The sequence below is a fragment of the Rhodospirillales bacterium genome (genome assembly GCA_016712595.1).
Taxonomy (GTDB): Bacteria; Pseudomonadota; Alphaproteobacteria; order Rhodospirillales; family Defluviicoccaceae; genus Defluviicoccus.
Window position 1 is genome coordinate 1 of record JADJQT010000004.1, and the last position, 57,671, is coordinate 57,671.

Genomic DNA, 57,671 nt, shown 5'->3' on the forward strand with positions numbered 1-57,671 from the left:
TGCGTCGCGGCGATCCGCCGCCGGTCGGCGTGCACTTCTCCGGCCACGGCGGACCCGGGGTGCTCGTCTTCGAAGACGACTACGGCGAAGCGCGCGACGTCCCGATCGACAGCCTGCTCACCGAAATCCGCCGACGCGCGCCGGAGCGGCTGCCGCGCTTCTTCTATCTCGCCTGCTGCCACGGCGGCGATGCGCCGCCGGCCGCGGAGGACTCTCCCCTCCCGGCCGTCGCCACCGCGCTGCACCGCGACGGCATCACCCAGGTCGTCGGCTACTTCGGTCCGGTGCTGGACGATCTCTCGACCCGTGCAGAGCGCGCCTACTATGCCGAGCTGGCACTCGGCCGGCGGACCCGCGACGCGGTCCGCGCCGCGCGCATGGCGATGAGCGAGGCCCCGGCGGCGGCCGGCCGTAGCCCGGCGCGCGATGCGGCCGGTTCGGGTGGGGCGCTCGCCTATGCCTGGGCGCAGATGGTGCTCTACCAGCGGGGGCCGGACCATCCGCTCGGCAAGACGATCGAAGCGGCTCCGCCGGTCGCCTTCGAGACCACCGAGCGGCGCCGGGAAGAGGCCTATCCGGGCAGCCGCAGCCAGATCCTGAAGGCCGGCTTCGTCGGCCGGCGCAAGGAGATGCACACGCTTCGGCGCGACCTGCGGGCCGGCCGGCATCTGCACGTCGTCCAGGGTACCGGCGGCCTCGGCAAGAGCGCCTTCTGCGCCGAAGCGCTGAAGGTCTATGCCCGCCTCGGTTGGCAGCCGCTGGCCCTGTGGTGCGCCGATGTCGAAGGAATGGCCGGGTCCGTCGAAGGCTTGCTGCGGCAGCTCGAAGACGCCGGCCGAACGCTCGTCGGCCCCGCCTGGGACGGCGTGCTGGCGAGCGTCGACAGGCTCGCGGCCGAGCAGGAGCAGCTACGCGAGCCAGCGGCCCGCCTGCTTTTCCTGCTGGAAATCCTGCTGCAACCACGGTTCCCGCCGCTGGTCGTCTACCTCGACAACCTGGAATCGCTGCAGATCGGCCCGCACGACGCCGGCGCGGAGGACTTCGCCGCCTGGCGGGATCCCGCCTGTGCCGCGCTGTGGGTGGGGCTGCGCGGACTGCAGCAGCGCGCGTCCGGGCGGCTGGCGGTGCTCGCGTCCACCCGGTATCGGCATCGGGATTTCGGGGCGGTGGTGCCGTTCCACCGGCTGCCGGCCGACGCCTTGTGGCGGATGCTGCCGTGGTTTCCGAACCTGCGGCGGCTGACGGAAGGCAACCGGGCCTGGCTGGTGGACCGGCTGGCCGGCCACCCGCGGGCGGTCGAGTTCCTGGATGCGCTGATCGCAGACGCCGTTCTCGCCTGGGAATACGACAACGGCCCGTTCGAACCCGGTTGTCTGAGCGAGGAAGAGGAGCGGACCCGGATCATCGCGCGCGTGCTGCCCGAGCTCGACGTCAAGCTCTCGGAAAACCTGCTGTTCGATGCCTTGTGGGATCGCGTGCTCGATGCGCCGGCGCGTGATCTGCTGGTGCGGGCGAGCGTGCTGCGCCGGCCGGGCGATCGCGCCTTGCTGGCCGCGCTGGGTGGCGAGGGTGCCGATGCGCCGATCGACAAGCTGCGGACCACCGGCCTGCTGAGCGAAATTCGCGAGCCGAAGCCGGACGGCGGATGGACCTCGACTTACGAGGTGCATCCGACGATCAGGGCTCTCGCCGAGCGCCGCAGCGACCGCGCCGAGGTTTTGAAACAGGAGGGCCATCGCCGCGCCGGCGATCACCTGGAAGCCGTGGCTGCCAGCTCACCGTCCTGGCAGGACAACATCGAGGGTGCCTTTCATCTGCGACAGGTTGGCGAAGTGGATCGCAGCTTCGACCTGCTCGCCCCGCTGGTGCAGGACCTTCAAAACCGGGGTCGCATCCAGGACTCGATCGTCTGCCTGCGTGACATCGGCGATCCGGAGGCGCTCCATCCCTCCCGTGCCGCGTGGGTCTCGAGCTTTCACGGCGACGCCTTGCAAGCTTATGGAAGGGCAACGTCGGCGACGTGCTCTCGGCGCAGGGACGGCTCGACGACGCGCTCACCGCCTACCGGGCGAGCCTGGCCATTGCCGAGCGGCTGGCGCAGGCGGATCCCAGCAACGCCGGCTGGCAGCGCGACCTCTCGGTGAGCCAGGAGAAGGTCGGCGACGTGCTCTCGGCGCAGGGACGGCTCGACGACGCGCTCACCGCCTACCGGGCGAGCCTGGCCAGTCGCGAGCGGCTGGCGCAGGCGGATCCCAGCAACGCCGGCTGGCAGCGCGACCTCTCGGTGAGCCACATCAAGGTCGGCGACGTGCTCGCGGCGCAGGGCCGGCTCGACGACGCGCTCACCGCCTACCGGGCGAGCCTGGGCATTGCCGAGCGGCTGGCGCAGGCGGACCCCAGCAACGCCGGCTGGCAGCGCGACCTCTCGGTGAGCCAGGGCAACGTCGGCGACGTGCTCGCGGCGCAGGGCCGGCTCGACGACGCGCTCAACGCCTACCGGGCGAGCCTGGCGATCTTCGAGTGGCTGGCGCAGGCGGATCCCAGCAACGCCGGCTGGCAGCGCGACCTCTCGGTGAGCCAGGACAACGTCGGCGACGTGCTCGCGGCGCAGGGCCGGCTCGACGACGCGCTCACCGCCTACCGGGCCAGCTTGGCCATTGCCGAGTGGCTGGCGCAGGCGGATCCCAGCAACGCCGGCTGGCAGCGCGACCTCTCGGTGAGCCACAACAAGGTCGGCGACGTGCTCTCGGCGCAGGGCCGGCTCGACGACGCGCTCACCGCCTACCGGGCCAGCCTCGCCATTGCCGAGCGGCTGGCGCAGGCGGACCCCAGCAACGCCGGCTGGCAGCGCGACCTCTCGGTGAGCCACAACAAGATCGGCGACGTGCTCTCGGCGCAGGGCCGGCTCGACGACGCGCTCACCGCCTACCGGGCGAGCCTGGCGATCTTCGAGTGGCTGGCGCAGGCGGATCCCAGCAACGCCGGCTGGCAGCGCGACCTCTCGGTGAGCCACAACAAGATCGGCGACGTGCTCTCGGCGCAGGGCCGGCTCGACGACGCGCTCACCGCCTACCGGGCGAGCCTGGCGATCTTCGAGTGGCTGGCGCAGGCGGATCCCAGCAACGCCGGCTGGCAGCGCGACCTCTCGGTGAGCCACAACAAGGTCGGCGACGTGCTCTCGGCGCAGGGCCGGCTCGACGACGCGCTCACCGCCTACCGGGCGAGCCTGGGCATTCGCGAGCGGCTGGCGCAAGCGGACCCCAGCAACGCCGGCTGGCAGCGCGACCTCTCGGTGAGCCACAACAAGGTCGGCGACGTGCTCTCGGCGCAGGGACGGCTCGACGACGCGCTCACCGCCTACCGGGCCAGCTTGGCCATTGCCGAGTGGCTGGCGCAGGCGGATCCCAGCAACGCCGGCTGGCAGCAGGATCTCGCCCGGATTACGGAAAGGCTCAGAGCAGCCGCTGAAGCGATGTCGGCGACGAAATCAGGGTGGTGGTCGCGGTTATGGCGCAAGAACGGCAAAGGCGGTAAGGGCGCGTCCGCTGGCTGACGAGGATCTCGGGTTCTCGCTTGCCCGTCCTAAATCGATCGTTTTCGGACACCATCCGCAGCCCTGTGCAAAAACTAGGGTTGCAGTGTTTTGGACATGGTGTATATTACGGACATCGATTCCGTACGGAAATCGTCGATGCCGCGCACCTTCGCCTACCTCCGCGTGTCGACCACCGGCCAGACGACCGAGAACCAGCTGCAGGAGATCATCGCCGCCGGCTTCCAGGTCGAGCCGCGGCGCGTGGTCGCCGAGACCGTCTCCGGCGGGTGGCCGCAACACAACGTCGCGGCTTCGCCCGGCTGCTCGATCGACTGGAGGCGCGCGACGTGCTGGTGGTCACCAAGCTCGACCGGCTCGGCCGCAACGCCATCGACGTCGGCGCCACGGTGAAGAAGCTGGCGGAGATGGGCGTGCGGGTGCACTGCCTGGCACTCGGCGGCGTCGACCTCACCAGCTCAGCCGGCAAGCTGACGATGGGCGTGATCAACGCCGTCGCCGAGTTCGAGCGGGACCTCCTGGTCGAGCGCACCCAGGCCGGCCTCGGCCGGGCCCGGGCCGAAGGCAGGAAGCTCGGCCGGCCGGCCACGCTGACTGCCGCGCAGCGCGAGACTGTCGCGCTGCGCTTGCGGGAGGGAGCGAGCGTGTCGGCGCTGGCGCGTGAGTTCGCCACCAGCCGGCAGACGATCATGCGGGCGCGAGACACCGAGCCCGGCTGGGCGGCGGAGTAGGGGATGCCGATCCGCCGCGAGCTGCGCCGTCTCTATCCCCGGCACTGGCCCGAGCTCAGCCGGCGCGTCCGCTTCGAGCGGGCCGGCGGGCGGTGTCAGGGCTGCGGCCGGCCGCACGCCACCATCGTCCGCTGTCTGCCGGACGGCCGCTGGTTCGATCCGGCCGAGGGTACGTGGCGCGACGGCAAGGGTCGGCTCGCCCGCTGGCGGACCTCGAGCAGATGACGCGGCAGCGGACGACGCGGGTCGTTCTCGCCGCCGCGCATCTCGATCACGACCCGCGCAACAATCGGCTGCGCAACCTGCGCAGCCTCTGCCAGCGCTGCCACATGCTGCACGACCGGCCGCATCACCTGGCGCAGCGGCGGATCACCTATCTTCTGCGCCGCGCCCTGGGCGACCTGTTCCTGGGACCTTATCGAGTGGGCTGAGTCACGGCTTCCGGTGCCCGTCTCGGACCGCGCCGTTGACGTGTCGCCGCGGTGTGGGGACAGGAACTGGCTCCGTTGCAAAAAACGTGGCGAGGGAAGATTCTCGGTGCCGGGAGCAAAATCGGCGGGAGCTGACCGTGGCCGGTGAGTTCAAATGGCGGCACTTTGCCGGCGAGGTGATCCTGCTGTGCGTGCGCTGGTACTGCCGCTACGGCATCAGCTACCGGGACCTCGAGGAGATGATGGGCGAGCGCGGCGTCGCCGTCGACCATACGACGCTGTACCGCTGGGTACAGCGCTACGCCCCGGAGCTGGAGAAGCGGACGCTGTGGTATCGGAACCGGATCAGCTTTTCGTGGCGGGTCGACGAGACCTACATCCGCGTCAAGGGCCAGTGGAAATACCTGTACCGAGCAATCGACAAAGGTGGCGCGACGCTCGACTTCTATCTTGCCGACCGGCGCAACGCCAAGGCGGCCAAGCGGTTTCTGGCCAAGGCGCTGCGCCGCAGCCGGGACTGGACGCCACGGGTCATCAACACCGACAAGAACCCCGCCTATGGTGAGGCAATCGCCGAATTGAAGAAGGAGGGGCTGCTGCCGAAAGAGACCCGGCACCGGCAGGTGAAGTATCTCAACAACCGCCTGGAAGGTGACCACGGCAAGCTGAAGCGCCTGATCAAGCCGACGCTCGGCTTCCAGTCGATGAAGACGGCCTACGCGACGATCAAGGGCTTCGAGGTCATGCGGATGTTCAAGAAAGGCCAGTTCAGGCTGTGGATCGAAGCGGTGGGCGGTGGAACCGAGGGGTCCTTCGTCAACCGGCTGTTCGGCGTCTATGCGTGAGCCTGTGACGAGATCGGGCCTTCACGCGACCCGACCGGATTTTTGCAACGGAGCCGGCGGACATACGCCGCCAGGCTCCCCCCCTTTGCCATGCCCCGAGTCTCCGAAAGAGATGTTCCCGCATTGATACAAGCAACGTGCGTGCCGAGTCGCTATCCGTGAAGTGCGTTCAGGCAACGCAACTGCATGTCGGGCGCATGTCTCCCATAACGGCGTGAAGCCGCCGGTTGCCTCGATAGGCGCGGACCCTACGGCGCACCTCAGGGCTTTGGGGCAAGGGCTTCGCCCGCGTCCGGGGTGTCCCCCGCTTTCGGTCACGGCGCTCCCTGCAAGCCGGGTGATCCCCTCCCCTGACGCGCCCCTCCGCTCCCGAGGCCTCCGCGCCGTGGACGGGCCGATGGCGCCCCGGCGCGATTCAGTGGTTTCAAAAACTCATTTTCTGGCATAACTATGCTATAGACAATGCTCATTGAGCATTGCGGTCATCACCTATTTCACCGGACAGAACATGCCATACGCAGATAGATTAAATCTCATACAAGAAATTGAAAGATCCAGAGGATCACACGTAATATCTTATTTAACTAGCATACGGCCAAACGTAAGCGCTCAAATGAGCGAAGATGCTATTCGCGTATTTTTCGATCATTTGCTACTTCTTCCAACAAAACCAGTAGATAATCTTGATATTTTTCTGTGTAGCAACGGTGGCGCAGGCACAGTGCCTTGGCGACTCGTCTCTCTATTTCGTGAATACGCCAAAAAGTTCAGCGTCCTTATCCCATATCGAGCTTACAGTGCCGCAACACTTCTCGCTCTTGGGGCAGACGAGATTGTGATGCATCCCTTCGCTGAAATGGGGCCAATCGATCCGACAGTGTCTAACGAGTTCAATCCAATGGAGCAGGGAACGGGAAGACGACTTGGCATAAGCGTTGAAGATGTGAAAGCATATGTAAGCTTTATCAAATCTACTGTTGGGATTACACATGAGGACGAGCTTGTTAAAACCATAGAAATTTTGGCAAACAAAGTGCATCCATTAGCATTGGGAAATGTTGAAAGGTTCATTTCGCAGACGCGACTTATAGCGCGGAAGATACTTCGCACACATATGCGCGAAGAGAGAGACGAGCACTCAATAGATGAAATAATAGAAAATATGGCTAGTAAATTGTATTTTCATGGCCACCCAATAAATCGAGCTGAAGCCAAAAATGAACTGAAGCTCAAGGTAACAACGGAGTTGCCGGCTGGTCTAGAGTCTGCGATGTGGAATTTATATAAAGATTATGAGGCAGAATTACAAAACCATATACCATATAATTGTGTTGGCGAGCTAATGGCTAAAGCTATTGATCCAAATACAGACGTAATAGACCCGCAGACCATAAAAATGGCACAGATAAAGCATACCATGCCGATAGTCTTTATAGAAAGCGGCAGGCTTAGCAGCAAATTTCTACACGAACAACGGTTTGCCTACATGGGCAATGGGCCAAATGGTGAGCCTGTAATTAGACAGGACATCATTTCTCAACGGTGGGATCATTCATCATCCCCCTAACGGGCTTGCCTTCGTCCGTTGAGATGGAGCCTTCGTGAGGGTGCTCTTTCCCGACCACCGGTTGAACTGGTGGAAACGTTGTGGGGGTTCCGACCTGTGCTGGGATCGACCGGGAGGCACCGAGCGGAGCGACCGGGATCAGCATGGCCGTGAAAACTTTCGGTCTCACCATTGTGAATGACGACGTGATGACGGGCGACAGCTGTCGTGCAGCAGGTTCGGCCATTCACATTCTCCCCCGGCTGTTGTGGCTCCCACGGTATAGTCACACCCTTGCACTTTAAAAATGGTTTATCAATCCGGTGGTTTCTCTATGTTTTGCCAATGAGAATGAGTTCTCTAGATATTGCCGAATTATTGGATTGTGACGCTACATCCTGATTCTACAGGAAAACTAAGTTTAATTGCTTATTAAGGCGGGCGCGGTCGTCAAGATGCCGTAGCACCATCAGGGGTTGCCGTGCCATGAAGGGCACGGGGCTGAATCAACGACGCTTCCATATTATAGGAATAAAAACCTTTTTGCAAGTGTATCTGTATCACTAGAGCCGTTATGTGCAAAAATCAACATATTCGCATCAGACCTAGAGCCTTGAATCCTTTGGGCCTTGCCGATGCAAAATTCTGATGCAGTGGTTCAGTCGAACCTTATGCCGAACAACCCTCCCTCGGGCGCGTCCGAAAGCACCGGGGCCAGGACGAAGCTGCGGAATCCTCGCCGCCTTCGGTTTCAGCCCGAGCAAGCTCATCCGAGTTGAGGGTTACGATGTATTGGATGCCAATTTCCTCGGCATATTCCGCGCCAATGCGGAGCGCCCGTGCAAACTGCCGCCCATCAACCGGTTCATACAAATGGCTGTCATGGATGAGAAAGCCTGGCCCCATGCCCCGGCTCCGGCAGAGCGAAGCCATTGTGAAATCGAAGCAGAAAATCTGCATGCTCATCACCCCCGCGCTTTGCGAGGACGGGATGCTGGGCACAAACCGAAGTCCTTGGTCGTTTGCCGAAATCGCCAGCTCGCCGGGCGTCTCGTAAAGGCGCTCGGAAATTTCGGAGAAGGTGCGGCTAGCTTGATTTGCGACGGCTGAACGTTCCCGGCGGTCCTGGCGCAGCGCGCGTGTCGCGTCCTCAATTTCTTGTTGCTTTTCTTCGGCCTGCGTTTCCAACTTGCGCGCTTCGTTCAGCCGCGCTTCCAGCGCGCAAACGACGCCATCCTTTTGCGACAACTCATCCCGCAGGCGCAGCAGTTCGTCAGCAGGGCCGCCAGTGCGGAGGGCGGCGGTGATTTGGCGGCGTCGAACCCTCAACCTGCCCCTGTCCGGCCGCCGTTCCTCGATCCTGCGTTGCGCGCTCACAATCTCGCTTTGCAATTGAGCCTGACGATTTTCGATCAGCTGATGATGGAAGCGGGCAACCTCCTCGTAGCGTCGGTTGACAATATCGGGGAACACCATCTTCGCCTCGGCAAAGAGGGCTTCCAAGCGTGGCGCACGGTCCTGTTCCTCCGCCTCAAGGGCGTGCCTATTGGCGTCGATTGACTCGCGGTCCAGCACGTCCTTGTCGGACAGGTCGCGACTATGTTCATTCAGCGTCGCAAGTTCCTGCTCAAGTTCACGAAAAACCGGCAGCACGTTGAAGCTCTTAATACGTTCATCCAGGTGGTCGCGCGCTAACGTCGCCGCTGCAATCTGAGCGGATAAGGCGGCTTCAAGATCGACGCGCCCCGTTCCGGCTGGCGCCGTCCTCTCAAGGTCGCGAAGGGCCTTTTGCGCGGTCTGAATCTGCTTCAGGGCATTCTTTGCCCGGTGAAACCGCCGAACCACTTCGGCATCGAGGCCAAACAAAACGGCAAGGTTCGTCTCACTGACCGCGTTCGCCTGTGCCCGGAATGTGCGAACGGGATCGTCATAGCCGCCGTCCCGTCGCCGACGCGCGAAGTATGAGATCAGCTGGCGAAAGGAAGCGGCACCAGGCTGCCTGCTGCCGTTGAGTTGAAACCATGCCTTTCCGAGACGGCCTGTCCAAGCCGCGTTCGTGAGTTCTTCCGCATCTGTGCTGTCTACAAATTCCAGCCCGTCTTTCCGTATCGAAACTCGCGGGTTTGCAGGTCCACGCCGCACGGCCAGGCGTTCATCGCCGACATCGATGGATAACTCAAAGATCCAGTTGCCTAGCGCCTTGATTTTAGAGCACCTTCCGCATCTCCCGCCAAAGAAAGTGGACGAGATCTATGATGCTGACTTTCCAGCGCCATTTCCGCGCGCCGCTGCGGCGCTTTTTCGTCTCCGTCCGGCGGAAGCTGGCGGTCCGCAAGGACGATATTCAAGCCCTTGCGAAACCCGATTGTCTTGAAGGACGGGCGGTCCGCTGAGAGACGGTAAAGCATCAGACCACCACCCGCTGAACGCTGCGTCTCAGCAAGCCGTCCTGATCGAACCACACAAGGTTCATGACAAACAGCAAGTCGACGGACAGCAGGAACCAGACGTATGAGATGGGGCGCTTATGGTGAAGCTCCCGAATCTCGTCCCACAGTCGGGAAACGGTCATAGGTTCGCTAAGGCGGTCGAAGATGATAGCGCCAATCGTCAGTAGCGCGCGATCCGGTGCGATGTTGCGGCTGGCAGGATCGCGTCTTGCCTCCGGCGGCTGGTCGAAAATCTGGCACGTTGAGAAAAAATGCGTGACGATAGCGAGCGCCGCGACCTCCCTGTCCGGATCGCCCGTGGCTCCGCCTGCAAAAATCAGCAATTGCTGATAGGCGGCGGCAGGCTCCGCGCCCTCAGACCGCAGCAGGTGATAGCGCGCCGTAAAGCCAGCGGCCATGCGTGCGCCTTCGTTCGGGTCGGCGCGATCCTCGATGTATTTTTCCACGCGCTTGGCCGCGGCGGCACTCATACCGAAGAAGTGCCGCACGCTATCAGGCAGCATGTTGAATGCCACTTTCGCATCGATAGCCGTAGGCAGTGGGATGGACTCAAGCGGCGAACTGGTAATGTCGGCGCGGATGTAGGCGAGCGCGCGTCCGATGTTAGCGTATGTTGCTCGCCGGATCATGTCGCCACTGCTAGGAGCACGCCCGCCGAACATCTTCGCACGGAGTTTGGCATCGATCCCGCGTGCTAAAGTGATGATATCGCCTCGGTGCAATATCTCCGAAGGAACCTCCAGCTCGTTCGACAGCTGCGCCATCAGACGAGAGATTTCGGACGGAATATTGTCCCTGTAGAGGCCGACGACGAACCACCACTTTTTCAGCAATTCCTTCCAGTGGTCTTTCGCTCCCCCTAAAGTCCTCATCAACTTTTCTGAGCGCATCGCGGACGTTCGCTTGCCCGTAGCGCGGGCCATGGCACTGGTAGACGTGGCCGACATCGGATCGCCACCCGTCACATTTGAGATCGCCCCGGCTTCCCATCGGAATTGTCGGATGGAATGCGCTGCCCCAAAGCGCTTTTCCGATGTCCTGGAAAAGCGTCTCGAACGCATCGCCGTCGCTATCTCTCAGGCGGACGTCCAGGCGCATTTCCTGCCACTCCCAATCGATTTCGTCAGCGTCCATTGGCGTTCGCCTCCAGACGCCGCATCGACCGCCACAGGGTCGAGTAATCGACCCCAAGCAAACCGGCCATGCCAGCGGGCGTTTGCAAGCCGCCGTCAATAGCCTCGCGTGCATGCGCGATTTGTTCGGGCGTCAGCTTACGTGGCCGCCCGACATGCTTGCCGCGCTTTTTGGCGGACGCGATACCGGCGTTGACCCGCTCGACGATCAACGCACGCTCGAATTCCGCCAGCGCGCCCATCATGTGAAAAACGAGCGTGCCGCCCGCCGTCGTCGTGTCGATGCTTTCCGACAGCGACGCGAACCCGGCCCCGCGCACACCAAGCTGGCGCACCGTCTCGATCAGATGCGGCAGCGACCGTCCGAGTCGGTCCAGTTTCCAGACGACGAGAATATCGCCGGTCCCGATGCGGGCAAGTGCCGCGTCAAGACCTGGCCGGTTCGTCACGACCCCCGACACACCACGATCCTCGAACACTTCGGCGCACCCGGCAGCCGTCAGCGCATCCCGCTGCAAGGCAAGCGACTGCTCGTCAGTCGAGATGCGAGCGTAGCCGATTTTCATGGGGGGATTATGCAATAGGATTTTGCAAAAGGCGAGAGCCAATGATTCCAAGGCCCTAGCAGGCACGGTTTCAGCGTTTCCAATAACATCCGGTTCCGCGGCGGGGAAAACTGAGCCCGGCGCAGCCTGCGCGCGCCGCGGTGCGTATTACCGCGGCATCTCACGCATGATAACGTCCTTTATCATGCGTGAGAATCGGGGTAGGGAAGGAGCCATGACACCCCCCGACCGGCTCCCCGCGATCCTCAAACCCGGCGCCCTCACGCCGCTTCCCGACACCCGCCTGGTGCCGGCGCTGATCGCCGACGCCGGCGATCCGGCCGCCTGGCGCTACCTCGAATTTTTCACCGCCAACATCCGCAACGCCAACACGCGCCGGGCGTACGCGCGCACCTGCGGCCAATTCTTCGCCTGGTGCGAGGATCGCGGGCTGACGCTGGCCGCGATCCGGCCGTTCGACGTCGCCACCTATATAGAGGCGCTGCAGCAGACCCATTCGCCGCCGGGCGTGAAGCAGCAGCTCGCCGCCGTGCGCATGCTCTTCGACTGGCTCATCACCGGCCAGATGGTGCCGACAAACCCCGCATCGGCCGTGCGCGGCCCGAAGCATGTGGTGAAGACCGGCAAGACGCCGGTGCTCGACGCCGCCGACTGGCGCAAGCTGCTCGACAGCATCCCGACCGACACGGTGCGCGACCTGCGCGACCGGGCGCTGATCGCCACTCTCACCTATTCCTTCGCGCGCATCACCGCCGCGCTGAAAATGAAGGTGGAGGATCTTCGGCCGCAAGGCGCGGGCTGGCGGCTCCGGCTGCACGAGAAAGGCGGCAAGCATCACACCATGCCGTGCCACCATTCGCTCGCCGAGGCGCTGCACGCCTATATCGCCGCCGCCGGCATCGCCGAGGATCGCAAAGGCTGGCTGTTCCGCACGTCTCGTGGACACAATGCCGCGGTTTTGTCCGGGCAGCCCATGAGTCAGCCGGACGCCTGGCGCATGATCCGCCGGCGCGCGGCCGCCGCCGGCATCCTCTATGGTACAGGTGGGACCCGCACATCCACGCCCCAGGCACCGTTCTCAACGACCAATTCGGGGGAGAAAACGGATGGGACGATTACCTCCAGAAGCTTGAGTCCGCCAGGCCGACTATCCGGGTGCTTGGCATCACCGACTATTACGCCACGGATGGCTATGAACGTGTCTGCGCCGCGAAGGCGAGCGGCCGACTGCCCGACTGCGATCTCATCTTCCCGAACGTCGAAATGCGGCTCGGCATCGGCACGGTCAAAGGCGCTTGGGTCAACATACATCTGCTGATCAGCCCTGAAGAGCCCGATCACCTCTCGGAGTTGAGGCGCTTCCTTGCACGGCTCCGGTTTGCCGCCTTCGACGATTCCTTCTGTTGCAGTCGGGATGACCTGATCAGACTAGGTCGGCGCAGCAAGCCGGCGTTGCAGGATGAAGTCGCTGCACTTGAGCAAGGCTGTCAGCAGTTCAAGGTGTCTCTCGACGAGCTGCGAACCGCCTACAAAGCGAGTGCTTGGGCACAGCGCAACGTCCTTGTTGCGGTCGCGGGCGGCATGCATGACGGCTCGTCGGGAGTGCGGGACGCAGCCGACGCCATCTTGCGGGAAGAGATCGATAAATTCGCACACGTCATATTCGGCAGCAGCCCAAAACAACGTGACTACTGGCTCGGCGCGGCTGCCTTGAGCCCGGAGGAGATTCGCCAGCGATACGACAGCCTCAAACCCTGTCTCCACGGCAGCGATGCCCATGGTCATGCGTCCGTAGGGGCGCCGGACCAGAATCGCTATTGCTGGGTCAAGGGCGAGCTTGTTTTCGACGCCCTGCGCCAAACCTGCATCGATCCGGCCGGGCGCGCTTATGTCGGTGAAGAACCGCCGACCGGCGCCATGCCGTCGCAGGTGATCGACGAAGTGCGCATTCTCAACGCGTCTTGGACAACCACGACGACGCTTCGGCTGAATCCGGGTCTGGTCGCCATCATTGGCCCACGCGGTTCCGGAAAAACAGCACTTGCCGATATCATCGCAGCGGGTTGCGATGCCGCCTGGGAACGTCTTAACAAGCAATCCTTCCTGGTACGCGCGCAAGAACATCTGACGGCTCTTCGGTCAGGCTTACATGGCAGGGCAGCGCCGAGCCCATGACTCGTGCCCTCGACAGCGTGCCGCCCGTGTTCAGTGCGGAGTTCCCGCGCGCACGCTATCTCTCTCAACAGTTCGTTGAAGACCTCTGTTCTTCGGACGGTATGACGGATGCCCTGCTTCAAGAAATCGAGCGGGTCATTTTCGAAGCCCACGACATATCGGCGCGTGATGGTGCGATCGACTTTCGGGAGCTTGTTGAACTAAAGGCGGCCGGTATCGGCAGGCGCGCGAGCGTGAGGAAGAAGCCCTTGAAACCATCTCTGACCGTATTGGAACCGAGCTTGAGAAGGACAAGCAGGTACCCGTTATCAAAAGCCAGCTCGCGGAGAAGACCCGGCTCATCACTCAGTACACAGCAGATCGCGGCAAATTGGTCGCAAAGGGTAGCGAAGACCGGTTGGCAAGACTGGAGACTGTAACCAAGGCAGCCGAAAAGGTGCGCGGCTACATACGCTTCTTCAGCAACCAAGAGCAGGCGCTTCTGGCGATGAGGGATGAAGTCGCGGACGTTCGCCAAAACCAGGCGCCGGAAACTCTCCGGCGTATGAAGGAGCGCCACGCGTCTAGCCGAATAAAGGACGAAGAGTGGGCTACGTTTCTGCTGGAATATGCCGGCGATGTAGACGCGTTCATCAGCGAGGGTTTGAAGCGAACGCAAGCGAACGTGAAAAGCTGGAAGGGCACACGGCCTTCCCGTCCGACGATCTTCAGACTCCGTTCGTCGATGAGACGGCCGACCTCGAACGCACACCTCTTGCCACTCTGGAAGCGGAAATCGGTCGCCTGGAAAAACTCGTTGGTGGCGACCGTGAGATGGCGGCCAAATTCGCGGCGATCTCAAAGAGGATTGCCGAAGAGACGGCGGCGCTGGAGCGCATAAAGGAGAAGCTTGCGGACTGCGAACAGGCAAAGCAGCGCGTTACCGAGCTTAACGCGGCCCGCCAGATAGGCTATGTGCGGGTATTCGACGCGGTGTTGGCAGAGCAGGAAGTCCTCACCGCCCTCTATGCCCCCCTGATGGCCCGCGTGTCTGGCGCCTCCGGTGCGCTTGGCAAGCTCTCGTTCACCGTCAAACGCGTGGCAGACGTCGAGCAATGGGCGAAACGGGGCGAAGACCTGCTGGACCTTCGCCGGCAGGGTCCGTTCAGGGGTCGGGGAACGCTAGCGCAACGCGCCGTACAGAAGCTCCTGAGAGAAGCTTGGGAGAATGGCGACGCACAGTTAGTCGCGGGCGCTATGGTGACGTTCCGCTCGGAGATCCTAGAAGAGCAGCTTTCGCAGATCCCACGGGGCGACCAAGCCGACTATCGCGCATGGGCGAAGCGCCTCGCCCGATGGCTCTACAGCACCGATCATATCACCATCCACTACAGCGTCGATTACGACGGCGTGGACATTCGCAAGCTATCGCCAGGCACGCGCGGCATCGTGTTGCTCCTTCTCTATCTTGCACTCGACGACGCTGACGACCGGCCGCTGATTATCGATCAGCCGGAAGAAAACCTGGACCCGAAATCGATCTTTGACGAATTGGTCGGCCTCTTCCTTGAAGCCAAGCGCAAGCGGCAGGTGATCATCGTTACGCACAACGCCAACTTGGTTGTGAATACAGATGCGGACCAAATCATCATCGCAAGCGTCGGTCCTAATCTCGCCGGCCATCTGCCCCCAATAACCTATACGTCCGGAGGGCTGGAGAGCGAGCACATCCGGACCTCCGTTTGCGACATTCTGGAAGGGGGGGAGAAGGCGTTTAGAGCGCGCGCACATCGCCTGCGGGTGACCTTAGAACGACGATAGCCCGGCAGCTCGTAGCTGGTGAATCCATAGCCCGCATTTTTGAAGCTGAGCCGGATTCGCCCACCACCCCAGTTCGCTGTGTCAACCGAGGCGCACCAGATGGCCCCAGTGCATTATTGGGGCACAGATTCACGGTAGCCAGGCTCGGCGTTGATTCGCAGGGATAGGAAGCCGTCCGGGTCACGGTCGATCAACTCTCTACCGCGAACTCGCACACACACTCGGCGCCCCGCCCTGAGTGCTTAGCGTGTGTTGTGAAACAAATGGACACCTCGAAAAACTCATGGCGTTGAGCGGCTTGGCGTGATTCCGTATCGCTGCGACGGCAGGGAGGGCGGCGATGGCGGGTCAGGGCGGGTTCTTCGACACGGACGAGCGGCTTCAGTGGCTTTCGGCGGCGGGGGACCCGCTGGAGCGGCTGGCGGCGGTGGTGGACTTCGAGCTGTTCCGGCCCGAACTCGAGGCCGCGCTCGGCCGCAGCGACCGCGCCAAGGGCGGTCGGCCGCCCTACGATCCGGTGCTGATGTTCCGCATCCTGGTGCTGCAGACGCTCTACACGCTGTCCGACGACCAGGCCGAATACCAGCTGCGCGACCGGCTGTCGTTCATGCGCTTCGCGGGGCTGGCGCTGCACGACGGCGTCCCCGACGCCAAGACGACCTGGCTGTTCCGTGGTCCGCGCAGGCGCCTTCGAGCGGCTGTTCGCCCGCTTCGATGCGGCGCTGGCCGAGCGCGGCTACCTCGCCAAGGGCGGCCAGATCGTCGACGCCACCATCCTCGAGGCTCGCCGCCCGCGGCTGACGCAGGCCGAGAAGGACGTGGTGAAGGGCGGCGGCATCCCTGAGGACTGGAAGCACGCCCGTACCCGCCAGATCGACCGCGACGGCCGCTGGACGCTGAAGCGCGGCAAGAGGAAGCCCACCCCGCCCGGCGGTGGCGCGGCGCGCACCGCGGCGCCCGAGATCGCGGTGCCGATGTTCGGCTATAAGAACCATGTCGGCATCGACCGCGAGCACGGCTTGGTGCGCCGCTTCACCGTCACCCATGCCGCAGCCCATGACGGCGCCCAGCTCGCTGCGGTGCTCGATCCCGGCAACACCGCGAGCGCCGTCTGGGCCGACACCGCCTACCGCTCGGCGGCCAACATCGAGATACTGGAGCGGCGCGGCCTGAAGCCCGAGTTCCAGCGCGCCAAGCCCAGGGGCAAACCGATGCCCCGCCACATCGCCCGCGGCAACGCGCGGCACGCCCGCATCCGCTCGCGCGTCGAGCACGTCTTCGCCGCCCAGAAGCGCCGCTTCGACCTGGTCATCCGCACCGTCGGCAAGGCCCGCGCCACAGCGAAGCTGGCGCTGGCCAACCTCGCCTACAACTTCACCCGCCTCGCATGGATCGAAAGCAGAGTTGTCGCATGAAGGCGGCGGCCATCGCCCCAGGGCGCGGCGCGCGGCGCCCGGGAAGGGCCAAACGCAGGGCGGACACCCCAAGCAGCCGCCGCTATCGAGCCACGGCAACCGCGATCAGCCTCCCGCCGCCATCAGCAATGGGTTCTTCGAGGTGTCCAAATGCCCTCGGAACCCCTTGCTTGATAACAGCGTGTAACGTTGCACACTGTTCTGACGGCTTGAGCACTCGAAGAAAAAGGCAAAACCTATGGTTTGGCTAACAAGGATGGAATTCAAAGAAGGTCGCAGGGTCGTTCATGAAATAATGAATGATCTTAAAAAAAAATTATGGATTATATCCGTGGGCAATGATTTTGCTAATGGAATTGTGAAGTCCAATAGGCTTAAAAAAATCCAGGTAACTTTGGCAGCAATACGGGGTTGTTACAAAGATATGAGCTTAATTAAGGCCACATCTGCTATAGAAATAAGTATTCCAAATTTGCGGTTTGTGACTAGTCAGTTTACAAATGATGAAATTGCTAAAATAAGCCGTGTAATATTTGGAGTGTTAATACATGAATACACTCATAAAATACAAGAGAAGGAAATGAGAAAAGAATTCGCATATGAGTTAAAGTTGCAAAGGAAATTTAACTCGATAACAACACCTTTGCCCAACGATTGGTTTAAACTATATGTCTGTCAACCGCTCGAGCAAGAGGCTCGGGCCAACCAAGCGGCTGCCGAGGTCTGGGAGATGAAAGGCCCGCGCCTTACAAAGCCGAACTTCAACGCCTATCTAAAGAAAACCGAGGTATGGAAGCGAACTCAAAGCCAAATCGGTAATGCGAGTAGTCCTGTGTGGAAGATACGCCGTTGGTGGAAGGCCTGGGCGGCGATGGCGTGGAGTACATACGGTAGCGTCCGCTCGGGTGGTGTGAAATCTCGGAGCGAAGTCGGCGGGCGGAGCTCCGCAACAAGCGGAGCCCGTCGGCTTCGCGGTGGTAGGGGCGGTCATCGCGCCTCTTCGGCCCCGTGACCGCGAAGCTGTGCGTTTTGGCCATATAGCTTCGCCGCTCTCCTGATCCGGGTTAGCCTCGCACCGTCGCGGCTAAGTCAGGGGCATGCCAATGAAGCGGCTGTGGTCAACGGACGAACTCGCCGCCCGCTGGACGCTCTGTGCCGGCGATCTCAAGCTCACAGTCGACCACGGGGAGCAGGCGAAGCTCGGCCTGATGTGTCAGCTCGCCTTCTGGCGAGAGCACGCGCGCTTTCCTGAAGTTGAGGCGGATATCGCGCCCGCCGTTGTCGAGCATCTCGCCCGTCAGATCGGCGTTTCCGCCGAAGTTCTCGAAGGCTATGATTTCGCCGGCCGCTCCGGGCGTCGGCACCGCCGCATGGTGCTCGCCCACCTGGCGGTGCGCGAGTTTGGCGAAGAGGAAGAGGCCGCATTCCGCACCTGGCTGCTCGCCGACTGCCTGCCCGCTGAGCCTGCTCCGTTGGCACTGGAGGAAGCGGTCGCCAGCTGGTTCGCGCGAGAGCGGATCCTGCGTCCCGGCGGCTACCGGCTCGACCGCCTGGTGCGCTCGGCGCGTGCCGCACATGACGATGCAGTGTTGGCAAGGATTGCCAGTCGCCTGGACGACACCGCACACGAGCGTCTCGATGCGCTGCTCGCCGACGACGGCACGGGTACGCCCTATACCCGCCTGTCGGCCGATCCCGGCAAGGTCGGGCTGGACAGCCTCTTGGCCGAAATCGACAAGCTCGCCTTGGTGCGTGGCATAGGTTTGCCGCGCGATCTGCTCTCCGGCCTTCATCCTGACGCGGCCAAGCGGCTGCGCCGGCGCGCGGCGGTCGAAAGCGCGTGGGAGCTGCGGCGCCACCCGACGCGGATTCGCTTGCCGCTGCTCGCTGCCTGGGTGCTGCCACGCGAAGCAGAGATCGTGGACGGATTGGTGGAGCTGCTCATCCTCATCACCCACCGGATCACGGTGGGGGCTGAGCGCAAGGTCGTGGCTGAACTGATCGAGGAGGCGCGCACGGTGCGCGGCAAGACCGGCATCCTGTTCAAGGTGGCATCCGCCGTCACCGAAGCGCCCGACGGCGTGGTGCGCGAGGTGATCTTCCCGGTCGTCGACGAGCGCACCTTCCAGGCGCTGGTCAAGGAGGCGATCGCTGCCGGCACGACACCGGCGCGCCGTGTCCACACCGCGGTGCGCGCGTCCTACGGTTCCTATTACCGGCGCATGATGCCGAAACTGCTCGCCGCCCTGGACTTCCGTTCGAACAACGGAGCGCACCGGCCGCTCATCGAGGCGTTGCAGCGCGTGCGCGCGGCCGAAGGCGAGGGCCGGCAGTATTTCAGCTGCGGCGATGTGCCGATTGAGGGAGTCGTGCGGCCGAAGTGGCGCGACATCGTCATCGAAGAGGCGCCCGACGGCGGTATGCGAATTAACCGCATCAACTACGAGATCTGCATTCTCCAGACGCTGCGCGAGAAGCTGCGCTGCAAGGAGGTTTGGGTCGAAGGCGCACACCGTTTCCGCAACCCCGACGAGGACCTGCCCGCCGACTACGCCGAGCGCAGAGCCGGCTGCTATGAGCGGCTTGGATTGCCGACGGACGCACAGGCGTTCACGGCAGCCGCCAAGGCGGAGATCACCGAGGCCCTGGCCGAGCTGAACCGCACCATGCCGCGCAACTCGCAGGTACGGCTCAAGCCGTGGCGCCGGCATCCGATCGCGGTTACACCGCTGGAGCCGCAGCCCGAGCCGCCGAGCCTGGAAGCAGTGCGGGCCGAGCTCGGTCGCCGCTGGCCGATGACGGGGCTGCTCGACATCCTCAAGGAAGCCGATCTCCGTATCCGCTTCACCGACGCGTTCTCGACCGCGGCCTCGCGCGAGGCGACCGACAGGGAGGAGGTGCGACGCCGGCTTCTCCTCTGTCTCTACGGGCTCGGCACCAACGCCGGTCTGAAGCGCCTGGCGGTCGGCGATCACGGCTTTTCCTATAAGGAACTGCTGCACACCCAAAGGCGCTACGTCGATGCCGAATCACTGCGGGACGCGACGCGCCGCGTGGTGAATGCCACCCTCGCCGTCCGTGATCCGGCGCTCTGGGGCGAGGGCACGACCGCGTGCGCGGCTGATTCCACCCACTTCGGCGCACTCGATCTGAACCTCGTGACCGAGTGGCACGCCCGCTACGGCGGAAGAGGGGTGATGATCTACTGGCACGTCGACACCGGCTCGGTGTGCATCCACTCCTCGCTCAAGCGCTGCTCGTCGTCCGAAGTCGCCTCGATGATCGAGGGGGTGCTCAGGCATGATACCGACGCCGAGATCGACCGAACCTACGTCGACAGCCACGGGCAGAGCGAGATTGCGTTCGCTTTCTGCAAGCTCCTCGGCTTTCAGCTGCTACCAAGGCTGAAGAACATCGCCGCCCAGCGGCTCTACTTGCCTGAGGTCGGGATGGCAGGCGCCTACGCGAACCTGTCTTGTATCCTGACGCGGTCGATCGACTGGGAGCTGATCGAGCAGCAGTATGACGAGATGGTGCGCTACGCCACTGCACTGATCGAGCGCACCGCTGACCCGGAAACCATCCTGCGGCGGTTCACAAGGAGCAACGTCCAGCACCCGACCTACCGGGCGCTCGCCGAGCTGGGCAAGGCGATGAAGACGGTCTTCCTCTGCCGCTACCTTCGCGACGAGCGGCTCAGGCGCGAGATCCACGAGGGGCTGAACGTGGTGGAGACCTGGAACTCGGCCAATGGCTTCATCTTCTTCGGCCGCGGCGGCGAGGTGGCTGGCAGCCGCGTTGACGACCAGCACGTCTCGGTTGCCGCCCTCCACCTGCTCCAGTCGTGCCTCGTCTACGTCAACACGCTCATGCTCCAGCGCGTGCTGGCGGAACCCGCCTGGTGGGCACGCATGACCGAGGCCGACATGCGCGGGCTGACGCCGCTGCTCTGGGGGCACGTCTCGCCCTACGGTGCCTTCGACCTCGACATGGACCACCGGCTCGATCTCGAGATCAGGCAGGCCGCATGAGCCGCGGCGACTCTTTACAGAAAGCGCGTTTCGTCAAGAACGCGCCACCCTGTCCGTCGAGCCGGCAAGGGGTTGTGGTGATGCCGGCACCGCCGTCCAGCGGGCGAACTGTCAAGAGTGACGCGTCCGGCACCGCGGACGGGCACGAGCGGGAAAGGAACTTCCTCGCCGAGGGCGAGATCGCCGCCCTCCTCCAGGCAGCGAAGGCAGGCCGACACGGCGTGCGCGATCACCTCCTCGTCCTGATGATGTATCGGCACGGGATGCGGGTGAGCGAGACCGTCGACCTGCGCCGCAACGAGGTCGACCTCGACCGATCGCGCTTGTGGGTGCGGCGACTGAAGAACGGCCTCTCGGTCGAGCAGCCGATCCCCGGCGACGAGTTGCGCGCGATCCGGCGTTATCTCGCGACGCGGTCCGACCCTCTGCCTTGGCTGTTCATCTCCGAACGCGGGCAGCCGCTCACCCGGCAGTCGGTGAACTACCTGGTCGCAACCGCGGCCCGGCGCGCCGGACTGTCGCCGGTGAACCCGCACATGCTGCGACACTCCTGCGGCTTTTACCTCGCGAACCGCGGCTACGACTTGCGCCTCATTCAGGACTATCTCGGCCACCGTGTGAATCGGCGTGGAATAAGGACCCCGTGTTCGGGGTGATCGGCGTTCAATCGGGACCCCCGGCGCGGAGGGTTCACAGTGGCTTCCCTGAGGAACAGGGGAGCCTGGGTTGGGATGCTGGTTGTGGAGACGATTGCGAAGATCCGCCGCGCCTTTTTCGTTCATGAGAAGCCGATCAAGGTGATTTGCCGGGAGCTTCGGGTATCGCGGAAAGTGGTTCGCAAGGTGATCCGGTCGAATGCAACGGAGTTTCGCTATGAGCGGAGCACGCAGCCGTTGCCGAAGCTCGGCCCGTGGCGGGAACGGCTCGATGCGCTGTTGCTGGCGAACGAGCGGCAGGCGCCGCGTGAGCGGCTGACGCGGATCCGGGTGTTCGAGGAGTTGCGCCAGCTGGGCTACGACGGGGGCTATGACGCAGTTCGGCGTTATGCCAGTGCCTGGCGTCGGCAGCGTGGTTCGGCAACGTCGGAAGCCTACGTGCCGCTCAGCTTTGCGCCGGGCGAGGCGTACCAGTTCGACTGGAGCCATGAGATCGTCCGGATCAACGGGGTGACGGTGCCGGTGAAGGTGGCGCATGTCCGGCTCTGCCACAGCCGCATGTTGTTTGTCCGCGCTTATCCACGCGAAACGCAGGAGATGGTTTTCGATGCCCACGACCGGGCATTCTCGTTCTTCAAGGGAAGCTGTACGCGCGGCATCTACGACAACATGAAGACGGCGGTGGAGACGGTGTTCGTCGGTAAGGACCGGCAGTTCAACCGCCGTTTTCTGCAGATGTGCAGCCATTATCTCGTCGAGCCAACAGCATGTACGCCGGCGTCGGGATGGGAGAAGGGGCAGGTCGAGAACCAGGTTGGTCTGGTGCGCGAACGCTTCTTCACACCGCGGCTACGGGTCAGCAGCTACGAGGAGTTGAACGCGCTGCTGCTCGATCGCTGCGTCGCCCACGCTAAAGCGCATCGGCACCCCGAGATCGCCGGTCAGACAGTCTGGCAGGCTTTTGAGGCAGAGCGGCCGTACCTGGTGCCGATTGCCACGGGTTCAACGGGTCGGTTCGACGGCTACCACGCGGTTACGGCTGCTGTCTCCAAGACCTGCCTGGTTCGTTTTGATACCAACAAGTACTCGGTCTCCTCGGGCGCCGTCGGCCGCCCCGTCGAAGTCCAGGCCTATGCCGATCGCGTGGTCATTCGCCAAGATGGGGTGATCGTCGGCGAGCATGCCCGCTCATTCGGCCGCGGGCAGTGCATTTACAATCCCTGGCACTATGTGCCGGTGTTGGCGCGCAAGCCGGGGGCGTTGAGGAACGGCGCACCGTTCAAGGACTGGGTGCTGCCGGCGAACCTGGAGCGGGTGCGGCGCAAGCTGCAGGGCTCGGCCGACGGCGACCGGCAAATGGTGGCCATTCTCTCGGCCGTACTCGCCGATGGCTTGCAGGCCGTCGAAGCCGCCTGTAGCGAAGCCCTTGGGCAGGGCGTTCATTCCGCCGACATCGTCCTCAACATTCTCGCGCGCAAGCGGGATCTGGGACCAGCGGTAACCATCCTGACCCCTGCCGCGCTGCGACTGCGCTACCCGCCGATTGCCGATTGTGCCCGCTATGACCGCTTGCGGAAGGTCAGCTGATGCACCGGAGCGAGATCTTCGAGCTGATGGGCGCGCTCAAGCTCTACGGAATGCGTGCTGCCTACGATGAGGTGATGGCGTCAGGCATCAAGCGTCAGCATGAGCCACCGCACATCGTCGGTGATCTGCTCAAGGCGGAAATCGCCGAGAAACAGGCCCGCTCGATCAAGTACCAGCTGACCATCGCCAAGCTGCCGCTGGCCAAGGACATCGACGACTTCCAGTTCGGGGATACGCCGATCAATGAGGGGCTGATCCGCGAGCTTGCGACCGGTACGTTCCTCGCACAGCAACGCAACGCCGTGCTGATTGGCGGTACAGGGACCGGCAAGAGCCATTTGGCGATCGCTGTCGCCAGAGCGTGTATTCGCGGCGGCGCTCGCGGCCGCTTCTACACCGCCGTCGACGTGGTAAACCGGTTGGAGAGCGAGGCCCGTACCGGACGTCAGGGCCGCCTGGCCGACCATCTTGTTCGTCTCGACTTCGTCGTCCTCGACGAACTGGGCTATCTGCCGTTCGCCCAAACCGGCGGTCAGTTGCTGTTCCACCTGATCAGCCGGCTCTACGAGCGCACCTCGGTCCTCGTCACCACCAATCTCGCCTTTGGCGAGTGGCCGAGCGTCTTTGGTGATGCCAAGATGACGACAGCACTGCTCGATCGCCTGACTCATCACTGCGAGATCATCGAGACCGGCAACGAAAGCTGGCGCTTCAAAAACCGCGCCTGAGCCGAAGCCAGAACACTCCTCCCCACAGATTGTCCAGGTGGGCAAACAGGCACCTCCCGCGCGCGTCGCTCCGTCGCTCGTCAAGACACTCCGCGCCACGCGCGGGCCCCTCCTGTTCGCTACCTGGACAACCACCCAACCCAACAAAAAGGGGGTCCCTTTTGAATGCCGATTGGGGGTCCCAATTCAGTGCCGATTGACAGAGCTCACGGCATCACCACTGCGCGACCGCAGATCTGAGGGCCACTGGCATTGATCGTAAATGGCCAAAACGCACAGCTTCGCGGTCACGAGGCCTACTGGAGTTGGCGGCTGACCTGGAACCCCTTCGCAATTTACCAGCCCGCCTCGAGCGCCGTCGGCATGTACCAGTTGACCGATGCCGCGTTCGCCGACGCGCAGCACTACTGCATACGCCAGCACACCGTCGTCGAAGAGAGCTGCCGGTTCAGCGGCTTCTACTCCCGGATCTTTCCGAGCCATGCCATCGAACTCACGGCGGTGCTTCTCGACCGCAATGTCACGGCGATCCTCGCTGGCAAGCGCGACGGTCGGGCGAGCCCGCAACAGGTGCAGGATCTCGCCGCCGTCATCCATCTCTGTGGCTCGGGACCTGCCCGCGCTTTCGCCCACCGCGGCTTTCGTCTGATGGCCGGCGAGCGGTGCGGCGACCAGGTCGTCGCGAAGTATCTTGCCGATGTCAATGCGATGAAGCGGCGATTCCTGCGCCTCGCCGCCATACAAGGATCACCTGCTCAAGAGGTGACCCGGAAGTAGCGCGGAAGGGTCCAACTGCCGCCGCTGCGTGGCCTAATTTGTCACCGCCCTACACAGATCAGCGCCGCCACATAGCCGCTCACGCCCACGCCGCGCCGTCAACCCACCTCAGCCGCGGCCTTCGCCGGATGCGTACACCTGTTCGGCATCATCGGCTGGGCCTTTCCCAAGACGGGCTAGCTCGGGCCGAAAACCTCGTCATAAGACGGTGAAAGCAGATTGATCTTCCTGAACCCAGGATATCGGGGCTGATCAAAGTATCGGCCATCCATCGCCGGGCCGCCCGGGTCACGTTTGCCCGCAAGGCGTACAAAAGCATAGTAGCCGCGGTCGGGCGATGGGCTCGCCAGCAACTCACCGCCGGACAAGAGGGTGTCAAACCGCGCCGCTGCGCGTGCGGTCAACGCCGAAGGTATTGATCCCTCGGAGACCGCCTCGATGGCGGTATGAGCAAAAATGACAGATTCGGCACTCGATGGACCGATCAGGTTAGCGTAGATCCAGGCGAAGCGATCTTCCAGCTCCCTAGGCAACAGGAGATAGGCGAAACGATAGCCGTTTATCGCCAATTGCTTGCAAGGACTGATCAATCGTATTGTGAGTTCAGGGTTCAGCGCCGACGAGGCTTCAGCGGCGATATGGTCCCACGCCAGATATTGCAGGCTTCCATCGACAAAGACGAACGATCCAGTTCGCTCTTGCCATCGGCGGATCTGCTCTATCGTCTCCCTCGGCACGGCCCTGCCCGCGTACCAGATGGGATCGCTCAGCAGCAGAAGACTCCGTGTGTTGGGGAGATTGAGTTCGAATGACGGCTCAAAGGCCTGAACCATGGACGCTGCCTCGAGCCCGATACCGTAGCGGGTGAGGCCAGTCGGCAGGGTGTGATAGAGCGGCGGTACGAACCAGCCTGTCTTGATACCTGCCTCAGCCACCCACGCCACGACGGTCGAGATGAGCGGGCTGGCGCCCGCACCGGCGAGCACGGCAGCGGGCGCGTCGTGGTCGAGCCTATTGTGCAGCGCTACAATCTCGGCAGCGAGCGCCTCATCCGCGTCGAAATAGACATAATCGCGGAAGTCGGCGCCCGCGCATCGCGCGCGCACTTCGTCTAGCAGCGGTTGAGCAAACGGGTTTTCGCATTGCCAGCCAGACAGCATGCGCCCCCGGTTGCCATCGCCAAGGTCAAAGGCAAGATGGCGATAATGTTCGTTGGTTTCGGAAGACGTGGTCACGCCGTCATTCCTTGCCGGTAAGGCGGCGACCATATCGGGCCGTTGCTCCGAGCGACAGTCCGCCACGCCGCCCATGGCCGATGCGGTTGGCGGGGGCGCTCCTGATCATTGCATCGATAATGCTGGCGGGCGAGATGCCCGCGGCGCCGAATGCGCCCAGAAAGGGCGAGTCCAGCCCAAGATGGATATCGGGTGTTAATTCGATCGCGACGAAACGGCCGCCGCAGATCCTGCCGTCGACACGAAGTGGGCCGACCGGGCCAAGGAAGCGGATCAGTTGGCGCACCCTCTCCCAAAGCCGATCCCCGAGATCGGTATGCCGGCACCCGATCATCCAGCGTCGATCGGCGGAAATCTTTTCTGACATGGTCAACAAGCGCTCCGCAAACGGGCACTCGCCGCGCTCATCCCGGAAGACCGAAATGCAACGGAGATCAATCTCGCCTTCGGATTCGATGACGCAAAGCGAGATTTCTTCACCGCGAAGAAAGGGCTCGATGATCACCGGCCCCAAGCCTTGCTCGAACAGTTGCTTTGCGCGGTCCATGGCAGGACCGGGTTGTTCGCAAAAGGAAGCGTCCTCAACGCCGATTGAGCATGCAGAATAAAGTGGCTTTACCACCACCGGGAATTGTAATTTTCGGCACCGCTCAAGCGCCTCGCTGCCCGACTCGTCGGAATGGACCACGATATCTAGAGCACAATCGATCCCGGCCGCTCTGAGAAGGTGCTTGCTTAGCGATTTGTCCTGACAGGCGGCCTGAGCGTAGGCATCGGCCCCGATATAGGTCAGGTCGAGTGCTTCACAAATTGCCGGCACAATGGCGGTCCGGCTGCGCGACTCGCCGCCGCGCCAGAGCGGGAGCACAATTCGCCCCTGATAGCGTTCGGCTTCCGACGCGAACTGGCGTACCGACGATATCACTTCCGCTTTCCGTCCGCCGGACAAGATCCACGCGCGAACCTGCTCCACTTCCGGCCAAGTAGGGTTGTCCCAGTCGAAGATCGTCTCACGCGATGGGCCGTCCTCGACGATATCGCCGACAAGAACGATGTCACGTGCCGCTGGAGACTCCATGGCTAAGCAGGATTCCCTTGGGCGATCCACATATGGCAGGCTCTGGTGGAGGGATCACTGGATTTTGGTGTTGTCATGGCGGGTCGTCCTCGGGTAGTGGCGACGGCGGAGCAGTGCGAGGAGTTGCGTGCGCTGGCCGGTTCGCCGGATCGGGCGGAAGCGGATCGGGCGCGGTCGATTTTGTTGTCGCTGCAGGGTTGGTCGAGCGCTCGGATTGCCGAAGCGTTTTCGGTCGAGCCGAACAGCGTGCGCCATTGGCGCTGGACGTTCAGTCGCGAGGGGTGGCGGGCCTGCGCGCCCGCAAGGCACCGGGGCCGGAGCCGGTGAAGGCGCGGGCGGCGCTGGCGGTGGTCTCGGCAGTGCTGACGGACGAGGTTGCCGATCGGCGGAACTGGACGCTGCCGCGGTTGCAGAACGAGATCGAGCGGCGCACCGGCGAGCGGATTTCAAGTCGCGGCTGAGCGTGGTGATGCGCAAAAGGGGCTTTCGCTGGCGGCGACCCCGGCACACGCTGAAGGGGCGGCAGGACGCCCAGGCCGTCGATCGCTCCGGCCTGCGGCTTCGTCTGCTGAAGCAGCAGGCCCAGGCCGGCGACATCGTGCTGCTGTTCGAAGACGAGTCCGAGGCGCTCACCCATCCTTATCTCGCGCATGTGTGGGCCGGGCGCGGCGCCGACCTGCGCGTCGCAGCGCCCGGCCAGGCGCGCAAGGTGGCGATGATCGGCGCGCTCGACTTCGCGGCCGGCACGCTGGTCGTCGAGACCAGCCGGAGCAAGCGAAGCAGCGATTTCATCGCTCTGCTGACGCGGCTCGACGAGCTCCATGGCCCGCGCCCCGGCCGACCGACCGAAGCCGGGTCGTGCTCGTCATCGACAACGGTCCCATTCATACCAGCAAGGCGTCGTGCCGCCCTCGCCGCGCGGCCATGGCTGTGCGTCGAATGGCTGCCGAGGTACGCCCCCGAGTTGAACGACATCGAACATGCTTGGCGTGACCTGAAGCGGCATTTCCTCGCCCATCAGACCTTCCGAGACCTCGACCATCTCGACCGCGCCATCCATGCTGCCGTCACTGACCTCAACAACGAACGCCAATCCAAAACGTGTGCAAACCTACGAATCGCTGCTTAGATGGATTACCACGCTCAGCAGGAAATGCTATGTCGCTTCGCAGCGAGGGCAGAGGATGACAGCCGAGCTTTTTGCCGAGGCGGACCGCGTCGATGTCCGTGAAAACGCGAGGCGCGACGTGCGGCAGCCCGCACGCGACGGCGCGCGTGCTGTGGCGAGGTTATTGGCCGGCGCCGTCACGCTTGTCCTGCTGATGGTCCGTTGGCCGATCGTTGTGATGCTGAATGCCACGCGCGCCTTTGCGGATCGCTTGAGGTTTGCGCGGTGGCTGTTGCAGCGCCCATTCACCGTCGCGCTAGCATCGTCGGTCTGCGGCGCTCTTATGGCTATTGCTTGGCAGCCCTCGCTGTCGGTTCCTGGCTCCATCGCCCGCTTCACCCTCACGCTGGCTTGCTCGTTGCTGATGATTGTCGCCACCGCGCGCCTGTTCGACACGGTCGGCGATCCGTTCTCCGCGCCGGTGGCGCGGATTCCGCTCATGCTGCGCGCCTATTATGCGCGCGCCGGCCGCTACCAACTCGATGCCGCCTGGCTCGAGGTGCTGCTGGTTTCCGCCCTGCTCGTCGCCGCCCCGCTGGCAGCGCTGCTGGTGCGACCGGGCCTTCGGATCGAAACCGCGCTGCTGTTCGGAGCGACGCTCTGGGCGGTCCGCAAGCCGCTGGTGGACTTCGAGCATGGCAATTCACATTATGCGTTTCTGCGCAGCGGACCGGGGAGCCGGACGCGGGGACCGAGCGGCACTTCGCTTCGTCGATTGGCTCGCGCGCTATCCGTTTGCGCTGATCACCGCGCGTATTCCCAACTGGTACGCCGTGCAGCATGTCACCGTGCACCACGCCGAGAATAACGGGCTGGACGATAACCAAAGCACCGCGCGCTATGACCGGGCAAGCTTTTCCGGCTTTGCGGCGTGCCTGCAGCGGTTCGCCGCGTCGGGACTCCTCCCGGTCGATGTCGCCCTTTATCTGCGGGCGAAGCGGAGGCGCAAGGCGCTTCGTCGCCTCGCTGTCGGATACGCCGCGTATCTTAGCTTCCTGCTCGTGCTCGGAATCCATGATCCGGCAATAGTCGTGGTCTTTGTCTTGATCCGATATGTTGGTCTTCTGGCGGACGGAGCCAGCTTCTTCCAGGAGCACGGCCTACTCGATCCCGAGCATCCCGACGAAGTGGTCACCAACTCGCTTCACTATATCAATCGGGACAATAAGCACGGCAGCCGTGGCGAGGATCTCCATATCGAGCACCATCGTAGCCCGGGCGTTCACTGGACCCGTTATCCCGAGCGCGCCGATTTCCACCGCGACGAATATGAGCGGCTGCACGCGATCGGATTTCATGACGGCCCCGACCAGCTTGAAACCTATTATCGGTGCCTGTGGCGTCAGGACTTTGCCGAGCTGTCCACCCACGTTCATGTCTTCGGCGGCGAGCGGTTGGGAACCGGGGAACTGGTCCGGTTGCTCAGGCACCGCACCGCTCCTGCCGGTCGAGATCGCCTTCCAATTTCGGCGCTCGAGGCTGGCGTTGGCAAGCTGGCCGCTCATCTGATCTGACGGCCGCGTTCCCATTGCGCCGTCAATATCCGCGCGCCCTGTCCACCAGATGGGCAGGAGCACGACCGTCTATCAGGCGACCGAGCGCATCGACGATCGCGGGGATGTACGCCTTAGATCGGGGCACCGCTGCCGAATGCGGCGTGATCAGGAGATTCGGTACGTCCCAGAGAGGACTATCGGCGGGCAAGGGTTCCTCATCGATCACGTCGAGTACCGCGCTGGCGAGCAAACCTTCCCGGAGCATCGAAGCCAGCGCTCGCTCGTCAAGACAACCCGCGCGCGAGGCGTTGATCAGCATCGCTCGACTCGACAGCGAACGGAGCAGCGTCGGGCCAATCAACCGACGCGTGGCGTTGGTCAACGGGAGCAGGGAAATGAGATAGTCGGCGTCACGCACCGCCTCGGACAACGCAGCGGAGCCTGAGATGCAGCGGATCCCGGGGACTGGTCGGGCGGTCCTGCTCCAGCCAGTAACGATCAGCCCGAAATTCCGGAGCAGCAGCGCGGTAGGCTCGCCCAGGAATCCCATTCCCATGACCACCGCCTTTCTACCCGCCATTGGTGCTTGTGGGGGCATACACTCCCAGCGTCGCTCGGCATGTTGCCCTTTCGCTATCTCGGATCGGCGCTGGGCTCCCAAAAGGTGGTCCGCGACATATTCGCGCATCAACCATTGATGCTCAGGCGTCAGCAATCGCGCGATCTGGACATGCGGCCGGATGCCGAACGCCAACAGCCTGTCGACTCCGAGACTAAGACTGAGAAATGCGGACGCGTTCGTCACGCCTGACGGATCGAACGCGCAAAGATCGTCGCAGATGACGATGTCGATGAGTTCATCCGGGACCGCACCAGCGTTCACTATACGGAGGTTCGGCACGACTTCTTCGATCTTCGCACGGAAATCTGGCGCTTCGTCGAAGCTCGGTGCCGCCATCAGCACGTGGCGAATCGCACCTGCAGCGACCGGAACGGCGCGGGTGCCGATCAAATTGCTCACGCGTCGGCGATGACGGAACAGGAGCGATCGACCGGGACCGGATTACTACGTCGCTGCTGAATTCGGGCAGCGACGGCCGCCTGCTCCGCCAGCATGGCGCGCTGCGCAAACTCGAGCAAATCGTCATTCGCAGGCTCGTTGCGCACCCAGATGTAGCGCGACCAATCAATCTCGCCCATGATAGTGCTCGGCCAATGGGCAATGCCGTCGAGCAGCTTGCCCTCGCAGCGACGAGCCAGCTGGAAGCGCCCGCAGCTTTGCTGGGTAGCCCCCGTAGTGACATGCGTTTCTCCGACCAGGACGCCATCCTGAAACTTGATGTTCGTGAACTTCTCCGCGCGGTCGCCTTCTGCAGCAGCATAATCGCTACCGCCTTCGAGCTCGTCCCTGCCGGTACGCAGCCGCAGAACGATCGTCTCCTGCAGTATCTCGGGAGGGCGCAACTCGGTGGATCCTTCGACGAAAAAGCCGGTCCAGCGCCCTTCGAACGACTTGAGAATCTTGGCGGGATCCTTGATGCGCTCCACGCCGATGAGGAATTCTTCGGCTGTCCTCCTCCAGGTGCATCCGTCCCGCCGCCCGTGAATATAGTCCTTCAACCGGACAGCCACTCGCACTCTGGTTTCCAGGTTGCGTGCGGATTCCAGAATTAGCTTCGCGAGGGTAGCCACGTCCTCCTCGGTGAACGGCGGTGACTCGCCCGATGAGCGTGCCGCACGAACCATAAAGGAGTTTGCGACGGTCTTCGCAAAGCCAGGCGACCAGAATTCGGCGAGAAGACGCCATAAGCCCGTGTTCTCGCCGACGATCAAAGGTGTCTCGGCGGCGATCGCTTCCCAACCGGTCAGGGCGAAACCGTCGTGAAAAGAGGGAACGATCGCAAGATTGGCTCTCGAAAGAATGTCGTTGAGCTTCTTGCGATTTTCCTCATAGGGCAAGGCGAGCACGTGAGCGATGCCATTGGCATGATCGTCCGCAAACTGGAGGAGCCTCTTCTCATCACAGCTCGGGACCCCCAAAACAGTCAGCGTCGCGCTAAGCGTTTTGAGATCCTCGCATCCCTGCATTTCCTGCTGAGCGCGGCCAAAAGCTGCGCTGGCTAGTGACGCCTGCTTCACGAGATCATTGCGGGCCTCGAGCCGGCCAAAGGCGACACAGCGAAGCTGGTGTTTTGCCGTCTGGGGGTCAATCTCGGGCATGCCCGGCACGAGCATCTTGGCGCCCTCGCCAACCATGTCCCGCAGCGCAGCGCGCAAAAGCGGGCCGACCGCAAAATGGTAATCGGCGCCGGTGAATAGCTCCAGCTGGTCGTTATGACGCTGGTGCGCCTTTTGCGAGTCATTGTCCCGAGCGCCCACATAGGCCTCGTGATCCATGTGCATGATCAGCGCCGACTTACTTCCGGATTCCTGAGCCGCCCCTTTGGCCGCCTGTCCCGTGAGAACGTCATGCCCAACCCATATGTCTTCAGGGCCGATCGCAGGCAGATCCGGATGATAAGGTAGGATCGTCGCGGCGATCTTGTCGAAGGGGCGGCTCGTTTCATCAGCCTCCGGAACCTCGATCAAACAAACTCCGGCGGCATCGGCCGCCGCCCGTTCTGACGGGTCACAACGCGGGACCAAGCAGAACACGCTTTTTGTTTCCTGGTAGGACGCCAGGCCAAGCGCAAAGTCTTCGTTGAAGGCGTTAACGCCACCTGCTTTTGGACCCCATGCTGTGGCAAGCAGAATGATGTTCATAATGACCCCACCGCCTTCTTCGCGCTCGCCCGTACCGCAGGCGCGCGGCGCAAGTTGGCTTATCAATCCAATAGGTCGTCGCTGTGAAGCAAAATTGTAATGACCGAGTGATCGATGAGGTGGACCTCGTCGCTGGGACCACTGGGTCGTCGTTTTTGATTGGAAAGCTGGCCGGCTCCGTGCTCCTCGATCACGCCACGCGAGGCGTCTGTTGTTGTTGTGGTCGCGGTGGGCATGTGGGCGACGCGGCAGCGTCGTCCAAGCGCAACGTCATGTCCACGGCGTTACCGGACAGGGCGCCGCCGACGCCGTCGCGCCACACCGCCATCGGCGTCCGGCCGGCCAGCGCCTGATGCGGCCGGCGGGCGTTGTAGAAGCCGATCCACGACGCGATCCCGGCACGCGCCTCGCGGCCATCGGCGTAGCCCTTCAGGTAGACGTCCTCGTACTTCAGCGAGCGCCATAGCCGCTCGATGAACACGTTGTCCAGCCAGCGGCCGCGACCGTCCATCGAGATGCGGATACCGGCGCCGGCGAGCCGGCCGGTGAACGCGGCGCTGGTGAATTGCGAGCCCTGGTCGGTGTTGAAGATCTCCGGCCGGCCGAAGCGCACCAGCGCCTCGTCGAGAGCATCGACGCAGAAGGCGTCGTCCATGATGTTCGACAGCCGCCAGGCGAGCACCGCCCGGCTCGCCCAGTCGAGGATCGCCACCAGATAGAGGAAGCGGCTCTGTTGCAAACTTTGGTTCCGGACGCGTGACGATCCCGGCAGATGACCGTTCTGTGCTCAGGCTGCCTGGAGCTCGATGAACCTCCCCCGAACTGGTGGACACCTTTGCTAAGCAGGATTCCCTTGGGCGATCCACATATGGCAGGCTCTGGTGGAGGGATCACTGGATTTTGGTGTTGTCATGGCGGGCCGTCCTCGGGTAGTGACGACGGCGGAGCAGTGCGAGGAGTTGCGTGCGCTGGCCGGTTCGCCGGATCGGGCGGAAGCGGATCGGGCGCGGTCGATTTTGCTGTCACTGCAGGGTTGGTCGAGCGCCCGGATTGCCGAAGCGTTTTCGGTCGAGCCGAACAGCGTGCGCCATTGGCGCTGGACGTTCGGTCGCGAGGGGTGGCGGGCCTGCGCGCCCGCAAGGCACCGGGCCGGAGCCGGTGAAGGCGCGGGCGGCGCGGGCGGTGGTCTCGGCAGTGCTGACGGACGAGGTTGCCGATCGGCGGAACCTGACGCCGCCGCGGTTGCAGAACGAGATCGAGCGGCGCACCGGCGAGCGGATTTCAGTCGCGGCTGAGCGTGGTGATGCGCAAAAAGGGGCTTTCGCTGGCGGCGACCCCGGCACACGCTGAAGGGGCGGCAGGACGCCCAGACCGTCGATCGCTCCGGCCTGCGGCTTCGTCTGCTGAAGCAGCAGGCCCAGGCCAGCGACATCGTGCTGCTGTTCGAAGACGAGTCCGAGGCGCTCACCCATCCTTATCTCGCGCATGTGGGCCGGGCGCGGCGCCGACCTGCGCGTCGCAGCGCCCGGCTAGGCGCGCAAGGTGGCGATGATCGGCGCGCTCGACTTCGCGGCCGGCACGCTGGTCGTCGAGACCAGCCGGAGCAAGCGAAGCAGCGATTTCATCGCTCTGCTGACGCGGCTCGACGAGCTCCATGGCCCGCGCCCCGGCCGACCGACGAAGCCGGTCGTGCTCGTCATCGACAACGGTCCCATTCATACCAGCAAGGCGTCGCGTGCCGCCCCGCCGCGCGGCCATGGCTGTGCGTCGAATGGCTGCCGAGGTACGCCCCCGAGTTGAACGACATCGAACATGCTTGGCGTGACCTGAAGCGGCATTTCCTCGCCCATCAGACCTTCCGAGACCTCGACCATCTCGACCGCGCCATCCATGCTGCCGTCACTGACCTCAACAACGAACGCCAATCCAAAACGTGTGCAAACCTACGAATCGCTGCTTAGGCTCCGGGAAGGGGCTGGAAGGTGTTTGATGACGAAACCGTGTCGGAGTTTCACGGACGAGTTCAAGCGGGAGGCCGTTGCGCTGTTGGCGTCGAGCGGCCGGCCGGTGATGCAGATTGCCGAAGAGTTGGGGATTCAGCCGTCGATGCTGCGCAACTGGCGCACCGCTGTCGGGGTGCCTGCGGGGGCGTCGAGGCGCCCCGACACGCAAGCGACGCCCCCGCAGGCTGGCAATCCCGGTGATCAATCAGCCGAGATCGCACGCCTTCGGCGGGAGGTCGAACGGTTGCGCATGGAACGAGATATTCTAAAAAACCACCCCGGGCCGTGGCCCGCCTGTGCGCGGTAGAAACGCGGCATGCTGTGCTTCGTTCGGAGGGCAGCGGCCGTTAGCTTATTGGTGGGTTCGACCTCGTTAAAAAACGTGGCCCATGGGTTCATGCGCACTTGAGAGGGCTCTGTTGCAAAGCTCGCGGCTATCTGGCGGGATGTGGTCGTAACCACGGGATGCTGAGCCGTGTCGGACTTCAAGGGGCGCCACTTCGAGGGCGAGATCGTGTTGTGGGCGGTACGGTGGTACTGCCGCTACGGAGTGAGCTACCGCGATCTCGAGCAGATGATGGGCGAGCGTGGCGTGGGCGTCGATCACTCCACCATCTATCGATGGGTGCGGAAATATGCGCCGGAGATCGAGAAGCGGCTGCGCTGGCAGTGGCGCCGCCCAGGCTCGCCGAGTTGGCGTGTGGACAAGACCTACATCAAGGTCAAAGGCGAATGGGCGTATTTGGTATCGAGCCGTGGACAAGCTCCGGCAACACGATCGACTTCTATCTCTCGCCGACGCGAAACACGAGGGCGGCGAAGCGCGGCCTCGGCAAGGCGCTGCAGGGCCTGAAGGACTGGGAGCAGGCGCGGGTCATCAACACGGACAAGGCGCCGACCACGGCAAGCTGAAGCAGCTGATCCGCCCCGTGCGCGGCTTCAAAACGTTGAAGACCGCCTACGCAACGATCAAGGGCTTCGAGGTGATGCGGGCTCTACGCAAGGGCCAGGCGGCGATCTTCAACATCACGCGCGACATCCGCGGCGAGGCGCGTCTGGTGGAGCGCGCCTTCGGTCTCGGCGTCTGCGCGTTGGCAGAGGCCATGCAGGTCGTCAGCGAGCGGCTCGAGCTCCAGGCAGCCTGAGCACGGAACGGTCATCCGCCGGGATCGTCACGCGTCCGGAGCCAAAGTTTGCAACAGAGCCGAATTGCGAGCTCCCGTGCGTAGAGCTCTCCCTTAGAATAGCAAACTGCTGGCCAGGCGCGCCTGCAGATACTCCTTGGCGACGGTGGTGGCCCCTGGACGATCAAGCCAGGCCTGTCTCCTGCAGCTCAGTTTCACTCCCCGTAGTTCCGAAGAACTGTTGAATTCGCCGGTTGGACCGCAATCGTTCGTTCGATCAAATCGCCCGTGCCGGCGGAGGGACCGCGGACGGCGAGCTCGTAGGAGTCTGATCCGAACACGGCGGTGTAGCAGTGGAGGTTCTCCCGCCCACCCGGGAGGGTCTTGATCGCCTTCTCGAAGCCTTCGATCCGGTGCCAAGCGTCGTTGCGCTCGAAGGTTTCGATCGCGATCGACCGCACACGCAGAGCAGCGTCGATGACATCTTGGGAATGCCGGCGTCTGTTGGACCGTGGGAAGGCGATGATACGAGCAGACATCACCAGCTCCAGCCTGTTAATGCCGCCAAGCTAGACTCCGACACTTTCCAAAGTGCTAAGGCGCGGCAGCACGATGGCGAATCCGGTGCTGGCACCGGACCGGGCTCTACTCGCTCCGTTCCCGAAGCCGCGAAGGCGGCGCCTCCGCCCTTACGGGTGGCAATCCCTTTCGCAGGCTGGCCGGCCAGAGCGGACGCGCTCCGCTCCGGCATCTCTTCAAGAGAACGTCCTATGGGGCGCTGCCCCTCGCGCAGGCAAGCGGGCCGGCGGGGTCTCCCCAGGCTTCGCTGCGCTGCAGCCCGCGGCCGCAAGCGACCGCGCCCTCGGGTGGGCGATCCCCTCCCCGCCGTCCCGCTTGCCCTTGCTACCCCCGGTCTCGCCGACGGGCAGGGTTGCAGCTGCTGCTGCAAGCCCAACCCCAAGGAGGAGATCAGGTGATGAGCATCGAGGCCAGGAAGGACATCTACAGCCGCGTGACCGACCACATCTCGCCAGATAGCAGCGAGCTTTGCAACAGAGCCGGGACCGCCGCGTCCATCCTGCCCAGCTCAAGCAGCTCGGCCGCCACGTCAGCTACGCCACCCTCGCCGCCTATATCGAGGAGGGCGACCTGTTCGAGGACAATGCGCTCAATGGCGTGCTGTAAGGCCGAGACCGCGCTCGATCATCTGGTTCGGTAGAAGAGTTTCCGCGGGTGGTCAGCGACGGCCGTGACCAGCCCCGCCCTCCTTCGCAGCGTCGAGAGGCCGCGGTGCCGACTCGGCCATACGATCGACGGCGACCGCAACCGCTCGTGATCGTCGGGCGCGCGCGCAGTTCTGACGTCAGCACTGCGCGACGACACGTTCCACAGATCTTGCCGCTCGACGCGGCGCGGCGCGTGGAGCACGACAGCCGGCCAGCATCGTCGTCGTAGGAGGCGAATCAGCCGTTGTAATCGGATGCTCACGGACCGCCTGGGAGGCGCTCACGAGACCGACACATGTTGGCCGCTCCGCCGAAACACTGAGCTGTGCCAATGCACTAACACTTGTCCATAATCAACCATCAACCGCCCCGTTGACGGGTTGACGGTGCTGTCGGACTATTGGAGTGCGGTTCTGACGTCAGAAGTGCGGTGATGATCGCGGAGCTCGGAATGGACGGAAATCGGATGCGCGACTTGCGCCAGCAGTTGCGTCTGAGCCAGACCGAACTCAAGCAGCAGCTGAACCAGCGGCTCGGCCGGAGCTACGACAAGCACAAGATCAGCCGCTGGGAAAACGGACGAGAGCCGATCCCGGAGGACGTGGCAATGGAGCTCGACGCCATGGCTGTAGAGCGAAAGCCCGATGCCCGGGCTCTCGTCCTGGCCAATCAGAAAGGCGGGGTCGGCAAGACCACCAGCGCCTTGAACCTAGCCTACGCGTTCTCGCGATCCAGCCACGTGCTGCTCGTCGATATGGATCCGCAAGCGACGGCAACGGCCGGCCTCCTGGCAGAAGCCAGCATCGAGGCGTACAGGCAGGGTCGTACGATCGCACACGTCATTCTCGGAGGTCGGCCCATCTCCGAGGTGATCATCAAGGCGTCGGAGCCCCTGGGAGATAGCAGGGCGATTCCGTTCGATCTGGTCGGCAGCCACATCGATTTGGCCGAGTCGGACGCCCGCCGTGAACCTGGTTTCGATGTCTCGCTGCGAGAGGTCCTGGAACACTGCCGCGGGTCTTACGACCACATCGTCATCGACGCGCCGCCGAACCTGGGGATGTTGACGTGGATGGCTCTTGCGGCCGCCGAGGACGTCATCATCCCGGTCCGGACGGAACCGTATGACACCATGGGCGTAGGCCTGATTCTCAACACCATCAAGAAGGTGCAGCGCCGACTGAACCCGACGCTCCGCCTCGCCGGCATTCTTCCGACGCAGTACGGCAAGCGGAAGTCCGTGGATCGGGAGGTGCTCGCCCATCTGGTGACGGCGATGGGCGACAAGGCGCCCGTCCTGGAACCGGTAAGCGACAGTGCCATATTCGGGCGCGCCGCGCGCAATGGCCGGATCGCTCTGGAAGCCTCGCCGCAGGCGCCGGCCGCCCTCGTATACGCTCGTCTGGCGCAATGTCTAGCGTCGGGCAGCCCTCTGCCCCGGGCGGACGTCGGGGAGACCGCTTTAGACGGGATGAAGGCCTGAGATGGCTACGAAGACACAACGCCCCTCTCCGATCCTGGGGGCGGCTTCGATGATGATCAGCGAAGCGTCCGACACGCTGGTGACCAGCGACAGTCGCTTCCATCACAGCTTCGAAGTCGCCTTGGACGCGATCGAACCCGATCCCGAGCAGGCGAGGAAGCAGCATGCGCCCGACGACATCGCCGCTCTCGCCGGCACCATGGCGGCGGAGGGCCAGCTGCAGCCGATCCTGCTGCGCCGTCATCCCTCCGAGCGCGGCAGATGGGTCATCGTCGCCGGCGAGCGTCGCTGGCGCGCCGCACAGCTCAACGGCTGGCCGACAATTCTCGCGATCGAGCACGACAAGGACCCGGAAATCGCATCGCTGGTGGAAAACCTTCAGCGGGTCGACCTAAACGCCGTGGAGGAGGCGACGGGGGTCCGTCGGCTGATCGAGAGCAAGCAGTGGACCCAGGATCAGGCAGCCGGCGTCCTCGGCAAACCGAAGAGCGAGGTCAGTGCGCTGCTTAGGATCCTCTCTCTGCCGTCCGATCTGCTTGAGTCTGTTCTGACGTCAGAACTGAGCATCCCCAGGAACGTCCTGGTGGAACTCGCACGTGTGGACGACATGATGATCCGGGAGCCCCTTCTGCAGCTGGCTCGCGAGGGCGCGCTCACGGTGAAGATGATCCGCTCGGCGAGAGAGGATGGAGGAGCCAACTTCAGCTCGCGCGGAGAGAGGCCATCTGACCGGAAGAGCGCGTCAGCTCCTCTTGTTCAAGTCAGCTTCCGTGCCGTCGAAACAATGGCGGGACGACTGCGGGCTGCACGTGAATCCGGAAAGCCGATCGGCGAGAAGGGCAGGGAGGCTCTCCTGCAGTTGCGGCAGGCGATCGACGACTTGCTCGCCAACTCATCCATCCGGCCACAGGCCGAGTAGAGGACAGCGCCGTGCAGTTGCGCTCATGCGCAGGGCTCAGCGGGAACCCAAAATACAGCCATACCGCATCGCTGATGATCTCAGCGGGGTAGCGATGGCCAGCGTAAATCGGGCCGCGGGGCGTCTTCATCCCGCGCATTTACCCGACCAACCCAGCTCCTGCCAAGCCCGCTCTCGCCCAACTTGACGGTGCCGTCGCGCATGCGATGTGCGCGTCGTTCCGGCAGGCGAGGGGGCTTCCGCTCCGAGCCGTGGATCGTGCTTTTCGACGAGGGTGGCAGATCAGCCCACGCATCCGGCCAGCCACTCCCGCAGCTTCGACCACCTTCGCCCGGTCTGTTTTCCCTTCACCGCGATCGCCAGCGCTTTCTTCTGGCCGACGACAACGACCAGCCGCTTGCCACGGCTGACGGCGGTATACAGCAGGTTCCGCTGCAGCATCGGGTAATGTTGCGTGGTCAGCGGGATGACCACGGCGGGATATTCCGAACCCTGCGACTTGTGGATGGTGGTGGCGTAGGCGAGGGCGATCTCGTCCAGTTCGCCGAAGCCATAGGTCAGGTCCCGGCTCTCGAACTCCAGCACCATCTCAGACGCCTCGGCATCGATGGCGCGGACGACGCCGAGGTCGCCGTTGTAGACCTCCTTGTCGTAGTCGTTCTCGACCTGCATCACCTTGTCGCCGATGCCGTAGGTCGAGCCGAAGCGCTCGACGTGCAATTCGCCCGGCGGATTGAGCGCCTGTTGCAGATCGATGTTCAACGAGCGAGCACCGAGGCCGCCGCGGTTCATCGGGCACAGCACCTGGACGTCGCGGATCGGATCGAGGCCATGGCGGGCCGGGATGCGGTCGCGGACGATCTGCAGGATCTTGGCGACGCCATCTTCGGCATCGACGCACTCGACGAAATGAAAGTCGCTGGCCGGGTCCTGCACCCACTCCGGCATCAGGCCCTGGTTGATGCGATGGGCGTTGACGATGATCCGGCTCTCGGCGGCCTGGCGGAACACTTCCGTCAGCCGCACCACTGGCACCACGCCCGAGCCAATCATGTCGGCGAGCACCTGGCCGGGGCCGACCGAGGGCAGCTGATCGACGTCGCCGACCAGGATCAACGCCGCATCATCCGGCACCGCCTTCAGCAGCGCGTGCATCAGTGGCACGTCGATCATCGACGTCTCGTCGATGACCAGCAGGTCGCAGTCCAGCAGGTGGTCCTCCTTGCGGCGAAAGCCGCCGTGCATCGGATCGACCTCGAGCAGCCGGTGGATGGTCTTCGCCTCGAGGCCGGTGCTGTCCTGCAGCCGCCGGGCGGCGCGGCCGGTGGGGGCAGCCAACGCGATGCGTACGCCCTTGACGCCGAGGATCTTCAGGATCGAATTGACCAGCGTCGTCTTGCCGACGCCCGGGCCGCCGGTGACGACGAGCACCTTCGCCGCCAGGGCGAGCTGCACCGCCTCGCGCTGGCTGGCGGCGAGATCGATCCGGGCCTTGCTCTCGACCCATGGGATGGCCTTGGCGGCATCGATCGCCGGCCAGGGCAGGACGCCGCTCCGCAGCGTGCCGATCCGCGCGGCGATCGCCCGCTCGGCGCGATGCAGGCCGGCGAGGAAGACGCAAGGCTCCGCGTCGACGTCGTCGGCAATCACTTCGCCGTCCTGCAGTTCCAGAGCGAGCGCCGTCTCGATGATCGCGGCCGGCACCTCCAGCAGTTCGACCGCCATCGGCACCAGCTGCGTCAGCGGCAGGCCACAATGGCCCTCGTCCATTGCTTCGCTCAGCGCATAGCCGATGCCGGCACGGGCGCGGATCATTGCTGTCTTCTCGATACCGAGCTTTTCGGCGATCAGGTCGGCGCTCTTGAAGCCGATGCCGCGGATGTCGCGCGCCAGCCGGTAGGGGTTTTCCGAGATCAGCCGGATCGCATCGGCGCCGTAGGTCTTGAAGATGCGCACGGCGCGCGAGGTGCCGACGCCATGGCCGTGCAGGAAGATCATGATCTCGCGGATCGCCTTCTGGTCGGCCCAGGCGGCGACGATGCTCTCCGCCCGCTTCGGGCCGATGCCGTCGATCTCCTGCAGGCGATCCGGCGTCTGCTCGATAACTTCGAACACCGCCTCGCTGAACGCCCGGACCAGTTTCCTGGCGTACACCGGCCCGATGCCCTTGATCATCCCCGAGGCGAGATACTTCTGGATGCCCTCGGCCGTCGTCGGTGGCGCCGAGCGCAGAAAACCGGCGCGGAACTGCACGCCGTGCATCCGGTCATTGACCCACTGCCCCGTCATCTGGACGAACTCGCCGGCGGCGATTGCCGCCGCGTGACCGATGACGGTGATCAGATCGCGCTGACCGCGCGCCTTCACCCGCAGCACGCAGAAGCCGCTGTCCGGGTTGTGGAAGGTGACGCGCTCGACGAGACCGGCGAGGGTGTCCTTTGCCACCGCTGCTGATCCAGGACGTGACGGCCGTTCCGACATCGACAGTCTCACCAGCAGTAAGCGGGGATCTTGGGCACATCGTGCTCCCGCCACTTCATCGGGCGGATAATCGCCTTCGCGTAGGGAGCGGTGAACCTCATTGAGGTCTCCTTGCGTGCCCTCGATTTCGGCGAGCCGGGCCGGTCGCCAACCGCTCATTGCGCATGGGCATGCGCCGCTCGCCACTGCGATGGCTCGACGAACGCACCGCCCCACAGGCCGCGGCGGGCACGCCGGGCGGTGTCCTCGTCGTCGACGTAGACGGTCGAGTACTTGCGGTAGGCGATCGCCAGGCCGGCGCGCACCAGCCAGGCGCCGAGATCCTCGTCGCCGGCATCGAAGCAGACGGCGACGGTTCGGCCGTAGTGGTCGGTGGTGCGCGGCCGGCAGGTCACGGGGCGGCCGGCGATCTTCTCGGCCAGGGCGGAGGTCGCGACCCGGCCGCAGAAGTAGTCGTGGCCGTCGCCGGAGGTACAGGTTTGGCGGGATTCCGGGGCATCAATGCCAAAAATTCGCAGATGCACATCGGCGACGACGATGGTGTCGCCGTCGATCACCCGCGCCGGGCCGGTCACGGCGTCGGCGGCGCGCACGCCGTGAACGGCGACGACAGTGGTGGCGAGAACGAGGGCGACAAGCGCGGCGGTGAAACGGTTCATCGGGTCGTGCTCCTTTCCGACGGCGAGCGCCGGTCGGCTGCGGGGGTGAACGACGTTGGGCACGGTTCGTTTTCGGTGTCGCGCTGGCCTTCGGCAAGGCCGTGCAGGCTGCGCAGCAGGTGGAGTTCGCCGTCGCGACCGCGGGCGATCATCCCCCTGAGGTAGCCTCCCGGCGAGCGGATGGTCTCGCGTTTGGCGGCGATGATGGCGACGGCGGTGGCCGCCTGATAGCGGCCGAGGGCGTGACAGGCGTCGATCCAGGCGGCGCGGCTGATACCGAGCTGGTGGCGGAGGCGATTGGCGGCATCGACGATGTCGGACCAGGTAGGGCAGGGGGTGAGGAGCTGATCCTGCAACGGCGGAGAGACACGAACGAGAAATTTCGGTGTCGCTGCCGGCGGCTCGTCGTGCAGGGCGTCGTCGGTTTTGACGGAGGCTCCGTCGCCCGGGCCGTTACACTCCATTCCCGAGTCTTTGTTACCTGTAGCTGAGTTAGTTTCGGGTTGGGTTGTAGTTGTATAGAGGCGGACCTGGGAGTCCGGTGGGCCGGACATTTCCACAGGTTTCCGCAACGCTTCGACCAACGCCGTCTCCCCATCCTGACGCCGTCTCTCGAGGTCGATGACCGCCGTAGCGAGGACCGTCAGCGGCGCTCCTTCGTCGATCGCCACGGCGGTCACGGTCCAGGCTTCCGCCAGCCAGACACGCCAGTCCCGGTCGGTCAGGGCGTGCTCCAGCGCCGTCTCGGCCAGCTGCTGGATCGCCTTGCGCGCGATCGTCAGACGCCGCCGCAGCGCGGCGCGGGCCTTGCGCTTGCCATCGGCCTTCTCGGCGATAGCAAGGAACTCTGCGTGCCGGTCGGCGAGGGGAGACAGGTCGAAGCCGTAGGCCTCGACAATCCGGCCGGAGGAATCGCGCCGGCCCCACCGCCGGCCCTGCGGGCTGTCCACCGGGACGATGATGCCGAGCGCGATCAGCCGGCCGAGCAGACGGCGGACGTGCCGCTCGGAAATGCCCAGCCGATCCTGCAGCATGGCGTTGCTCGGCCAGACGATCGGCCGGCTGCCGCGCTGCCAGTCCTGCGGCTGACTGAACGCCATCAGCTGGTCGACGAGATCACGGACGGCGCCGAGGCCGAGGGTGGCGGCGGCGCGCTTGAACGCCGCCAGCGCCTGGCCGGCGGTGATTCCATTCGGCAGGCCGTCGAAGCAATCGGCCTGGGTCTTGATCGGCAAGGCGTCGGGCGCCAGGCGGCGCAAGCCGGGGGCGACTCGGGCACAAGCAGTCACGTTCGGTCCTCCATATCTGGGGACCGTTCAGGCAAAACTTCCCTGTTCGCGCCTCTCGCACGTTTTGGCTTGCGTTTTGGCTGGGATTTCCGTAGGAACGTGGTTGCGAGCACACGGCCTACAGATTTTCCAGAAAACCCGGCGCCGAGAGGCGGCCGGGTTTTCTTATGTTTGCGTTGCCGTCACGGTCATCTCCTCTGTCTCAGAATCCGGGTACGCTTCCACAAAGAGTAGTAGGGAGCAACCCGATATGTGCATTTTATGGTATTTCCCGCGACATACAGGGCTGTTTGGCGTGTCGAGACCTACTCGCGGGCCGCACACGGTCAAGAATCGCCTGTGCGTACGCCCGCGGATCCTCTTGGGAATCCGAAGATCGACTCGAGGCATGCCGCGGGTTGCTGCGCTCAGATGCTGCCGAGTCGCGTCTGGTCGGCGAAGCTGCTGCAGCGGCGGCGATGTGCAGGAAGCCGCCGGCGGCATCCATGCCGGCGTCGAGTTCCTGCTCGCCGACAGCCTTCGTTGCCGCGAGCAGGCGATCCAGCCGAATCGCGTACGTGGCGCTCTCCGGCGTGTCCGCCGGCTGGAATTGCGCGGCATCGCCTAGCAGCGCACCGGCGAGCATCGCTGTACGCAGCAGGCCCGAGCGCCGCTGGAACAGTTCGCGGTCGGCCTGCTGCTGCGCTGGCGTTACGCCGGTGAGTGGCCGATTCTCCGCGAAGATGATCAGGTCGGATGGCTCTTCGTGCGCGAGCGCGTCGATTTCGTCGTCGGTGAACCCGGCGAGTTCGTCGAGGCCGCTTGCCCAATCGCCGGGATCGATGAAGTCGTGGTGGCAGACAGCGCGACGGACGTGTTGCGTGGTAGATTCGTAAACGGTCTGCATGGCGCGTACTCCGCTGTGTTGATCGAGGGGAGCCACCCGGCGGCCACCGGCGGGCTCCCCGCCCCTTAAAATCTCGGGTCCATGACCATGGACCCCTGCCCGTCGGCGAGACCGGAGGGTCCGGGGACGGTGCGCGATCGAGGGTGACCGGGTTGCGCGCGAGCATGGCCCTTCGCCATGCGCAGCGCGCGGCCCTGTCGCCCGGCAGATGGCGTACCGAGGGGAGGGAGGCAGCGCCTCCCTGGCCCCCTCTCGCTCACATCGAGCGCGTGACATAGCCCGTGCCGTCCTGCCAGCCGTCGACGTACAGCACCTCGCTGATTGCCCGGCCGGTCATTGTCCGCTGGACGAAGACGACGCAGCCGATCGCCGTGGCGATTGCCCGGCGGGGCGGCTGCGGGCAGATGGTGGAGCACAGGTCCTCGAGGCGGCCGAGCGCGTCGAGCGCGCTGTTGGCATGAATGGTCCCGAAACTCCCGCTGTGGCCGGTGTTGCAGGCGAACAGCATCTCCAGCGCCGCGTCGCCGCTGCGCACCTCGCCGAGGACGATGCGGTCCGGCCGGTAGCGCAGCGCGTGTTGCACCAGACGCTGCATGCCGATCTGCGGCGACGTCAGAAAGCGGACATGGTCGGGCGCTTCGATCGCGATTTCGCGGGTGTCCTCGATGATCAGACAGCGGTCACGAACGACGCTGTCGATTTGCAGCAGCGAGGAGAGCAGGGAGGTCTTGCCCGAGCCGGTCGAGCCGGCGATCAGGATGTTGCGGCGCTCCTGGACCGCGCGGACGAGCGGGTCGTCGCCGTCGATCACCGGTCCGTCCGCGAGCGCGCACGGTCCGCGCGAGAAGGCGCTCAGATCGAACACCGTCCGCGGCGGCTTGCGGATCGACAGCGTCGGCTGCTCGGTGATGGGTGCGATGCTGCCGGCGACGCGCTCGCCCGAGCCCGGCATGGTCGCGGAGAGGAGGGGAGCGTCGCGGGTGATGACCGTGCCGACCGAGCTTGCCAGCATGCGCAGCGCGAAATCCGCGTTGGCGGCCGTCAGCGTGATCCCCGAGTCGGTACGGCCGGCGCCGGTGCGATCGACGAAGACGCGACCGTCGGCGTTGCACATCACGTCGGTGACCGACGGCTCTTCGAGGAGCGCGGCGATCTCGGCGTCGAGGGCGCGCCGCAGCCCGCGATCGAGCCGGGTCTCGGAGACCGTCTCGTGTGTGTCCATCAGCTGATCACCTCGCCCTGGCGCAGCCGTTCGACGGTGGCGGGCGTGAGAAAGCGCTCGCGCTGTTCGTCCGGGATCGCGGCGATCGTCGTCAGCAGATGATCGACGAAGGCGCGGTGCTTCGCGGGCAGCGGCCGATCGCCGGCCACCCACTTGCGCGCGCTCTCCGCTTCGTCGGGAAACAGCACGGCGGCGGTCTTCTTGTTGGTCCATCCGGCGGCGATTTGGATCGGCCGGCTGGCCGGCTCCGCGGCCTCGTGCATCGCCAGGATTTCTTCGTTCTGCACCAGGCCGGTGTCGGGGAATCGACGCAGGTCGATACCGCGATCGCGAAACTTGCGGTGCGCGAACCAGCGGATTTTCCGGGCGCGAAGCGGCCTCGTACCAGTGACGAGGACGATCGCCTCGTCCATCCCGAGCGTGCGGACGTCACCCGGCTCGAGCAACGGTCGCCGGCTTTCGGACTTGCTTTCGCTGCCACCGAACCATCGGCCCTTGTGCGTGGTCGTGCTGGTCTTGATCTCGACACCCTGGCCGACGGCCTTGGAGATGTCGGCCATGGAGTCGGTGTCGGACGAGGCGAAGCAGGTGACGATGTGGCAGTTGTCGCGGATCACCTGGCTGTTGCCGTAGAGCGCCGCCAGGCTCTTGAGGCTCTGGCACAGCAGCATGCAGGAGATGCCGTAGCCGCGGAACTCCTGGATGTCCTGGGCGAAGCCGGGGATCTTGCCGACCGCGGGGAACTCGTCGGCGACGAGCTGGAGGCGATGCCGCTTCTTCCGGCCGTCCGCCATCACGTCCGTCCGGTAGAGGAACGCTTTGAATATCTGCACCAGCATCAACCGGAACAGCGGCATCACCCGATCGCGGTCGGACGGCGGCACCTGCAGGTAGAGGCTCATCGGGTACCGGGAGCAGACGAGGTCCGAGATCCGGAAATCGCTGCGGCTGGTCTTCTCGACGACCAGCGGATCGGCGAACACCGACAGCGCCGAGCGCGCCGTCAAGGCGATGGCGTCGGCCGTCTTCGGTGTCATCGCCAGCATGGTGGCGCCGACGCGCTGGCACTCGTCGTTCTTGCCCCGCGCCATCTTTTCCAGCGTTGTCGGCATCTCGAACATCAGCTCGCGCAGCGTGCCCAGGTGCCGCTGCGGCGCGGGGATACCGGTGACGGCGTAGAGGATGATTGCCGTCAGCAGGTCGGTCGCGGTGATCGGCCAGATCGGCTCCGAGTTTTTCAGTCCCGAGCTGTCGACCAGGATGCTGGCGATGTTCTGTACGGCGGCGATTTCGCGCGAGGTGCCGACCGGGATTTCGGCGAGCGGGTTGAAGCAGGCGGAGTCGGGCTCGGTCGGATCGAAGAAGAACGCGGCGCCGACGCTCGAGCGAAACGGCGCGCTCATCCGGTAGAGCTCGCCCTTCGGATCGAACACCAGCATCGAGCGGTCCCGGCACGACAGCAGCGTCGTCAATACCGGGCCTGCGGTTTTGCCGCTGCCCGAGGCACCGGCGACCAGGGGTGCTGGTCTCCGGAAAACGTCATGATCTCCCGGCCGAGCATGCCGAGGACGATGCCGCCCCGCGGGTCGCGCGACAGCAGCCCGGCGCGTCTGGCGTCCCGCCGGGATCCCCACTCCTTCTGCCCGAACGATGGCCGGGTGAACCGTTTCGCGAGCGGCAGCAGCGGCAGCGCGGTGATTCCGGCGGCGACGATCAGCCCGGCGTGAATTGCCGGCACCGTCCCCTGCCACGGCGCCCAGGCGAGGATGTCCCAGGGGGCGTAGAGAGGCCAGTCGTGATAGTGCGCCAGGGGTGGCCCGAGTGCCGCCTGGTGTCCGAGCCGCCATGCGGTGAGGTTGCTGGCGACGAAACCGCCGACGGCGGCCATGACACCGAAGCTCGCGATCGTCTTGCCGATCACCATCGGTCGACCCCGATTTCGTGTTCGCGCTCGCGGTCTCGCACTGCCGCTTTGATCGTTTTCAGGCGCTGTTTGGTGAGTGGCCGATCGCTCGGCTCGATCTCGACGGCGAGCGTCGGCGGCATCGCCAGCAGGGTCTCGGACACCCCCTGCAGCAGCGCTCGAGAGCGCGATAGCCGACGTCCGGCCGATCGCAGCGCCCGCTGCTCTTCGGCCGTCGCTGTTCGCAGCTCAGCGCGCCGGCGCGCCGCCGCCCGCATCTTTCGCCGCAGCTGCATCGCCCGGTCTTCGGCCTGCCAGTAGCGGGCCAGCATGCCGAGCGCATCGTGCTGCCAGGCGGTGATCGAGCCGACATCGGCGAACACCTGCGCCGGCGCCGGCGTAGTCTTGCGCGCCTCCTGGATCGCGGCGATTTCCTGCAGCGCAGTCATCTCGGCGAGGGCCAGCTCGCGCGCCTTGCGGGCGAGCTCGGCGCGGACATCGGCACCAACCGCGCGCGCTGTCCGGGTCTCGGCCGGGCTGCGCTGCTGACCGGCGCGCGGGGTGCGCGTCTCGGCGCGGCTACGCTGCTTGCCGGCGCGCAGTCTGCGCGTCTCGGCCGGGCCGAGGTGCTGGCCCGCCACGCGCTCGATGCCCTGGTCCGCGAGGGTGCGGGCGTCCACGCGCGCGTCGTGGCCCGCCCGCTGCAACGCCTCGTTGGCGATGCGCTCCCAGGCGGCGCGGATTTCCGCTGCGGCCGTCGCCTTGCCGCCGTCGCGACCGCGGCTCTTGTCGCCTAAGCGCTGCACGAGCTGATTGAACTCGCGCTGGACCTTGCCGAGTTCGCCGGTCGGCGAGACCTGGCGCTCGGAGGCCAGCAGGTGCGCATGGTAATTCCGGCTGTCGGAGCCGTTGTGCATCTCCGGCTGATGCATTCCCAGGTCGACGGCGACCCGGTAGCGCTCGGCGATCCAGGTGGCGAGCGCGACAGCCGCCTCGCGCCGCTGCGCGAACGTCAGCTCGTGCGGCAGGGCGACGATGATGTCACGGGCGATGGTCGCCGTCGGCGTCTGCGTCCTGTGCGCGTCGACGGCGTTCCACAGGGTTTCGCGATCGCAGGTGCCGCCGCCCGGCAGGATCAGCTGCGCGTGCTCGACGCCGTGCTTGCCGCGGTAATCCGTGACCAGCTCACCGACGACCATGCGGCTGCCCGACAGGTAGGCGGCCTTGCCGGTGGCGCCGTGGGAGACCCTGGGCGCCGCCGCGGCGGCGTGCGCCAGGCTGTGCCCGCCATGGTGCGCCGCCCGCCCGGTGGCGTTGCCGAGCGGACTGCCGGCCTTGCGGACAGGGGTGATGCGCAGGCTGAAGATCGCCATCGTCAGACGAGCTTCAGCAGGAACGCCAGCGCCGCGAGGGCGATCACCAGCGCGGTCGAGACCACCCAGAAGGCAGGCTCGATCCAGGACGGCGTAGTGCTGCCCACCGGCCGCAGCCGAGCGAGGATCTTGCGCACCTCGTGCATCGTCGCCGCGTCGCGAGCCCGCGCGGCCTCCAGCTTGGCGAACTCGGCTTTGACGATCGTCTCCAGTACGGCGCAGACGGCGAACACCGCGTCCTCCTCCGGCCGGGCGCCGAGCGCCGCTCTCACCGTCTGCCGGTCCATGGCTACAGCACCTGGACGATCTGCTCGTCGATCCGCTTCCAGGTCCGCTCCAGCCACATCCGCGAGATCATCCCGCCGCCGGTGTCGGCGCGCTCGTCGGCGAAGGTCCGGTTGGCGTCGAGCATCTTGTCGAAGTACGCCCCGGCGTAGTCGGGATGCAGCGTCGGCAGCTTCACCGGCCCGGAGAGACGATCGGCCATGCCGGCGTAGAGTTCCGTCTCGTCCAGCTCGGCGCCGTCGTCCGCCACCAGCGGCCCGAAGTACGGATTGAACCAGGGGACGATGTCGACACACGGCGGCAACGATTTCGAGGCGAGTTCCAGCGCGTCGACGGTGTGCGCCAGGCTGCGACCGCCGATCACCGGCATGTGGACGACCACGCGCTTGCCGCTTTCGGCGAGGCACCTCGAAGATTTCGGCTTCGAGCAGGTATTCGAGCATTGGCAGGTACGACGATGCGCCGTTGTCGACGACGAACGACGCATCCTCGGCGACCGCCCGTTCCGACCACGCGTTCATCTCGCCGACATCGACCTTGTTGCCGTTCACCAGCCGCACCGGCTGTGCCCCGAGCGCCGCGATGGCCGTGAACGACTTGTTCACCGGGTCGGTGTCGATGCACACCACCGGCTCGCCCCGCTCCTTCAGCGACTGCGCGATCAGCGAGGCGACCAGCGTCTTGCCGCAGCCGCCCTTGCCCTGCAGCACGAAACTAACCGTCCGCCGGCTTGCGGCGCAGGCGGGCGAGGACGTCCGGCTTCGTGCACGAGGGGTCGTAGTCTTCCCGGTAGGCGCGAGCCCGGCCGGAGCTTCCGACGTGAGCGGCTCGGTGAACTCGTGGTTCTGCTGCTGCTCTGACATGCGATGCGTCCTCTGTTCTGGTAGTCCGTTTTGGCCCCTTGGCGACGCCGAGGAGGGCATGGGCGTGCCTTCGAAAGGCGTCGTATCCGCACCCCGCGAGTTCGACTTTGAAGCGGTCGTAGACCGCACTCAGGGAGTGGCCTGCTGCAATCATTTGGCGAATAGCGTTGTTCTCACCCCCCGTCGCAGCGAGAAAGGCGACCTTCGCCGAGCCCCATTTCGTCTTTCCATCGGCTCTGCCTAAGTCCGCCTAAGTCAGCCGAAGACGGCAGAAGACGGCCCAACTCTGCCTAACTCCGCCTTAGTCGGTCTTGCCGGCGCTCTCCGCTTCCTGACCACCCGCCCGGAGACGGGTACTAAGTGCGCAGTCTGTATCCTTGTTTTCATTGGCATTTTTCCCCTGGTCAGCCATGGACAGGGTCGCAATAGGGGTGGACCGGGCCGTTGTGACCACGCCAAAGTCCGAAAGGCAGGCTCTTCGCGGCGCCGCAACGAGAAACACCGTCTCGCCCGGGTCGCTTTCGATGCCGCCGCCAAAGATCGTCTCGCCTGCATCCTTGGCGCGAGTGACGGCTACCGGGACGCTCCCGCCGTAGAACGCATGCCGGCCGATCGTTGCCGTCCTCGGCTGGCCGCCGAAGTCGACCAGAGATGGCCGCACCGTGCCGGCGGCGGCGCGCCGGGCGACGATCTCGGGGTTCTGGAACGAGCGGGCGCCGCCGGTCGGATCCGGCAGCCAGCCGCCGAGCGCCAGGTCGAGGATCGCCCGGAACTCGGCCCGTTGAGCGGCCGACAGCAGCGGAAGAGCGCGCCATGTCCGGCCGGGTGCGCGGAGCACCGGCTCGAACTGGCCCGGCGCGTCGATCACCGCCTGGACGCTGCCGCCCGACCCCGCGCGGTTGAGAACCACCGCGAGGACCGCCGCCTTGCCGGCGATCGGCTGCGTGCCGGCCTCGGCGTAGACGATCCGCCCGAGCGCCTCGGTGTCGTCGGCGCTGAGCGCGGCGGCGACGGCCGGTGTCGCCGCCAGCAGGAAGCAGCCGATCAGGGCGGAATGCAGCCGCACGGCGAAGCTGGGACCTTCCGTCATCGGCCCGCCTCCACCAGCCACGGTCGATAGGCAACGGCCGCAGTGGCGGCGATCGCGCCGTAGTACCGGCTGTCGTCGGAATCGGGGATGCGATCCGAGAACACGGCGATTTCGCCGACAGCCAGTCGCCGGCAACCGGACCACACTGGCAGTGGCCGGCCGCTCGGACCGAATGGCAGGGCCGTGCCGACGACGTGACCGTTGATGCTGAAGGCGAGGCCGTCGCGACAGATGGTGTCGCCGGCGACCGCCGCGACCGGCTTGAGCAGGCCGTTTTCCGGGTCGGCGTACCATGCCGCCATGCCGGGCACGGACGCGACGTAGTCCGCCATAACCGGCGGCAGCCGAAACCAGACGAGGCCGCCGCGCGCGATCGGCTGGTTCGACCGGACATACCAGCCGCGGGGCAAGGACGGCGAGGAGTTGAACTTGAGGTTCCAGCCGACTGTCTCCGACACCGCGGCGGTGAGGGCAGCGCAGGAGAAGAGGGCGACCCCGGCACCGAGCACCGCCGATCCGAGCCACCTCATGCCCGGCACTTCCAGCCGTGATAGGCGGGCAACGCCAGGTCCTTGTTGAGCATGAGGTTGATCGTGCTGCCGGGCTCGACCGTCAGCGTGCGCGGCCGGTCGAGCTGCTTGCGGATCATTTCCGAGCCGATGCTCTTGGTGGTGTCGCCCGCCCCCGAGGCGCCGGCGCCGAGGATGCCGACGTTGGTCGTGCCACCGCCGCCTTCGGTCGCCGACACCAGCTGGCCGGTCTGGCCGACGATCGAAAACAAGGCGGCCCCGCCGATCGCCCCGGCCATCCCCACGGATGGGTATCGACCTCGCCCTCGATGCCGGAAGCGCCGCTCGCGTCGGTGCCCGGCATCGCGCCGATGTTCTGCGAGCTGCCGTCCGGGAACAGGATGCGGATCCAGGCGACCTGCGCCCGGCTCTGGGCGAAGGCGAGCTGGTCGGCGTAGCGACCGTAGAGCCTGGTCGAGGTGGAATCAGCATCCGCTCGCCGGTCGGGGTGTCGCACACCGGCACCTGGATCATCGCCACGACGTCGCCCGGCAGGTCGGAGTTGATCGCCGTCTGCGTGATCGCCGGAATGATCGTGCCGGCCTGGATCAGTGGTGCTGCTGATCGGCGGGCTGAACGGCGCCGTCACGAAGTCCTGGCCCTGCGTCCCGGCACCGACCAGCCATCGGTTCTTGGTCGCCGACAATCCCTGCACCGCGTCCTCATCGAGCCGATCGCGGCCATCGCTGGTCCCCGGGCGATAATCGACGCTCTGTCCTCCGCTCGGTATGGGAGCGGCCGCCGGCGATGTGCGATTGGGCACCTCCGGCGCCATCTGACCCACGAAGCCGGGCAGCAGCGGTTTCGGTGGCGCGGCGGCAGCGGTGGCCGCCGGCGCCGCGGGCTTGGGCGCGATCGCCTGGACCAGCGTCAGCGGCTGGATCGGCGCCGGTGCCGGCTCCGGTTTGACCGGCTCGGGCTGGGGCGCGGCGGCGTAGCCGGTCTTGAATGTCCGGCGCGCGGTGTCCGGCGGCGGTAGAGATTGATCTTGGCGTTTGCTCCGGCGCCGGCTGGTCAACGTACCGCTCGACGAACGCCTTGGCGCCGAGCCGCCGCCGACGGCGACCATCGCCGCGAGCAACACCGTCGTGATCCGCTTATTGTTGCGGCCGATCGGCTGCTCCGGATGCTCGTCCCCGAACGCCATCACGACGTCCTCCGGATGCGGACGGTGGCGCCGTCCAACTGCAGCTCGGCGGTGGTGAGCGGCGTATCGACTTCGTAGAAGCGGTTGCGGATACGGAACGGGATTGCCGTCTTGCCGGCGTCGCCGACGGCGAACAGCGCGGGACTCGCGGCCATCGGGCCGAGCCGCGGCGGGAAGGCAATGTAGGTCTTGCCGGCCGCCTCGATCACGTACTCGGGCTTCCACCTCGGCGTAGCGCCGGACGGCACGTCGATCTCGAAGCTGCGCGAAAACGTATTTGGATCGAACTCCGGTTGCGCTCGTACCTTGGCCGCGGGCACGGCGGCGGCGGGGTAGGTCCAGCGCACCCGATCCATGCCACCCTTCGCCCGGCTGGTGATGTCGACCTGATAGTCGCCGGCCGTGGTCGTGATCAGCATGTTGGTGGCGATGCCGGGCTTGCCGCTGCGGATGACGACGGAGTCGTTGGCACCGCGGGTGAGGTCGACCATCCATCGCGACGGGTCGGGATCGCCGATCACCGGCTGCCGCGAGATTTCTTCGCCGTCGCCGAGCTGCAGCACGGTGATCCGGCCCGGCGAGACGGTGACCGGGTAGACCCGGTCTGGCTCGAACGCGTAGACCGTGGTCGCATTCATCGTCTTGGCGACGCCAGTCCGGCCCGGCCGCTGCACCACCGGCGGCGGCGACGGAGGTTGCGGCTCGGGTACCGGCGGTGTGATCGCCGCGACCAGGTCGGGCGGCATGACCGTGGGATCGCCGGTATTCTCGTCGATCGCCGCGCAACCGACGGCGGCGAGCACGAGCGGTGCCAGCAGCAGGCGACGCATGATCAGCGCTCCTCGGCAAAAATCATGTGCGTCAGGAACAGCCCGGACTTGTTGCGCACGACATCGCCGGTCGTGCGCGGGGCCGTGAACGCCAAAGTGAAGTCACCATTGACGCGCCGGCTCGCGACCTGTCGGCCGTCCTTCCAATCGAGCCTCGTCCCAAATGACATTGACGACGTCGCGGCTCTTCAGCTTGGTGCTGACGATCAGTACCTGCCGCTCGCTGGCGGCCTCTTTGCTGTCTTCTCGCCAGGCGTCGAACCGCTTGCGCGCATCGCCGCGGATCACCCGCTCCTGGGTCGCCTGGTTGTCGGCGTTGACGTTGTCGTCGGACGACAGAGCGAACATCGCCTTGACGATCGAGTCCGCCGCCGAAATCCGCATCAGGTCGGGCGGCTCGCCCGCCCGGGCGACGAACACCTCGCCCGGATCGCCGATGCGGTCGAACGGCACGAAGACGGTCTCGACCTGCGGCTTCTGCGCCTCCCACCACCAGCCGCCGGCCAAGCCGACACCGATGGCAGCGGCGGCGACCGTCGTCATCCGCCAGCAGGCGGCGAGCCGCATCGCCGCGTCGTAGCGACGGTCGCCGTCTCTGGCAGCCGCCTGCCAGCGGTCGCTCACGACCATCTGGCCGTCGAGCCACTCGGTCGGCGCACCGCGATCCAGGCTCTTGAGTTTTTTCGCCAGGAGATCCCAGCCGACGCGCAGCGCCGTCATCGGACCGGATCCCACCACGCGCTCAGCTGCGGCTGGATCTTCATCAGCCAGGTGAGCTTGACCCACCAGTCGCCGAGGAAGGCAGCCCGGCGACCAGCACCGCTTTGGCGACGGGGCTGGTGTAGAGGCGAATCTCCACGATGAGTGGCTGCGGCAGCGGGTCGTCGATCGTCGTCCTTACCGGCGGGTCGGGGATGGGAATTTGTGGCACGGACGGCCCTCCATATTGCCTCGCCATGGTGCCGCTCGAATATCGTATGCGTCAATATAAATCATATTTACGTCATTATTTATTTACATAAAGACGATATTACTCCAGCCTCGGTCGAGGCGGATGCACGATCCGTGCGTCGAAATAGAAGGACGAGACGCAAATGAATGTTGTATCTGAGTGCGTTAGCTCGATTTTCCGGGATTGCCATGGGCACAGAAACCGGTACGACGTTTCGCGACGCGCTGAAAAAGCAGGTCTGAGCCAGGTCGAGTTTCGCGAGCTGGTTCTCCGTCTCAGCGGCAATGCGGTGACACTGACGACAATCAGCCGATGGGCGACGGGAAAGAGTCCGCCGTACCCCTGCGCGCTGGCGTTGCTGGCGGTCATCCGACAACTGCCACCAGAGACGGTCGCTTCCTTGCGTCCGTAAGCCGAAACGCCCCTGCCGCTCTGACCGGCCTCGCCGTCGTGCTCGTCGGCGCCGATGCGTTTGCCGCCGGCGGCAACGCCATCGCGCAAATGCTCAACTCCGTCGTCGACAACGCGACCATGTGCGGCGGTGCCATCGCTGCGCTCGCGGCGTGTGGCGCCGGGGGTGGGATGGCGACCGGCAATCACGGGATTGTCGGCCCCTGCCTCAAGGGGGCGGGTGGCGGCACGCTGATCGCGTCGTCCGCCCAGCTCGTCGGCCTGGTGCTTCCCGGCGGCGGCGCCGGCGGCTCGCTCGGCGTGCCCGCAGCCATCTCGGCGATGGACTGGCTGCACATCCTCGCTGGCATCGTGTCGTGACCGGCGACTCTCCGGACGACTGGCAGCTCCCGACACTCGCTTTCCCTCAAGGAAGAGCCGCTGATGTTCGGGATTCACCGCAAGCAAGCGGCGGTCGTGGCGGTCGCCGGCTTCTTCGTCTTCATGCTTGTCAGCAAGACCGTCGGGATCATCGTCGCCGTGCCGACGACGATGATCACCGTCGGCCTGCTGCTGGCGGTCGCCCGGTGGCAATACGCCCGGGATCCGCACTGGTGGGCGCATGCGACACATCATCACTGGCCACTGGTCCGCTACACGGGGGACTGACTGATGACGCATCGGCCACTCTCAGACGCACTGACGTGGGGCTTGATGATCGACCCGGGACGATCGTCACCAAAGCAGGCGAACTGATGACCTGCCTACGGTACGTCCCCAGGGATCGGGCAAGCAGCAGCCCAACACAAAACGTAGCTTCAAGATCGGCGCTGAATTCAGCGCTTCGGCGATTCGGATCGCGCTGGGCGCTTTGGTTCGAAGATGTCTGCGACGAGACGCTCGCCTACGAATCGCCACTTTCCTTTCCCGATCCGATTTCTGCGGCGATCGACGAACAGCGGCGCCGTCTGTTCACCACTCCGGGTGTTCAACTCGCCAGCACCTACGTCGTCACCCTGCTCTATGCGCCGCTGCCCGATGCCATCGGCCGGCTGGCGGCCTCGTTCGAGCAGGCCGGCCCCGCGGCGGCGATCGACGACAAACGATACCGGTCGGAAGTCGAGCGGTTCCGCGCCGGCGTCGAAGCGTTCCGGCTGCACCTTTCGGACGTCATGCCGGTGTGCGAGCCGCTGACCGGCGCCCGGCTGATCACCTACCTGCACAACCGGGTGTCGACCGATCATCGGCCGCTGGCGATGCCGGATCTGCCGATCTTCCTCGCCGAGTTCCTGACGGACGATGCCTTCGTGCCGGGCGTCTATCCGAAGCTGGGCGGCCACCACCTGCGCACGGTCCGGGTCAAGGACCAGCCGTCGAGCTTCACGCCGGGCATGCTGTTGGCGCTCGGCGGCGTCGGCTTTCCCTACAATCACGTCGCCCGCTGGCTGCCGCTGTCGCGCGAGGACGCCGAACAGGAACTCGAGGCGCGGCGCGACTCCTGGGCGGCGGCCCGCAAGGGCTTCCTCACCAAGGTGTTCGCCAACGTCTTTCGTTTTCACGACGACGGCACGAAGGACAACCTCGCCGCCATCGCCAACATGGAAGGATCGGCGGCCGCGCTGGCGCTGCTGGCGCAGGGCGACTGCACCTTCGGCCGCTGGACGCACACCGTCACCGTGACCCATCCGGACGCCGAGACGGTCAAGGAGCGGTGCCGGATCATCCAGCAGATCTTCGCCGGCTTCGTCACCTCGGTCGCCGAGGACGATGCCATGAGCACCTGGATCGGCTCGCTGCCGGGACATCCGCGGGGCGGCCTCGGCCGCTTCCTCGGACCGTCGATTTCCTTCGCGGAAATCGTGCCGTCGTCGGCCACGTGGTGCGGCCCGGCCCGTGACGAGCATCTGGACGGCCCGCCGCTGTTGCAGTGCATGTCGGACGGCGGCAAGGCGTTCCGCCTGTGCCTGCACCAGGACGGCTCGGACCTCGGGCACGCGGTCGTCCTCGGCGAGAGCGGCGGCGGCAAATCGACACTGCTGAAGAGCATGGTCGCCGCGCATCGGAAGTATCCCGGATCACGGGTGTTCTATATCGACCGAGGCTCCGTCGCGAAGCTGGTGACGTTGGCGCTCGGCGGCGAGTTCCATGCGCTCGCTGCCGGCGACGACGCGGTCTCGCTGCAGCCGCTGGCGTTCATCGACCAGCCGGGTGAGCTGTCATGGGCGTTCGAGTTCGTTCTCGGCTGCTTGCAGCAGCAGGGGCTGGAAACGTCGGCGGCGCAGAAGCGGGAGCTGACGATCGCGCTGCGCGCCCTGGCCAGCCAACCCGCTGAGATGCGCACGCTCACGTCGTTGCGGCACGCGACCCAGGACGATGACATCAAGGACGCGCTCGCCGTCTTCTGCGTCGGCGGCGCGTGTGGCGACCTGCTGGACAACGCCGAGTATCGGGTCGGCGGCACCGCCGACGTCAAGTGCTTCGAGACCGACAGGCTGCTGCAGAACCCGACGGCGCTCGCGCCGGTGCTGGCGTGCGTCTTTCACGAGATCGCCCGCAGCTACGAGGACGCCCGGCCGACACTGGTGGTGATCGACGAATGCAAGACGTTCATCAGCCATTCGCTGATCGCCGATCAGGTCGACGAGCTGATCCGCCGTGCCCGACGGGAGAACATGCAGGTCGTGCTCGCGACGCACCGAGCATGATCGACATCGAGCACTCGTCGATCGGCCACATAATCGACTCATCGATCAAGACTAAGTTGTTCACCGCGACGGCCGGGGCAATCGAGCCGAGAACGGCGGCGGCGCTGG

General features: G+C 64.9%; 47 protein-coding genes and 7 pseudogenes (1 of these 54 running past the window's edge). 31 read left to right on the forward strand and 23 right to left on the reverse strand.

The window, feature by feature from the left end:
- The first annotated feature begins 2,020 nt into the window (after nucleotides 1-2,020).
- From IPK66_17355 to IPK66_17375, 5 genes and pseudogenes are all read left to right on the forward strand, one after another.
- Nucleotides 2,021-3,553, forward strand: coding sequence for a tetratricopeptide repeat protein (locus IPK66_17355; GenBank protein MBK8176958.1), 1,533 nt, complete (start codon nucleotides 2,021-2,023; stop codon nucleotides 3,551-3,553).
- 138 nt (nucleotides 3,554-3,691) lie between these two features.
- Nucleotides 3,692-4,284 (forward strand): annotated as a pseudogene (locus IPK66_17360) (recombinase family protein).
- A gap of 3 nt (nucleotides 4,285-4,287) precedes the next feature.
- A pseudogene (locus tag IPK66_17365) lies at nucleotides 4,288-4,715 on the forward strand (hypothetical protein).
- A 131-nt stretch (nucleotides 4,716-4,846) separates the two neighbouring features.
- Nucleotides 4,847-5,560, forward strand: coding sequence for an IS6 family transposase (locus tag IPK66_17370; GenBank protein MBK8176959.1), 714 nt, complete (start codon nucleotides 4,847-4,849; stop codon nucleotides 5,558-5,560).
- A 469-nt stretch (nucleotides 5,561-6,029) separates the two neighbouring features.
- Nucleotides 6,030-7,127 (forward strand): hypothetical protein, encoded by a 1,098-nt coding sequence (locus IPK66_17375; protein MBK8176960.1) that lies wholly within the window; start codon nucleotides 6,030-6,032, stop codon nucleotides 7,125-7,127.
- A 648-nt stretch (nucleotides 7,128-7,775) separates the two neighbouring features.
- Here the strand turns inward: IPK66_17375 and IPK66_17380 are convergent.
- Complete coding sequence (locus tag IPK66_17380) at nucleotides 7,776-9,248, reverse strand: DUF2326 domain-containing protein (GenBank protein MBK8176961.1); 1,473 nt, start codon at nucleotides 9,246-9,248, stop codon at nucleotides 7,776-7,778.
- Nucleotides 9,249-9,361: 113 nt separating this feature from the next.
- Here IPK66_17380 and IPK66_17385 point away from each other — a divergent pair, with 113 nt between their 5' ends.
- On the forward strand, nucleotides 9,362-9,499 hold the full coding sequence (locus IPK66_17385; GenBank protein ID MBK8176962.1) for a hypothetical protein: 138 nt from the start codon (nucleotides 9,362-9,364) through the stop codon (nucleotides 9,497-9,499).
- A 14-nt stretch (nucleotides 9,500-9,513) separates the two neighbouring features.
- Here the strand turns inward: IPK66_17385 and IPK66_17390 are convergent, their stop codons facing one another.
- Together IPK66_17390 and IPK66_17395 are read right to left on the reverse strand one after the other, a co-directional pair.
- Nucleotides 9,514-9,789, reverse strand: a complete 276-nt coding sequence (locus tag IPK66_17390; protein ID MBK8176963.1) for a hypothetical protein — start codon at nucleotides 9,787-9,789, stop codon at nucleotides 9,514-9,516.
- A gap of 890 nt (nucleotides 9,790-10,679) precedes the next feature.
- Complete coding sequence (locus IPK66_17395) at nucleotides 10,680-11,255, reverse strand: recombinase family protein (GenBank protein ID MBK8176964.1); 576 nt, start codon at nucleotides 11,253-11,255, stop codon at nucleotides 10,680-10,682.
- A gap of 214 nt (nucleotides 11,256-11,469) precedes the next feature.
- Between IPK66_17395 and IPK66_17400 the strand changes: the two are divergent.
- The 9 genes and pseudogenes from IPK66_17400 to IPK66_17440 all read left to right on the forward strand — a co-directional run bounded on the left by IPK66_17400 (nucleotide 11,470) and on the right by IPK66_17440 (nucleotide 24,424).
- Nucleotides 11,470-12,288, forward strand: a pseudogene (locus IPK66_17400) (tyrosine-type recombinase/integrase).
- Nucleotides 12,246-15,230, forward strand: a pseudogene (locus IPK66_17405) (AAA family ATPase). The pseudogenes IPK66_17400 and IPK66_17405 overlap by 43 nt, the downstream one beginning before the upstream one ends.
- Before the next feature lie 340 nt (nucleotides 15,231-15,570).
- Nucleotides 15,571-16,645: pseudogene (locus IPK66_17410) on the forward strand (transposase).
- Nucleotides 16,646-16,901: 256 nt separating this feature from the next.
- Complete coding sequence (locus IPK66_17415; protein ID MBK8176965.1) at nucleotides 16,902-17,657, forward strand: hypothetical protein; 756 nt, start codon at nucleotides 16,902-16,904, stop codon at nucleotides 17,655-17,657.
- Nucleotides 17,658-17,748: 91 nt separating this feature from the next.
- Nucleotides 17,749-20,676, forward strand: a complete 2,928-nt coding sequence (locus tag IPK66_17420; protein ID MBK8176966.1) for a Tn3 family transposase — start codon at nucleotides 17,749-17,751, stop codon at nucleotides 20,674-20,676.
- A gap of 80 nt (nucleotides 20,677-20,756) precedes the next feature.
- Complete coding sequence (locus IPK66_17425; protein ID MBK8176967.1) at nucleotides 20,757-21,332, forward strand: tyrosine-type recombinase/integrase; 576 nt, start codon at nucleotides 20,757-20,759, stop codon at nucleotides 21,330-21,332.
- 75 nt (nucleotides 21,333-21,407) lie between these two features.
- Nucleotides 21,408-22,919, forward strand: a complete 1,512-nt coding sequence (locus IPK66_17430; protein MBK8176968.1) for an IS21 family transposase — start codon at nucleotides 21,408-21,410, stop codon at nucleotides 22,917-22,919.
- Nucleotides 22,919-23,647: an ATP-binding protein gene (locus IPK66_17435; GenBank protein MBK8176969.1), complete on the forward strand. Its 729-nt coding sequence runs from the start codon at nucleotides 22,919-22,921 to the stop codon at nucleotides 23,645-23,647. The genes IPK66_17430 and IPK66_17435 overlap by 1 nt, the downstream gene beginning before the upstream one ends.
- A 252-nt stretch (nucleotides 23,648-23,899) precedes the next feature.
- Nucleotides 23,900-24,424 carry a hypothetical protein gene (locus IPK66_17440; protein ID MBK8176970.1) on the forward strand — a complete coding sequence of 175 codons (525 nt, stop codon included), beginning with the start codon at nucleotides 23,900-23,902 and terminating at the stop codon, nucleotides 24,422-24,424.
- 176 nt (nucleotides 24,425-24,600) lie between these two features.
- Here IPK66_17440 and IPK66_17445 read toward each other — a convergent pair whose 3' ends face one another.
- Both IPK66_17445 and IPK66_17450 read right to left on the reverse strand, forming a co-directional pair.
- Nucleotides 24,601-25,659 (reverse strand): hypothetical protein, encoded by a 1,059-nt coding sequence (locus IPK66_17445; protein MBK8176971.1) that lies wholly within the window; start codon nucleotides 25,657-25,659, stop codon nucleotides 24,601-24,603.
- 4 nt (nucleotides 25,660-25,663) lie between these two features.
- Nucleotides 25,664-26,737, reverse strand: a complete 1,074-nt coding sequence (locus IPK66_17450) for a hypothetical protein (protein MBK8176972.1) — start codon at nucleotides 26,735-26,737, stop codon at nucleotides 25,664-25,666.
- A 75-nt stretch (nucleotides 26,738-26,812) separates the two neighbouring features.
- On the opposite strand from IPK66_17450, the gene IPK66_17455 reads away from it, so the two are divergent.
- From IPK66_17455 to IPK66_17470, 4 genes are all read left to right on the forward strand, one after another.
- Nucleotides 26,813-27,064 carry a helix-turn-helix domain-containing protein gene (locus IPK66_17455; protein ID MBK8176973.1) on the forward strand — a complete coding sequence of 84 codons (252 nt, stop codon included), beginning with the start codon at nucleotides 26,813-26,815 and terminating at the stop codon, nucleotides 27,062-27,064.
- A complete protein-coding gene (locus IPK66_17460; GenBank protein MBK8176974.1) occupies nucleotides 27,061-27,198 on the forward strand; it encodes a hypothetical protein in 138 nt (45 codons plus the stop codon). Before IPK66_17455 ends, IPK66_17460 begins: the two co-directional genes overlap by 4 nt.
- 8 nt (nucleotides 27,199-27,206) lie before the next feature.
- Entirely contained in the window at nucleotides 27,207-27,866 is a 660-nt protein-coding gene (locus tag IPK66_17465) for a transposase (protein ID MBK8176975.1), read from the forward strand.
- 674 nt (nucleotides 27,867-28,540) lie between these two features.
- Nucleotides 28,541-29,419: a fatty acid desaturase gene (locus tag IPK66_17470; GenBank protein ID MBK8176976.1), complete on the forward strand. Its 879-nt coding sequence runs from the start codon at nucleotides 28,541-28,543 to the stop codon at nucleotides 29,417-29,419.
- A 22-nt stretch (nucleotides 29,420-29,441) separates the two neighbouring features.
- On the opposite strand, the gene IPK66_17475 is transcribed toward IPK66_17470, so the two are convergent.
- From IPK66_17475 to IPK66_17485, 3 genes and pseudogenes are all read right to left on the reverse strand, one after another.
- Nucleotides 29,442-30,413 carry a hypothetical protein gene (locus IPK66_17475; protein MBK8176977.1) on the reverse strand — a complete coding sequence of 324 codons (972 nt, stop codon included), beginning with the start codon at nucleotides 30,411-30,413 and terminating at the stop codon, nucleotides 29,442-29,444.
- A 5-nt stretch (nucleotides 30,414-30,418) separates the two neighbouring features.
- Nucleotides 30,419-32,164 carry a hypothetical protein gene (locus IPK66_17480; GenBank protein MBK8176978.1) on the reverse strand — a complete coding sequence of 582 codons (1,746 nt, stop codon included), beginning with the start codon at nucleotides 32,162-32,164 and terminating at the stop codon, nucleotides 30,419-30,421.
- A 328-nt stretch (nucleotides 32,165-32,492) separates the two neighbouring features.
- Nucleotides 32,493-32,903: pseudogene (locus tag IPK66_17485) on the reverse strand (DDE-type integrase/transposase/recombinase).
- A 172-nt stretch (nucleotides 32,904-33,075) separates the two neighbouring features.
- On the opposite strand from IPK66_17485, the gene IPK66_17490 reads away from it, so the two are divergent.
- From IPK66_17490 to IPK66_17510, 5 genes and pseudogenes are all read left to right on the forward strand, one after another.
- Nucleotides 33,076-33,459 carry a helix-turn-helix domain-containing protein gene (locus IPK66_17490; GenBank protein MBK8176979.1) on the forward strand — a complete coding sequence of 128 codons (384 nt, stop codon included), beginning with the start codon at nucleotides 33,076-33,078 and terminating at the stop codon, nucleotides 33,457-33,459.
- 247 nt (nucleotides 33,460-33,706) lie between these two features.
- Nucleotides 33,707-33,964: a transposase gene (locus IPK66_17495; GenBank protein ID MBK8176980.1), complete on the forward strand. Its 258-nt coding sequence runs from the start codon at nucleotides 33,707-33,709 to the stop codon at nucleotides 33,962-33,964.
- Complete coding sequence (locus IPK66_17500) at nucleotides 33,925-34,125, forward strand: transposase (protein MBK8176981.1); 201 nt, start codon at nucleotides 33,925-33,927, stop codon at nucleotides 34,123-34,125. Before IPK66_17495 ends, IPK66_17500 begins: the two co-directional genes overlap by 40 nt.
- A 28-nt stretch (nucleotides 34,126-34,153) precedes the next feature.
- Nucleotides 34,154-34,474: a transposase gene (locus IPK66_17505; GenBank protein ID MBK8176982.1), complete on the forward strand. Its 321-nt coding sequence runs from the start codon at nucleotides 34,154-34,156 to the stop codon at nucleotides 34,472-34,474.
- 168 nt (nucleotides 34,475-34,642) lie between these two features.
- Nucleotides 34,643-35,312: pseudogene (locus IPK66_17510) on the forward strand (IS6 family transposase).
- Nucleotides 35,313-35,506: 194 nt separating this feature from the next.
- Here IPK66_17510 and IPK66_17515 read toward each other — a convergent pair.
- Nucleotides 35,507-35,830, reverse strand: coding sequence for a hypothetical protein (locus tag IPK66_17515; GenBank protein MBK8176983.1), 324 nt, complete (start codon nucleotides 35,828-35,830; stop codon nucleotides 35,507-35,509).
- A gap of 508 nt (nucleotides 35,831-36,338) precedes the next feature.
- Here IPK66_17515 and IPK66_17520 point away from each other — a divergent pair.
- The 3 genes from IPK66_17520 (at nucleotide 36,339) to IPK66_17530 (ending at nucleotide 38,919) form a co-directional block, all read left to right on the forward strand.
- Nucleotides 36,339-36,476, forward strand: coding sequence for a hypothetical protein (locus IPK66_17520; GenBank protein MBK8176984.1), 138 nt, complete (start codon nucleotides 36,339-36,341; stop codon nucleotides 36,474-36,476).
- Between the two features lie 492 nt (nucleotides 36,477-36,968).
- Nucleotides 36,969-38,000, forward strand: coding sequence for an AAA family ATPase (locus IPK66_17525; GenBank protein MBK8176985.1), 1,032 nt, complete (start codon nucleotides 36,969-36,971; stop codon nucleotides 37,998-38,000).
- Between the two features lies 1 nt (nucleotide 38,001).
- Entirely contained in the window at nucleotides 38,002-38,919 is a 918-nt protein-coding gene (locus IPK66_17530) for a ParB/RepB/Spo0J family partition protein (GenBank protein MBK8176986.1), read from the forward strand.
- Nucleotides 38,920-39,201: 282 nt separating this feature from the next.
- Here IPK66_17530 and IPK66_17535 read toward each other — a convergent pair whose 3' ends face one another.
- From IPK66_17535 to IPK66_17600, 14 genes are all read right to left on the reverse strand, one after another.
- A complete protein-coding gene (locus IPK66_17535; protein ID MBK8176987.1) occupies nucleotides 39,202-41,400 on the reverse strand; it encodes an ATP-dependent RecD-like DNA helicase in 2,199 nt (732 codons plus the stop codon).
- Between the two features lie 155 nt (nucleotides 41,401-41,555).
- Nucleotides 41,556-42,059, reverse strand: coding sequence for a thermonuclease family protein (locus tag IPK66_17540; protein MBK8176988.1), 504 nt, complete (start codon nucleotides 42,057-42,059; stop codon nucleotides 41,556-41,558).
- Nucleotides 42,056-43,348 (reverse strand): replication protein C, encoded by a 1,293-nt coding sequence (locus IPK66_17545; GenBank protein MBK8176989.1) that lies wholly within the window; start codon nucleotides 43,346-43,348, stop codon nucleotides 42,056-42,058. The genes IPK66_17540 and IPK66_17545 overlap by 4 nt, the downstream gene beginning before the upstream one ends.
- A 259-nt stretch (nucleotides 43,349-43,607) precedes the next feature.
- Complete coding sequence (locus IPK66_17550; GenBank protein MBK8176990.1) at nucleotides 43,608-44,234, reverse strand: hypothetical protein; 627 nt, start codon at nucleotides 44,232-44,234, stop codon at nucleotides 43,608-43,610.
- A gap of 256 nt (nucleotides 44,235-44,490) precedes the next feature.
- A complete protein-coding gene (gene tadA / locus IPK66_17555; GenBank protein MBK8176991.1) occupies nucleotides 44,491-45,456 on the reverse strand; it encodes a Flp pilus assembly complex ATPase component TadA in 966 nt (321 codons plus the stop codon).
- Nucleotides 45,456-47,090, reverse strand: a complete 1,635-nt coding sequence (locus IPK66_17560; protein ID MBK8176992.1) for a type IV secretory system conjugative DNA transfer family protein — start codon at nucleotides 47,088-47,090, stop codon at nucleotides 45,456-45,458. The genes tadA and IPK66_17560 overlap by 1 nt, the downstream gene beginning before the upstream one ends.
- Before the next feature lie 283 nt (nucleotides 47,091-47,373).
- A complete protein-coding gene (locus IPK66_17565; GenBank protein MBK8176993.1) occupies nucleotides 47,374-48,732 on the reverse strand; it encodes a MobA/MobL family protein in 1,359 nt (452 codons plus the stop codon).
- 2 nt (nucleotides 48,733-48,734) lie between these two features.
- Nucleotides 48,735-49,880 (reverse strand): hypothetical protein, encoded by a 1,146-nt coding sequence (locus IPK66_17570; protein ID MBK8176994.1) that lies wholly within the window; start codon nucleotides 49,878-49,880, stop codon nucleotides 48,735-48,737.
- A gap of 301 nt (nucleotides 49,881-50,181) precedes the next feature.
- Nucleotides 50,182-50,970 carry a cell wall hydrolase gene (locus tag IPK66_17575; GenBank protein MBK8176995.1) on the reverse strand — a complete coding sequence of 263 codons (789 nt, stop codon included), beginning with the start codon at nucleotides 50,968-50,970 and terminating at the stop codon, nucleotides 50,182-50,184.
- On the reverse strand, nucleotides 50,967-51,500 hold the full coding sequence (locus tag IPK66_17580) for a S26 family signal peptidase (protein MBK8176996.1): 534 nt from the start codon (nucleotides 51,498-51,500) through the stop codon (nucleotides 50,967-50,969). The genes IPK66_17575 and IPK66_17580 overlap by 4 nt, the downstream gene beginning before the upstream one ends.
- 115 nt (nucleotides 51,501-51,615) lie before the next feature.
- Nucleotides 51,616-52,686, reverse strand: coding sequence for a hypothetical protein (locus IPK66_17585; protein ID MBK8176997.1), 1,071 nt, complete (start codon nucleotides 52,684-52,686; stop codon nucleotides 51,616-51,618).
- A complete protein-coding gene (locus tag IPK66_17590; GenBank protein MBK8176998.1) occupies nucleotides 52,686-53,516 on the reverse strand; it encodes a TrbG/VirB9 family P-type conjugative transfer protein in 831 nt (276 codons plus the stop codon). The genes IPK66_17585 and IPK66_17590 overlap by 1 nt, the downstream gene beginning before the upstream one ends.
- Before the next feature lie 102 nt (nucleotides 53,517-53,618).
- Nucleotides 53,619-54,236 (reverse strand): hypothetical protein, encoded by a 618-nt coding sequence (locus IPK66_17595; GenBank protein ID MBK8176999.1) that lies wholly within the window; start codon nucleotides 54,234-54,236, stop codon nucleotides 53,619-53,621.
- Between the two features lie 43 nt (nucleotides 54,237-54,279).
- Nucleotides 54,280-54,447 carry a hypothetical protein gene (locus tag IPK66_17600; protein ID MBK8177000.1) on the reverse strand — a complete coding sequence of 56 codons (168 nt, stop codon included), beginning with the start codon at nucleotides 54,445-54,447 and terminating at the stop codon, nucleotides 54,280-54,282.
- A gap of 333 nt (nucleotides 54,448-54,780) precedes the next feature.
- On the opposite strand from IPK66_17600, the gene IPK66_17605 reads away from it, so the two are divergent.
- The 4 genes from IPK66_17605 to IPK66_17620 form a co-directional block, all read left to right on the forward strand.
- Nucleotides 54,781-55,239, forward strand: coding sequence for a hypothetical protein (locus IPK66_17605; protein MBK8177001.1), 459 nt, complete (start codon nucleotides 54,781-54,783; stop codon nucleotides 55,237-55,239).
- A gap of 63 nt (nucleotides 55,240-55,302) precedes the next feature.
- Nucleotides 55,303-55,527, forward strand: a complete 225-nt coding sequence (locus IPK66_17610) for a hypothetical protein (protein ID MBK8177002.1) — start codon at nucleotides 55,303-55,305, stop codon at nucleotides 55,525-55,527.
- 86 nt (nucleotides 55,528-55,613) lie between these two features.
- Complete coding sequence (locus IPK66_17615; protein ID MBK8177003.1) at nucleotides 55,614-57,563, forward strand: hypothetical protein; 1,950 nt, start codon at nucleotides 55,614-55,616, stop codon at nucleotides 57,561-57,563.
- Nucleotides 57,560-57,671, forward strand: the 5' portion of a protein-coding gene (locus tag IPK66_17620) for a hypothetical protein (GenBank protein MBK8177004.1). Its footprint extends 269 nt past the window's final position; the window shows 112 of its 381 coding nt (coding positions 1-112); it begins with the start codon at nucleotides 57,560-57,562; its stop codon lies off the right edge, out of view. Before IPK66_17615 ends, IPK66_17620 begins: the two co-directional genes overlap by 4 nt.

Coding starts and splice junctions, on each gene's coding strand:
- IPK66_17385 (MBK8176962.1), top strand. CDS start 9,362: ATGCTGACTTTCCAGCGCCATTTCCGCGCGCCGCTGCGGCGCTTTTTC.
- IPK66_17395 (MBK8176964.1), bottom strand. CDS start 11,255: ATGAAAATCGGCTACGCTCGCATCTCGACTGACGAGCAGTCGCTTGCC.
- IPK66_17415 (MBK8176965.1), top strand. CDS start 16,902: ATGGAATTCAAAGAAGGTCGCAGGGTCGTTCATGAAATAATGAATGAT.
- IPK66_17420 (MBK8176966.1), top strand. CDS start 17,749: ATGAAGCGGCTGTGGTCAACGGACGAACTCGCCGCCCGCTGGACGCTC.
- IPK66_17425 (MBK8176967.1), top strand. CDS start 20,757: ATGCCGGCACCGCCGTCCAGCGGGCGAACTGTCAAGAGTGACGCGTCC.
- IPK66_17430 (MBK8176968.1), top strand. CDS start 21,408: ATGCTGGTTGTGGAGACGATTGCGAAGATCCGCCGCGCCTTTTTCGTT.
- IPK66_17435 (MBK8176969.1), top strand. CDS start 22,919: ATGCACCGGAGCGAGATCTTCGAGCTGATGGGCGCGCTCAAGCTCTAC.
- IPK66_17450 (MBK8176972.1), bottom strand. CDS start 26,737: ATGGAGTCTCCAGCGGCACGTGACATCGTTCTTGTCGGCGATATCGTC.
- IPK66_17455 (MBK8176973.1), top strand. CDS start 26,813: ATGGCGGGTCGTCCTCGGGTAGTGGCGACGGCGGAGCAGTGCGAGGAG.
- IPK66_17465 (MBK8176975.1), top strand. CDS start 27,207: ATGCGCAAAAGGGGCTTTCGCTGGCGGCGACCCCGGCACACGCTGAAG.
- IPK66_17470 (MBK8176976.1), top strand. CDS start 28,541: ATGGCAATTCACATTATGCGTTTCTGCGCAGCGGACCGGGGAGCCGGA.
- IPK66_17480 (MBK8176978.1), bottom strand. CDS start 32,164: ATGAACATCATTCTGCTTGCCACAGCATGGGGTCCAAAAGCAGGTGGC.
- IPK66_17490 (MBK8176979.1), top strand. CDS start 33,076: ATGGCGGGCCGTCCTCGGGTAGTGACGACGGCGGAGCAGTGCGAGGAG.
- IPK66_17505 (MBK8176982.1), top strand. CDS start 34,154: ATGACGAAACCGTGTCGGAGTTTCACGGACGAGTTCAAGCGGGAGGCC.
- IPK66_17515 (MBK8176983.1), bottom strand. CDS start 35,830: ATGTCTGCTCGTATCATCGCCTTCCCACGGTCCAACAGACGCCGGCAT.
- IPK66_17525 (MBK8176985.1), top strand. CDS start 36,969: ATGGACGGAAATCGGATGCGCGACTTGCGCCAGCAGTTGCGTCTGAGC.
- IPK66_17530 (MBK8176986.1), top strand. CDS start 38,002: ATGGCTACGAAGACACAACGCCCCTCTCCGATCCTGGGGGCGGCTTCG.
- IPK66_17535 (MBK8176987.1), bottom strand. CDS start 41,400: ATGTCGGAACGGCCGTCACGTCCTGGATCAGCAGCGGTGGCAAAGGAC.
- IPK66_17540 (MBK8176988.1), bottom strand. CDS start 42,059: ATGAACCGTTTCACCGCCGCGCTTGTCGCCCTCGTTCTCGCCACCACT.
- IPK66_17550 (MBK8176990.1), bottom strand. CDS start 44,234: ATGCAGACCGTTTACGAATCTACCACGCAACACGTCCGTCGCGCTGTC.
- tadA (MBK8176991.1), bottom strand. CDS start 45,456: ATGGACACACACGAGACGGTCTCCGAGACCCGGCTCGATCGCGGGCTG.
- IPK66_17565 (MBK8176993.1), bottom strand. CDS start 48,732: ATGGCGATCTTCAGCCTGCGCATCACCCCTGTCCGCAAGGCCGGCAGT.
- IPK66_17570 (MBK8176994.1), bottom strand. CDS start 49,880: ATGTCAGAGCAGCAGCAGAACCACGAGTTCACCGAGCCGCTCACGTCG.
- IPK66_17575 (MBK8176995.1), bottom strand. CDS start 50,970: ATGACGGAAGGTCCCAGCTTCGCCGTGCGGCTGCATTCCGCCCTGATC.
- IPK66_17580 (MBK8176996.1), bottom strand. CDS start 51,500: ATGAGGTGGCTCGGATCGGCGGTGCTCGGTGCCGGGGTCGCCCTCTTC.
- IPK66_17585 (MBK8176997.1), bottom strand. CDS start 52,686: ATGGCGTTCGGGGACGAGCATCCGGAGCAGCCGATCGGCCGCAACAAT.
- IPK66_17590 (MBK8176998.1), bottom strand. CDS start 53,516: ATGCGTCGCCTGCTGCTGGCACCGCTCGTGCTCGCCGCCGTCGGTTGC.
- IPK66_17595 (MBK8176999.1), bottom strand. CDS start 54,236: ATGACGGCGCTGCGCGTCGGCTGGGATCTCCTGGCGAAAAAACTCAAG.
- IPK66_17605 (MBK8177001.1), top strand. CDS start 54,781: ATGGGCGACGGGAAAGAGTCCGCCGTACCCCTGCGCGCTGGCGTTGCT.
- IPK66_17610 (MBK8177002.1), top strand. CDS start 55,303: ATGTTCGGGATTCACCGCAAGCAAGCGGCGGTCGTGGCGGTCGCCGGC.
- IPK66_17615 (MBK8177003.1), top strand. CDS start 55,614: ATGACCTGCCTACGGTACGTCCCCAGGGATCGGGCAAGCAGCAGCCCA.